Raw genomic sequence first — 57,671 nt, 5'->3', positions numbered from 1 at the left:
TTTATTTGACTTACAGGGCAAACAACTTAAGCAATTAACCCAAGGTGATTGGGCTGTTGATGCGCTTGAGTATGTCGATGAAGCAACGGGTTGGGTATATTTTAGCGGTCGTAAAGACAGTGTTGTTGAACGTCATTTGTATCGGGTTAATCTTAATAAAGGCATGGACTCCATTGAGCGAATTAGCCAAGCATCGGGTATGCATGAGGCTGTATTTGCGGATAAAAAGCCCGTTTATTTAGATTACTTTAGTAGTTTACAGCAGCCGCCGCAGATAAGTTTACACAATGATTCTGGCAAGCAGTTAGCTTGGGTTGAGCAAAATAACATTGATAAAAATCATCCGCTTTATGATTATGCTGGTTTATGGCAAATGCCTGATTTTGGTCAATTAACAGCTGAAGATGGTCAAGCATTACAATACAGACTGTTTAAACCGGTGCCTTTTGATGCCGCTAAACAGTATCCGGTTGTGGTGCGCGTATATGGTGGACCGCATGCTCAGTTAGTAGTCAACAGCTGGAGCGAGGCAGATTATTTTACTCAATATTTACTGCAGCAAGGCTATGCGGTATTTCAATTAGATAATCGTGGCTCAGCGCATCGAGGCACGCAATTTGAACATGTCATTTATCAAAACATGGGTGATGCCGAAGTAAACGATCAAAAAGTTGGCGTTGATTACTTACGTAGCTTGCCGTTTATTGATGGTGACAATGTTGCTATTTATGGTCACAGTTATGGTGGTTATATGGCGTTGATGAGTCAGTTTAAGGCGCCGGGTTATTTTAAAGCGGCAATATCGGGTGCGCCAGTAACGGATTGGCGTTTGTACGACACTCATTATACTGAGCGTTATATGGGGAACCCGCAAACCAATAAAAAAGGTTACGACGCCAGCAGCATTTTACCTTATGTCAAAAATTATCAATCGGGCTTATTGATGTATCACGGTATGGCTGATGATAACGTTCTGTTTGAAAACAGCACTAGAGTATATAAAGCGTTGCAAGATGAGGGTAAGTTATTCCAAATGATGGATTACCCAGGGTCTAAGCATTCAATGCGTGGCGAGAAAGTGCGTAATCATTTATATAAATCATTAGCGGCATTTTTAGATCAACAGCTGAAGTAATCACTATTGTGTTAAAGGATTAACGAAAAAGCAGATATAAAAAAACCAGGTGATTCACCTGGTTTTTTATTGCGGTTAACCTTAAAAGATTACGCTTCTAGGTCACCACAAAAACGATAGCCTTCACCGTGAATTGTCGCGATGATTTCTGGCGTATCAGGCAAGCTTTCAAAGTGCTTACGGATGCGACGTATTGTCACATCAACGGTGCGGTCATGAGGCTTTAATTCACGGCCAGTCATTTTTAACAACAAGTCAGCACGTGTTAAAATCTTACCTGGGTTTTCAACAAAGTGAAGCATCGCACGGAACTCGCTACGTGGTAGCTTATAAGCTTCACCTTGTGGGTTCACCAAAGAACGGCTATTGATTTCTAAGCTCCAACCGTTAAAACGGTAATACTCAACAGAACCTTTTTCTTCAGTTTCTGCGGCAGCATTATTAACGCGAGTTAATAGGTTACGAGCACGGATCGTTAATTCGCGAGGGTTGAATGGTTTAGTGATGTAATCATCTGCACCAATTTCAAGACCTAGAATCTTATCAACTTCGTTATCACGGCCAGTCAAGAAAATAAGACCGATGTTATTAATTTCACGTAGCTCACGAGCTAATAATAAGCCGTTTTTGCCTGGTAAATTAATATCCATAACAACAAGATTAATCTTATTGTCTTGCATGGCTTTATGCATTTCTGCGCCGTCGTTAGCTTCAGTGACAACATAACCTTCAGCTTCAAAAATACTGCGTAATGTATTACGAGTTACAGCTTCATCTTCAACAATTAAAATGTGCGGATTTTGCATGATATTTACCTGATTTTATAAAATTCGATTCTAGCCACTGTTTGCGAACTGTGTGCTAATAGATTGCAATAGCGCTTTAGCTAATGCGCTAAGATTCCGATATTTTTTGGTGTTTATCTATGTCTACCCTGAATTAAACACTCTCTATAAACTCTATTATGTAACACTTAATACTGGTTACTGAGTCTGCTTACGTCGATTAATTACCACTACGCCAAGGCACGCGTTTGCACTTATTCATGATGGTGTAAAATTTGTTGCACTTAAGCTTACTTACTATGAATGCCATTTAGAAAGATAGTTCCTTCTATTGCAAACTTATTTAATCGTATTAATGTTTTATCAAATGTAGAACAAATTTAGTACGACTGTAAACTTTACATCAAAAAATCGTCACACTCACAACAACATTTGCTGAGTTTTTGAGGTGTATGTAGCTAACTTTGCTACAGTGATTTAATAGTGCGTAATGGTTATTGTACTCGTTTTAGGCATTTGTTAACAAATTAAATGTTAAAAAATTAATATAACACTCGAGTATATGAAAGATTAACCTTGCTAAGATGATAATAATTAATGATTTTCTAATATAGTACTGCTGATTTAGATCGTAAACCTTTTAGAAATCAAACCTATCTGCTAGACTAATTCTGGCTTAATTGACGAAAATTTATTATGGAAAATGTTATAGATACATTGTGGAATGAGTATCAAAGTACTCATTTTTTGTTTACTCAACGCCTTTCTCATGATTTCCCATTTGCTATTGTTACTGCCCATAACCCCCGTGGTTCAAGACTCTCTCCTAGTCAAAATCGCTTACTCGATCGTCAGCTTCAATTTAAAATTCAACAATATAATCGTCCCTATCGTGCGTTAATCGGTGCAGCACCTGATTTGTCGCATATGGAAAAGAGCTGGGCTATTTTTATTGATAAAGAACAAGCTGTTGAGCTTGGTCGAGAATTTAATCAACATGCAATTTACTACGTTAATCAAGGTTTGCTATCTTTGATTGCATGCCTTGATAGCATCAAACCTGAAGTTGATATGGGAATTTTTAATCACCGATTAAGGATGGTGAGTGAGTTGCCAGAGATAGGTTCGTATAACTGGGTAAATAATGACGTAATTAAAACTGCACAGCTGCGATAAAATAATTAATACATTATTTTGAGACAATGCTTACTAGATTGTCTCGGTAATTTGCGGTTAAGTATGTTTTTTGGATATTTATGGGCATTTTTTCGTAATAGAGAACAATCATTGCTCTGAAGTCGCAGCCGCATAATATTTCACTACAGCGATATTTTTTATCAAAACAGTGTATTTTTACTGTGTTTGCTGATTGACTTGATAGGGTATTTTTTGCTATTTTCAACTCCCTCCTTCGGGAGGAACAGAAGAGGAGCGTTAACTAGGTAGTAAGTGAGAGGATGCCAATCCGATGACCACTTATGATGGAGATTAGCGCCGAGGTATCAGTTTGTTTGGCAAACATTGATATCGGTCGATTAGGCTGAATCCTAACGATTGTCACCTATTTTTTTGGTGGAGAGCTTCTGGTGATGATTGCTGTTTCCCTTCTATAAGGGTGCGTTATCTTAGCACCAGGCTCTTCGAACGTAGTGTGTTCGGAGCGTATATCATGTTAGTAAATCACATCTTATTTTTGAGTCTTTCGCAAACAGCGGAGGCATCAGTATGAGCTTTGTTCAGTCTGAAATAGATACCCCAGAATTAGTCGTTGCCAAATTTGGCGGCACGTCAGTTGCTGATTACGCCTCTATGAGCCGTTGTGCAGATATTGTGTTGGCTAATCAAGCTACTCGTCTTGTGGTAGTAAGCGCCTCCAGCGGAGTGACCAATTTATTAGTTGAGTTAACCCAAGCTAATGTTAATGACGAGCGTCGCTTGATATTGCTTAAGCAAATTGCTCAAATTCAATATGCGATATTAGATGAACTCGGTCGTCCGCAAGACGTGGCAGCCAGTATTGATAAAATACTCAGCCGGATGTCAGTACTCAGTGAATCGTTAGAGCTGAATCGCAGCAAAGCGGTTATGGACGAGTTACTGTCGACGGGAGAGCAATGTTCATCGATTTTATTTTCTGCGGTTATTCGGGAAAAGGGCACTGCTTCAAATCATTTTGATGTGCGCCAAGTATTACGTACCGACAGTCACTTTGGTCGCGCAGAGCCACAAATTGAAGCTATTTCAATGTTAGCAGGTGACTTTTTACAGCCATTACTTGCGCGTTACGTTATCGTTACCCAAGGCTTTATTGGTGCGGATGAAGAGGGACGAACAACAACATTAGGCCGTGGTGGTAGTGACTATTCGGCGGCATTACTTGCCGAAGCGCTTCGTGCTACAGCGGTTGAGATTTGGACCGATGTGGCCGGTATTTATACCACTGACCCACGCCTTGCCCCCAATGCCCGCCCGATTGCTGAAATTAGCTTTAATGAAGCGGCTGAGATGGCGACCTTTGGCGCTAAAGTATTGCATCCCGCCACCATCTTACCGGCAGTAAGACAAAAAATTCAGGTGTTTGTAGGTTCAAGTAAAGCGCCTGAAATGGGCGGAACTTGGATCCGTCATCAAGTTGAAGATACCCCAGTGTTTAGAGCGGTGGCGTTGCGCCGCGATCAAACTTTACTTAACTTGCATAGCTTGCAAATGTTACATGCTCAGGGATTTTTGGCTGAAACGTTCGCGACCTTAGCGCGACACAAAATATCCGTCGATTTAATCACTACCTCAGAGGTTAACGTATCGTTAACCCTAGATAAAACCGGTTCAGATTCAAGTGGCCAGGGCTTACTCAGTGAGTCGTTATTACAAGAGTTATCGCAACATTGTCGTGTAAGAGTCGAGGAAGATTTAGCGTTAATCGCCATCATCGGTAATCGCATAGCATCAACGGCTGGCATTTGTAGTAGGGTGTTTAAAGTGCTTGAAAACCATAATGTTCGGATGATTTGCCAAGGCGCAAGCCCACATAATTTATGTGTGTTGGTAGCAGAGTCGGAAGCGGCGCAAGTGGTTAATGCCTTGCACCAAAACTTGTTTGAGTAATCATATGACTAAAGCAATACAATCGTCAGTTCAAGTTGGAGAACTGGCGACAGGACACGCATTGACCGTTCCAGTATATTCATTCATTGGTAGCGAGAGTGTTGCGCCTAGCGTGTATATTCAGGCCAATGTTCATGGTGCTGAAGTGCAAGGTAATGCTGTGATTTATCAACTGATGACCTTATTGGAAGGTTACCAGGTTTTAGGTGATATTACGCTTGCTCCCTTAGCCAATCCTTTAGGGATTAATCAAAAGAGTGGTGAGTTTACTCTAGGGCGTTTTGATCCCATTACAGGGGTTAATTGGAACCGCGAGTACTTTGATCATCAAGTCGATATTCAAACTTGGTATGCCGAGCACCAACGTTTAACCAATAGTGAGCTGTTTTGCGCCTATCGTTCAATGTTGGTAGAAACTTGCCTGGCGCGCCTAACTCATTCTTTTGGGATTTCAACAGGTCATCGGTTAGCAGTAAATTTACAGGCTATGGCACATCAAGCAGACATAGTGCTTGATTTGCATACCGGCCCTAAGTCGTGCAAACACTTGTACTGCCCTGAGTATGATATTGATGCGGCGAGATTTTTCTCGATCCCGTATACCTTGGTTATCCCCAATAGTTTTGGTGGTGCGATGGATGAAGCTACCTTTTGCCCTTGGTGGCAGTTAACCGAGTATGCAGCCAGTCAAGGCCGTGAATTTTCGGTACCTGTGTCAGCATTTACCTTAGAGCTTGCAAGCCAAGAACGGATTGATTTAGCTGACGCGTTAGAGGATGCCAAAGGCATACTGGCTTATTTAAGTCATCGCGGCGTGATTGCTGAAAAAGTTTATCCAGCCAGTATGGAAAGATTTGGGTGTTACTTGAAGGATTATAAGAAGTTTCATGCACCTAAAGCTGGCTTAATTGAATATTGTGCCAGTGTCGGTGAACCATTAACCGCAGGCAAACCTTTAGCGAACATTTTACGCATAGATTTGTATGGTACTGAACAGGCTTACCAAGCCATTAGTTTACCCATGGATTGTGTGCCTATTTTGCATTTTGCTTCTGCGTCGGTACTCCAAGGCACAGAGTTGTATAAGGTGATGACTAATGTGTTTCCATTACAGCCTAGTTGATTAACTGCTTTGGCTAAGTAAAACAAAAACGCCTGCAATTGCAGGCGTTTTTGTCGATGCGTAAATTGCAATTAACTGCCTAAAATCTGTAGCGGAATCGCTAACATTTCGTTACCAGAAGCAGCAAAATACCAAATAATGCCCACTAAACTTGCTACCGTGAGTAAATACCATACGGTAGAGAAAATTTGCCCGTAACGATCTAACGGCAATAAATGACTTTGATGGCGACCGCGCCATTCAAATACAATTTCTACACTGCCGATCAGTAACAAAAAGCCCAGCAAGGCGAGCCCTAAGCTATAGCTAATGAACACACCGATAGCGGCACCAGCAATACAAGCCACTAGACCGACAACACTATTCATTGAAAAGCTGATGCTTTTTAAAATATGACCGCCATCGAGAGGTAAAATGGGCAGTAAATTAAACAAATTTAGCAGCGCATTGAATGTTGCTAATCCGGCAAAGAATATGTTGCCTGTTAGCCAATAAAGTCCAAGTGAGATAATCGATAAAATGAGTCCAAAAGTCGGGCCCATAATCGAAATATACACATCTTGCCAGCGGGTATTGATACGTTCATCACTTAGCGCTAAGCCTCCCACAAAAGGGATTAAATAGATCCCTTTGGTTTTCATGCCGAAATGTTTCATCGCTCGAATATGGCCATATTCATGAAACACTAAGCAGCCTATGAGGGCTAAGGCAAATTCAAATGAAAATAACCATGAATAGGCCGCAACACTGGCTCCCGCAAAAAGGACTTTAACCACCTTGGCACTTTTTAGTAGCTTAAAACCTAATGATGCCAGTCCAACAACACTGAGCTTTTGGTTTTTTACTGCTGCAATTTCAGGTGTTTGACGCTCAATATCTTCAACGGTTCGTTGACCTTGGGTTATGGATTCATCATCTATTAATAAACAATAATCCAGTTGAAACGGTTGCCAGTTAACATCGATTTCTAATCGTACCGGTAGTGAACCAATATTGGGTTTAACGGGTTCGTCGTGGTTGATATTTGTTTCAGTCGGTACCGACGTTTGAGTGGTCAGTTCAAATGAATGAATATGAAAGGCTTGGTCGCTAGCGCTTGCAGACTTTTGTGATACCAGTTGATTGTCCCAATAAAGTTGCTGCCAGCCCGCAATCGAGCCTTCTAGTCGCAGACGTTTACCTAGACATTCAATATTTAGTAATTCCATTAAGGATTCTCAGGGTTTATGGACAGTGAGCATAGAGGCATTTTGCCAGAGCTGTGTGTGTTGCTCAATGGGTTTTACCATTATATTCGTTAATCATTAGCTTAGATTTATGATTGAGTGATTAAGGTAAGTAACATGAGTCTGTTGTTGGTAAATTGAAGGTTAGTAATGCTAAAAAAGGAGGTGTTATGTGCTGTTAATCTTCAGTCTGAATACGTTGTTAATAAAGCTGCTCTAATTCAGCCACGGTCGCAATACCTTGCTCTATGGTGGTAAAGACAATTTTTGCACTGCAGCAATGTCCTTGAAACTGACCATACTGGCGTACCAGTGGCAGTAACTGTAACACGCTCATATCTTGACTTAGCTTAACCAGTACAGGCAGTTCAGCCACGCTGGGATCCTGTGGCGGATTTTTCTGGATGCTATACACATGGCCGGCATTGTCGATGAGTTTATCTTCAGCGTGGACGGTAAATTGGTTGGCGCAAATAAAGCCCAACCAATCTTGATAGTTAACCAGATACATTAGCTCATCATCTTGATCAAACTGGAGTATGGCCGGCCAATGTATCTGTTGCATAGTTATCTGTTTGTCCACTTTTTATTGTCTTACCAACTGATTGTTATCGATTACTGTAATCGAATGATACTTCTTGATTGACGTTTTTTACAATACACGGCCCATGTTCACGTTGGCTGCGATTGAATGCCGCACCTATATGAATTTCGACGTTGGTGAAAATGTGTTTTTCAGCTTTGATGACGTAATTATTATAGTAGCCTTCAACTTCGTTAAGATGTTGAGTGTATTCTAGTTCTTCTTTCATACGTTCTTCTGCCATTTGATTTTTTTGCTCGAGCATCATTTTGACTTGCTCAATCATGCCGGCATCGCTTTGCCATTCCGTTTTGGGCGGTAATTTACGTAATCTTGCTTCTATTTCTAAGCCCGCAACAACCATGCCTTTAATACTGTCATCTAACTCTTTAAGTTCTTGCTTTAATTCACCATGATGCATGGCACAAAACAATTCCGTTTTAGTGCCGGCGGTAGCACCAAATGCAATGGCTCTAATGCCTTTTGCTGCAGTAGCAATGCCGCCGATTAAGTCACCTCGTCTTGCTTGGGCATCACTGACGGTAATAGTGTCACCTGAGGTTGAGTGACTGTGAAGTAACTGCTTGGTGACTAGAATATTGCCTAGGGCCTCTAAATGGGAATACTGCACAAACTGGGCACAAATTTGTCCGGTAGCTTTTATTTTAGTGCTGAGATCGTGCTCTTTAATTAAACGGCCAATAACACCTTTACTGACAATGACATCACCTTGAGCTTCAATAGACGCGGACTCAACAAAGCCCATTACCGTTACGTCACCGCTAGCTTTTACTTCCATACCTTCGTGCACATCGCCAGTGATTAAAACACTGCCTTTAAAATTAACGTGGCCATAGCGAACGTCTACATCTTTAATTTGCAGCATATCGTCAACTTGCATACCGCTGCGATTTTCAACTGGCTGACCAGACACTGTGGCGATGAGTTTATGTTGATCTTTAGGGTGTAAGCTGGTGCCTGTTCCTGGTTCCATTGGTTTATCTTTACCAGGAATTTGTTGCAGTACATCGCCGTGAACATTAAAACCAGGGGTGCCGATGGTTGAAGGGTTTTTAACCATCAGTAAATCATTGGGCTTAACGGTAATTAGTGCGCCTAAATTACGCATGTCGACCGAGCCGTCTTCGCGTTCTTGTGGTTGTAATAAGCGCTCACGAGCTAAGGCGACTTTTCGGGTTAATATCGCATTGTCGCCGTTAACGGCTGCTTTACCGCAAGCTATGACGCCTTCACAGGTTTCTCCTGGTGGCAATATCGACAAACGCTGCATTAATGCCATGATTTTAGGTTTACTCAATCCCATTTTAATTTTTTGAGTTTTAAGGGTATTAAGTACATCTGGCAGGGTAATATCTTTGCCGCCCCAAGCTGAAGTGATTTTCATACTGGCTTGCATTTTATCGTCACTGACACTGATATTAACGATACCGTCTTTACGTTCGGCAATGGCAAAAAAGAGTTCGTGAGTTCCGGCGTTTTGACCGCATAGAGCATTAACTTCCGCTACCGCTTTAGCAATTGCAGGGGCAATAGGAAACAGCATAGCAAAAGCCGCCTGTGTGAGTAAGGCGTTAATATCCTCTGCTGACACTGGGCCGTGAGTATTGGGAATTATACGTAATTCCACTTTATTTTTATCAGCACTTAGTGCGACGATTGAGGGCTCTAACATAACATCCTTTGTTTTTATTTTTATATCAGGTCATAACAGGCAAATAGAATACCAACGAAATGAATTACAAAATGTGCGTTATTTTGCCTTTAAGCCAATTTAGCTGATATTAATCTGCATTTCCAGCAGTAAGCTTGCTTTGTCGCTTATAAGTGAAGCGGTTTGAGGTGCGGAGTATTATTGGAATAAGTGTTGATGGAAATACAATTTATACTTATTGTTTTCCGCTACCACATTCACTTTGCCAAAATGCGTCGCTATCGTCTCTGAATAAGGTAAATGACGATTAGCGACAATCTGCCATATACCTTGTGATGTCAGCCTAATAGCACTTTGTTGGACAAATTGTGTGGCAATATCAGTCGTGCTGGTTAACCCATCATGAAATGGCGGGTTGGAGATAATACCATCGAACTTGCCTGAGATTTGATTAAACCCATCTGAAGGATAGACCTTTGCCTGCATACTATTGGCTGCTAGGGTTAATTCACATGAGAGTAACGCCATTGCATTGATATCAATGCACTCAATGGTTAACTCTGGATTGGCTTTTAGCAATGCAGCTGTAATGACCCCTGCACCACAACCAAAATCGAGTACTCTGCCGCGTAAGTTATCCGGTAAATGTGACAGCAGTAATTCGGTCCCCTGATCGAGACGTTTCTCGCTGAAAACACCGACAGTATTACAAATTTGCAGTGTTCCCTGTGGGGTTTCTAGTGAATATTGGCTTACCCAATCGCTTATGGATAGCGTTGGTGCTGCTTGGGTTAAATAACTGACATACACTAGACAATGGCGGGCATTATCTTGCTTGATCGGGGTTGAGTAATAATCAGGTGTGAGTTTATCAATTGATTTAACTCCACCTTTATTTTCACCCACAATCATCAATTGGCCATCGATATTTAAATGTTGTGCAGCCAGTTGCAGTAAATAGCTCATTAAGGGTTTAGCTTTTGGAAAGTAAATAATGACGCTATCAAATTTTGCATCAGCTAATGACTCAGGCAGTTGATGGCCAAAATAGCATTGTAATTTTTCATTAGCGCAAGAGGATAATGTGAGGTGATGATTAAAGTCTAGCGCTAGGGCAGTGACATTATCGGCAAACTCAAGACATTGATGTGCAAAGGTATCAGCTTCATAATTGAGCACTAACACATTGTGTTGCTGAAAGTATTTGCTGTTTCTAATTAACGCTTGAGAAGGATTTGTTAACACGTCGGTTGCTCATAATGCTAGTGATAAGATAAACACGCTGATATTAACACAACCCCCACTTCGATAACGGGGATTGTGTTAGACATAGTCGTCAGTCAGTCAGTCAGTGATTAAGGTGTTTGCACCGATTGCGGTAGTAAGCTAAACATCTTAATCGCAATATCAATATTGTCTTGATGACCGCTAAATAATCTCGCACCTGGGCCTTCTGCAAAGACTTGAACATCCATCGCGGTATGACCGCCACTTGTCCAACCGGTATTCGATTCAATATCAATGAGTTTACGCAGTGCGATTGATAATGGCTCATTACCTTGCATGCGTGCGCTTTGTAATTGACTGTATTGCGCTTCATTTGGTGTAAAACCAAGTAGCGTCGCCGTTAAAGGTTGCCAGTTATCTTCGGCAATGGCACGGGTAGCAATAACATCAGGGCTGGCTTGAACCTTATGCAGTACTTCAGGGTGCCATTCGTATTTGTCATGTGCACCAACTGATAATCCACCGGTATTATGATCTGCTGTCACAACCATAAGGGTGTCTTTACTTTGGCGAACAAATTGTTCAACCACTTCGATAGCGGATGCAAATTCATCCATTTCACCCATCGCGGTAGCAATATCGTTACTGTGACCTGCCCAGTCAATTAAGCTGCCTTCTACCAATAACACAAAACCTTGTTCATTTTGTGATAGTAAATCTAATGCCTTTTGGGTCATATGGCTGAGTTTATGCGCTTGTTTATCATTAATCACCCAAGGCAATTGTACATCAGCAAACAGCCCCAATACTTTTGGCGTAGTCACTGATTCTAGCTCAGAGAATTCAGTGATGTGTTGGTAGCCTTTCGCGCTAAACTGCTCAAGTAATGTTGGGGTGAAATATTGCTGGCCACCACCAAGAATCACATCAGCATCAGATGCTAAATAAGCTTCTGCAATGTCTATGTAATTACTACGGCTTTCGTTATGAGCCAAAAATGCTGCCGGTGTAGCATGGTTTACTTGGGAGGTAACCGCTACGCCAGTAGATAAGCCTAATGCTTTGGCTTTTTCCATTAAGGTTGTGAGTGGGCGTTTTTCGGTATCAACGGCAATGGCACCATTATAACTTTTAACTCCAGTTGATAATGCAGTGGCAGATGCGGCAGAGTCGGTGACATAACCACTGATAGAAGCTGGGTAAGTGCTTGCCATACCAACGAGTAAGCGATCAAAAACCGTTTGTTCAATCTCTTCTGTTTCAGGATTATCTTTATAGTAACGATAAGCTGTGGTGTAAGCCGGTCCCATACCATCACCAATCATAATGATAATATTTTTGGGTCTTGATGGACCGACGGTTGGCACATTATTGCTTGCTGTATTAGCGACTACAGGTGACATAACGACTTCATCAGCCATTGCACCCGTTACGATCAAGCTAGATACCAATAATAATCTACCGATTATCCGTTGGTAGGTAGATAAAAAATGCATGATTAATCCTATTTTTGCTGACTAATACGGGCTTCGATGGCATCCATAAGCATGCCGGTAATATTAACGTCGAATGCTGCTTCAATTTCTTTAATGCAGGTTGGACTAGTCACATTGATTTCAGTTAACTTATCGCCAATAACGTCTAAGCCGACAAAAATAAGGCCACGCTTTTTCAATTCTGGACCAATAGCACGAGCAATTTTCCAATCACTTTCCGATAATGGTTGGGCTACACCACTACCGCCAGCAGCTAAGTTGCCACGGGTTTCACCTTTCATCGGGATACGGGCTAATGCATAAGGTACCGGTTCACCGTCCACCACTAAAATACGCTTATCACCTTGAGTGATTTCTGGAATAAAGGCTTGCGCCATCGCGTATTGTTGACCATAACTGGTTAATGTTTCGATAATCACGCCAACGTTAGGGTCATCTTTTTTCACTCTAAAAATAGACGTACCGCCCATACCATCTAGCGGTTTTAAAATGATGTCTTGTTTTAGCTGGTGGAATGCTCTGATGCGTTTAGCATCGCGGGTGACAATAGTGTCTGGGGTAAATTCAGAAAACCATGCCGTAAACAGTTTTTCATTGGCATCACGTAAGCTTTGTGGCTTGTTAACAATCAATACGCCTTCTTCTTCCGCACGTTCGAGCATATAAGTCGCGTAGATGAATTCGGTATCAAATGGTGGATCTTTACGCATTAATATCACATCAAGTTCGGCTAAGGGCGTATCAACTGACTCACCTAAGGTAAACCATTGATCAGCATCTTGCTTAACCGACAATTCACGCATCGTGGCCATGGCTTTGCCGTTGACCATCGCAAGGTCATGCATTTCCATATAAAACAATTGGTAGCCGCGTGCTTGTGCGTCCAATAACATCGCAAAGCTCGAATCTTTTTTGATGTTTATGTCGCTAATCGGGTCCATAACAATACCGAGCTTAATCATGTGTGTATCCTTTAATAATGTGCAGGGAAGATATCGGTTTACCCAATATCGCCAAATTTAACTTGTAATGCGGTAATGGCAGTTAATGACGCTGTTTCAGTTCTAAGTACCCTTGGCCCCAATAAAATGTCGGTAAAATGTTGGGTTTCGGTCATGGCAATTTCTTCGTCAGACAAACCGCCTTCTGGGCCAATTAATAATCTTACTTTGTGGTGTTGACCGGATAACTGCAAACCATTAATACCGTGTGAGGCTCTCGGGTGCAAATTCAGTTTTAAGGCTTCGGTGGATTCTTCACACCATTGTGCCAATGTCATTGCAGGACGAACAACCGGAACAATACTGCGGCCAGATTGTTCACAGGCACTGATAACAATTTTTTGCCATTGTTGCAGTTTTTTGTCTAAGCGCTCACCACTCAGTTTGACACCACAACGATCAGAAAATAACGGAGTAATGGTTGTTACACCCAACTCTACTGACTTCTGAACCGTAAACTCCATCCGGTCTCCGCGTGAAATCACCTGGCCTAAATGTAAGTCTAACGGCGATTCACTGTTGTTAGCCTCACAACTTAAGACCGTGACAGCAATCGATTTCTTACTGGTTTCAATAATTTCAGTTAAGTAATCATTGCCGTCACCGTTAAACAAGCTGATGCGATCACCCATTCCCATGCGCAATACTCGGCCAATGTGGGCGACACCATCCTCATCTAATTGAAGAGTTTGCCCTTGTTGTAAATTGTCTAGGGGCTGAAAAATGCGTGGGACTCTCATCAGTGTTGACCTTATTTAACCAATTGTTCAAGGGAAGCTTAATCGTCAATTAACGAACTAAGCCGTTATTTTGGCATTGTTTGAATACAAAATCATTATGATTACCTTGGTTAGCAGCGATTAAGGTATCACGCTTGCACTCAGTTGCCGTCACTGGCTGCATTTTGTCCCATGCATTAAACAGTTTTTGTTGGCTACTGCTAATCTGTAGACCATAGGTTTGTTGCATATAGAGGTAAGTGCGAGCGATAGGACCTCTTGCTCGTTCAGGCGGTTGTGCTTTGCGGCCTTTAAAGTCGACAATCATTTCACATTGTCCGTATTGATTCGCTTTTCCACCCCAATCACTAAACCTAAAGTTGCTGCGATCGCCATTGACCTCACCAACAGCAGGAACGAGATTATGTAAATCGGCTTCCATTTTTTTGAATTGCTTGTTGTTTTTACCACAATTTTTACGGCCGCCGTCTTGCCAACATTGCAGTTGATGACCAAATTCCCAAGCGGGAACCACATGCTCCCATTCGATACGGTTGGCTCTAATAATTTGTTTTCTAACCTGATAGCCACAGCTAGCATGATCTGCTTGCCATAATTTGCCTGCTATGGCGATGTCGCAGCCGCAATAAAAAGTACTGAGGGGGAGGTGTTGTTGGTAAATCTTTTTAGCCACTTTTTTCGCTTTACCAAAACTACTTGGATGTTCTGCAGCGATAAGTGTGGATGAAAAAATGCCGCACAGAAGCGACACCCAAAATAACCAAGAGTGTGTGGATGATAAGCGCAAAATTAAACCCTAAAATTAACAAAAACATCATTACAGCGCAGGCTTAGCCTGTCATTTTGGCTGATGTTAAGCCATCAGATGCGATGACGCAATTGATACCGTTTATTATTCCGAGCAAAGGTTATTTAGGGGTAAAAGGGGTTAATGTTTGTTGGCAGCGGCGACAGCGATATTGAGTTTGGCCACGGACAATTCTGTTGTGACGTCTTATGGTTAAGTTGATACTGCCACAGCCACAAAAATATTCGAATTGTTGGCCACTGACAGACTGAGTATTGAGTTGGTGAGTGGTCTTGGGAGTAATATTAAATGTCGTCAGCATTACGCTCTGCCATTCTTTACCATGAGGTCTTACTTTACCAAAGAGATGGAAACAGACTAAATGGCTAATTTCATGTGGTACCACTTCGTTAATAAAAATATCCGGATTTTCAGCCAGTAACACCGGGTTAAAGCGTAATTTATTGGTTTGTAAATGTGCTGTGCCGGCGCTTTTTCCACGTAAGCTAAAATGCACACTAGGGCGTGGGAATTGACGTTTAAAATGTTGTTCGGCTAATAGGTAGTCCGTTTCGACTTTGGCCAAGATCTGCTGTTGTAAAGGATCACTAACGGAAGTGTTCAGCGATGGGTGGGTTCGAGAGCCCACTGATAACGAAGACTCCTTTTCGTGGATATCTTGCGTTAATACTTGGTGTGCGCGCTGAGTGAGATTAAAAATACTTTTAAACATGTTGAATTGCTTCACTTGCCTGAATGATTAATGAAAGGTTCAGGCAAGTAAAGTATCGGCCTGTTAAGTTAGTTGGTAGACATTACAGTGTGCTCGCCGCTGCAGCTATCATGGCGCGTATTTGCTCGACAATGTCTGACTCTACTTGTGAGTCGTAACCTTTAATACGTGGAGTATGAATGTGTCCTACCGGTAAATTCAAGTTAAATTGATCTCGAAGTAAAATACTGCGATAGGAAATTTCATTGGATAAATAGCCGCCACCAGAGCCTTCTACAGAAATTTCTTTTTGTAGTTCAGTCAGTGATGATGCCTTAAATTGTCCCCGAGATAAGGTGCTAATTTGATTATTGTCATTGACACTCCAATGCCCTTTCACTGCCGCCATTGCTTCAACGGGCAAAGAGAATTGCACAAACTCAGGACCATTTAATTTGCCATCGGCAGAGGTACCACCGTTAAATAATGGCGCTTTAGGATTGCGCTGACTGGCACCCGTTAATACATTTAAATTGTCTGGAGCTTCTGCGCTGCGATTACGTCCAGGAAAGCGTTCAATGTCGAAATTTTCACGACCCATACTAATGGTAAACACCATGTCGACACTGTCTTCACGATAAAACGGCGTGAGTAACGATTCGATAATACCATTGTCGAAATCGCTAAACCTTACTGGAATCATTACGGTTTCGATCTGGGCTTTTTTACCATTAACCTCAAAACGATAACCATCGAGTGCTAATGCAGCTAAACCTGATGGATTGCTTTGGCCAATATTTCTATCAAGGAAAAAGGGGTCAAAACCGGTCACTAAAATATTAATTTGTGTATCGGGAGAAAACGTAATATCGCTAAAGCCGCGAGAGGACTTCTCAACTGCTTTGACTAAAATATCACGTTGCCAATCGGCCATATTGAATCCGGCTTTTTCTTGCTTTAGGACGTTACGCATGCTTAAACGACTCCAGTACAAGGAGCGATCATCACTGTGTCCCGATTGTACATCTCGTACAGCTTGCTGCCATAACCTATGCCCTTGATGCGCTGCCATTTCGGTAACGGCTAACTCATCAGTAGATTGGGCTAACTTGACCTCTAAAGTATCACTGATCGCTTGATAACGATTAACCACATTAGGCATAGTTTGCCCCGCTTTTGATACACGCATCTCTTCAACATCTTTTGAGAGCGGCCCAGCATTAACTGCAGTAGATAAGGTTAATGCCAATGTACTTAACATTATAAAAGCACTGTGTTTAATCATGATGGTTCCTTTAGGACCCTAGATGTCTATCTTTGGGTTGCATTTAACGACTTTACTGCCCGTGAGGCGGTCTACGTTATAGTTATAACACAGTTGTTTAGAGGGTTTAATAGGACTTTAAGACTCGTGTCAGTAAATCGTTTTTAAATTATGGATTGAAGTTAACCTCTTTGGAGGTCGTTAAATGTTGCAGATATGGCGATTTAATTGCAGCTTTTTATATACTATCAGCGCTTCTATACCATACTAAGATCATAAGAAAGATGTAGCTGAGATAACAGATACACTAAAGTTAGTCATCGTTACGGTTAATCTGGGGTGATAAGTCGATAAAAAGATGATTAAAAATGTACCAAGTGTGGTTCTGACCATGTATTAATATTGAATCAAATAATGATACTAGCTATGAGTGACTACATTATTGATATATTAAATTACCGAAGATATAAACGATTAGCCAATGATCAGGGTTTATATTTCAGTAATATTATCCGGTTATATCTATAGATAAGATGCACAGGCTAACCTTGTGTTAGCACTTTGGTGCTCACTGTATCGAAAGGATATCAACATGGAACCATTACTAATGGCAGGTTTTCAGTGTAATGAGCTAAATGAAGTACTTTCTCGATTAGACTTTCAGCTTCACTACATTGATAAGTATGATCAAAATAAAATTCCCATCAATTGTGCCCTGTGTTTAATCGATCTTCGAAAAGAAAATATCATAAATGAAATCAATTATCTGGTCAGAGAGTTAGACCCTAGGGTCCATATCATTGTACTCATCAATAAATCACAACTCGACATTGTAGCGATCACAACTTTTATTGCGCAATATGCTTGGGATTTTTGTACTAGCCCTATTGATCCTGAAAGATTAGCGAAATGCTTGGGTCATGGCATTGGTTTATCTAAATTAAAGCAACAGCATCATGTTCCACAGCCTGAATTAGCTGGCAAAGAAACCGATCCATCGGTGTATCCATCGGACGTCATGCAACAGTTATTTCGTCAAGTTGAGCGAGTTGCACCGACAGATATTCCGGTGCTCATTCGAGGTGAATCTGGCACTGGTAAAGAATTAGTGGCGACCAAACTACATCAATTATCTTCTAGGAAAGATGGACCTTTTATTACGGTTAACTGTGGTGCTATGGCTGCTGGCTTAATTCAATCGGACTTATTTGGTCATGAAAAAGGTGCCTTTACGGGAGCAACAAGTAACAGGAAAGGCAAAATTGCATTGGCTGACGGTGGTACATTATTTTTAGATGAAATTGGTGATTTACCCGCTGAGTTGCAAGTCAATTTATTGCGTTTTTTACAGGAGGGGTTGTACGACTCAGTGGGCGGCGGCATACCGCAATCGGCTGACGTGCGTATTTTAGCGGCGACTCATGTTGATTTAGAAAGCGCCATTGATCAAGGCCGTTTTAGGTTAGACCTTTATTACCGTTTGAATGGCATAACTATTATTACCCCAAGGTTAAAAGAAAGGCGTGATGATATTATCGGTTTAGCCAATCGATTTATTCGGGTGTATTCGAATGAATATGGACTTGTGACAAAGCCATTATCGCAATCAGCTTGCCATGCACTATTAAACTACCCATGGCCAGGAAATGTCCGCGAGTTAATTAATCGTGTTCGCCGAGCGGTGGTATTGTGCGACACGCCGCAGATAAGTTCACAGAACCTAGAGTTAGCTAATATCGATAAAAAACGCCACATTGCGCTATCGCTTAAAACCTTAAAAGACAATGCTGAAAAACAAGCCTTACAACAGGCTATTCTGATTGCAGACGGTCAAGTTGAGCTTGCAGCAAGTTATTTAGATATTTCAAGGGCAACCTTTTATCGACTCATGGACAAACATCGTTTACCGCTGATGTAATTGGTTTAATTGAGACACTATTTAGTTGCTTATTCAGTCTTAATATTAAGATTGTACCTAAAAATAGAATTAAGCTTTATATCAATAACCTAGCTATTTTTATTCTTAACTTTAAGAATTCCTCTTGATCTAAAAAACGCTATCTATATGAAATTTAATAACTTTCATATTTGGCATAAGGGTTGCTATATCCTTTTATCAAATATGGAAGGAACATCTTATGGAAATCATTAGCCAGGTACATTGCAAATTGTTGCAATTATCATTGAAGCGAGCAATACAGCTCAGTGCGCTATTGCTGGTTGCTCATTCATACGCTGATGATTCAACGGTGATTGGTTCACATGTGATGCAAGGCGCAGGTCGGGCAAGTATCAACCAAGCTGCTGGCGATTTTAATATTCAGTCTAACAGCCATGCATTAGGCCAACGCACGTCTATCCAAACGATTAATTACAACCAATTACCGCAACCAACATCATTATCAGAATTTAATAAGCAACTTACTGCAGTAATAGACAGCCAAGCCTTTGCTCAATTTCAAGGCTTAGCCAGTATTAATCAAGTCAGCGGTGAGCAAAACATACAAGCTAACATAGGCAGCATTGCCATGGACTCGACCCTAGAAACCATCATAGGGCAAGGGTTGAATGATGAAGCCTTAACTCAAGTGTCGAGCCAATTGGCACCGTCATCTTATCAATTATCACACTATCAGGCCGACATCGCTCCAGACAGTTTTTTGGATGCGCAGGGCGTGATGCAGATTAATCAAATTTCTGGTGACAATAATGTTGCCATTAACCAGTTCTCGTTGCAGTTACCAAGCGGGAATTAATAATCATCGATCGGAGGAATGGAAGATGAAAAAACTCACTCTAGTGCTAAGTATTGCAGCAATAATGAGTAGTTCTGCATATGCAAATGGAATGACAGATTCAGACAGTAGTGTTGAATTAGATAAAAAAATAGATGTATCTAAAGAGCTTAAATATAAAGGTAAAGTGACCATTGAAGGCACTATCACGGCTAATGGTTTAGGCATGGCTGTAGTTGAAAATGTACAGGAAACTAGCGCAAATTTAGTTGAAAATTATTATCACGATAATGACGCTAAAATATCTGGTAATGCGTTTGAAAACTCAAGCGGTAATATTGGTGTTAACCAAGCGGCAGGTGATTTTAATGCGCAAAGTAACTCCGCTGCATTAGCTTCTATTGATGCCGGTTTTGCTTTTGGCTCTGGTGATGCTGAAATCTTCAGTACTCAAATGGGTGGTTTTAATGGTGTGTGGAACGAAGCCTCAACTAATACATCAACCATCAATGGTGCGTCGTTCATGAATGCCTCAGGTAATATTGGTGTCAATGTTGCTGCAGGTAACAACAATATTCAGGCTAATAATATGGCCGCGTCTTCATACAATGGTCGTTTAGGTGAAGCCAGTGTGTCTAATGTGCAAAGTACTGGGCATAACGGCACGATGAATATAGGGGTTGTTCAGGATAGCGTGGAATATGTCGATGTGGATCTTGTTCTTGATGCCGGAGGAACCTATGAAGGTACGTCCGCTTTAAATGATGCCTATTATCCAGAAATTATTTTAGAAGGTGACGGAGAACATAATTCAGGAACAGGAACTGTAGTGGGTCATGTTGATTTTGATACAGAAAACCCATCTGGTGCTGAAGTGATGACCTTTGATGAAGAAGGTGATTTAGCGCTTAATGGTACCGTGAGTGGTCAATTACCTTTCTTTGTTCAAACTGTGCTTCAGAAGTCTAATAATTCTTCATTATTAGCTGGAACAGCCTTCCAGAATGCATCGGGTAACATTGGGGTTAACTTGGCCAGTGGTACGGGTAACCTTCAGTCAAATAACCTTGCTTTAACAAGCATTACGGGTCCAGCAGAGATCATTTCTGGCGAGTAAAGACCTCATGATACGTTATGAATAAGGCAGGGGGGTAACCCCCTGATTCATCTTATGCGCGACATAACTAATTTAATGATTGCACTGCTGATCATGTCCAGCTTTAGTCTCACTTATTACAGTTACTCAGCAGATATCCCATTAACGGGTGTCGTGCCGGGTATGGGAACCTATTCTAAATCTATTCAGAGTATACGTGAGCGAAAATTTGAGCATGTTATAGAGCAAAAAACCGACTTTTCATGCGGTGCCGCAAGTCTAGCTAGCTTGTTGAAATATGCCTATGACCGTCAAGATATAAATGAGCAGGAAGTGTTAATTGGCATGTTAGAGCATGCCGATCTGACATTGGTACAAGAGCAAGGATTTTCACTGCTTAATATGAAACGGTATCTGCAATCTCAAGGATTAAGGGGGCGGGGATATAAAGTCGGTGAAGCTGAAATGTTGTTGCTCAAGATACCTGCCATTGTATTACTTAATGATGGTGGCTATAGCCACTTTGTGGTTTTTCGTCGACATGATCGCGGAGAAGTCTATTTAGGCGATCCCGCATTAGGTAATAGGATCATGACAATGGATGAGTTTACCCAAAAGTGGAATGGGGTTGTATTTGTGGTTATTGGGCAAGAGTATCGACGTGATAATCCATTACTACATCCAAGAGCAAAACTAACGTTTAAGGCACTCGATCCGCTCTCACCTATGACGGATGCTGAGTTACTTGAGTTTGGTTTTTCTTATTCAGATATGCTTTAAGGAGGAAGTTATGAAACTAAGCATGATGCTATTACTGACGATTGCAGCACCTGTGATGGCCAGTTCGCCTTCATTGACGGTATTCCAACATAGCCAAGTGCTGACAGACTTTGAATTGGAATCAATGAAAGGTAAATACACTAATAATGGCCAAGATTATTACTTTGGCTTGCAGATGCAAACGCAGTTTATTCAAGATAATGGTGTCCAGCAACAAGTTGGAATGCAAATTGAGTTTTCTCAAGTCGACAATCAGCCCTCAGTGAATATTACTATCAGCGATCCCAATGCCATTAGTAGTAACAATGGGTTTCAGTTAGATGCTTTGGGTCAAACAGCAGGATTACAACAACGAATTCAAATCGCTGGGAGTAAAAACTTAGCCGTCAATGAATTAGATATGGCTCAAGGGCGATTAACCCCGCTACTGCAAGGGATTAATGTTGCCGTCGGCACAACGCTTGTGAGTAATAATGGCAACACCACGTTTTCGGCTAACGGTAATACAGTTGGCTATCAGGTCGAACTGGCTTCAGGCAGAGCCAGTCAAGGTATTAGTTATCAAAATGGCAATGGTCAGTTAGTTCAAAGCATTTTTATTGATGGACTCAGTCATGGAGTGATAAACCAGTCTACACTAAGGTATGACGGTATGCCTGTTGGACCAATTGAGTCAAATATACTTGGTAGGCAAATCAGCGATTTAACCGCACTAGGATTTTAATTCATTTTGTACAAGCCAAGGATGTATTTATGAATAAGAAATGGACCTCAGCTGTCGCAGTGATCCTGCCTGGAATATTGGCAGTACCTGCGTATGCTGCAGATACTGATCCTCAACCAGCCTTAGAAACAACCTTATCTGAACAAGATATCGCAGTACTTAAACAGAAATTGATTCAGTTGAATCAACAAATTAAATTACAGCAACAGACCATTAATCAGATGGCTCAACAGGTGCTCAAGCAAGAGGCATTAAACAGACAAGCCAGCACGAAAGATCTCGCCTCAACGACTAAGCAACCATCAACTCCATCATCTGCAACATCATCTGCAACATCGTCAGCCGAGCGACAAGATGTTCAATCAAGCCAGCAAGGCGCAATCGCCAGCAACACAACAGAACGAAAAAAAGCGCCAGACAGAGCAAGAAGTACTGATGATGTATTACAAGAAGCACATAATGTCTTCTCTCGGAAATTTACCGTAGAACCCTCATTTACCTATAGTTACTACAGCCGTAAAGATCTCATTCTTAGAGGCTTTTTAGCGCTTGATGCTATTTTTTTGGGTAACTTAAACCTAGATCGTATTCGCACTAATACAACACGATTGGATCTCACTACCCGCTATACATTAAATGAAAACTGGCAGTTTGAGCTCGGTTTGCCGTATCTGTATCGTTGGACTCAGTATGACTCAGTGGGGGAAGGCAACTCTAGTCAACGATACGAAACGGCTAAAATTAGTGGTGGTCAAATAGGGGATGTCAGTGGTGCAGTTTATTACCGCATTAATACTGAATCTGTAGATTGGCCCGATTGGGTATGGAACTTCAGAGTTCGCGCGCCAACGGGAAAAGATCCTTTTGGGATTTTGCTTGAAACATCTGATACCGGCAATTTAACCTATCCTACAGAAATGGCAACGGGTTCAGGTGTTTGGGGGGTATCGACAGGGTTTAGCTTAGCAAAAACGTTTGATCCTGCGATTGTGTTTTTTAATTTAAATTACGGTGCTAGTTTTAAAGAAAGCTTTGATGACTTATCTGGCGCACCAGGGTTAAGCCCCGGTGAAATTGATTTAGGCAATTATCTGGATTACAGCGTGGGATTGGCCTTTGCGGTTTCCGAACGAATGAGTTTGAGTATGAGCTTTAATCAGCGATTTTACAGTAAGACCAAACAAAGACCAGAAGGTGGAGAGTGGGAGAAAATCCCTCGTACTGACACCAATACTGCGAGTTTAGGTATTGGTGCTACGTTAGCCTTATCGCCCAATCTGTCTATGGTGACATCAATGGGTGCTGGACTAACAGAAGATTCACCAGACTACCAAATCAGTCTGCGATTTCCTTATCGATTTTAGTGCTGTTCAGAAAGCTTCGCGTTATAAGTTTCTCAATCGAGATAACCTTAAATGGCTTATTTGGCCATTTGAGGTTGTTATTTGAGCTAATGATTCTGGTATTGATGCGAGACCATATGCATAACAAAGACCCGATGGTGACTCGTTTGCCAGTGTATAGTTTAACTCATCATCGAATTCAGTGATTCTTGGCTGGTATATCGTTTGGTGAAAAAGTCTAAAAAAGCACTTATATTACTGGCTAATTGACGGCGACTTGAATACACCCCATACACTTTAAACGGTTCCATTGGCCATTCTTGTAAAATGGGCACCAAGCTTCCGGTTGCAAGTTCTTGCTTGCAACTAGTATTAGAAAGCATGGCAATACCATAATCATCCAACGCTAAACGTTTCACCATACTGGCGCTATTAACTCGCACTTTACGTTTAAAGGTTGCCATTATTTTACGGTTACCTTTGCCTAACGCCCAAATGGGTGCCGACAGTGTAGTGCCGAGTAAAATGCCGTTATGCTGAGTTAATTCTTGTGGTGTTGCAGGGCTGCTGAATTTTTTAATGTAACCAGGGCTTGCAACCAAAATTGGCTGGCGTTCAAATAATAACCTGGCGACAAGATCTGATGACTGTAGTGGACCATACTTAATTGCGATATCGTAACCTTCACCCACAAGCCCGACATCGTTATCGGTAAATTGAATATCGAGTTCTATATTGGGATAAAGGCGCATAAAACTAGAACATAAATGGCCGATAACATCTTGTGAAAATGATACCGGAATGGCGATACGTAACGCACCAGAAATATCATTATGGGTGTTTTCTATGGTGGCTTTGGCCGCTTCAATTTCATGACTAATAGAATCACAATGTTGAAAAAATAATGCGCCTACTTGAGTCAGACTTAAATTTCGGGTGTCTCGTTGCAGTAATCGTACCCCGAGTTGTTCTTCTAATTGAGCAACTTTACGACTAATTGTTGATTTAGGTTGTCCGATCTCTCGTGCTGCTTGAGAGAATCCTTTTGCTCTTACAACGGCTGCAAACAGCATCATACCGTTCAAATCGGGCATTCAAACCTCACTGTCTCAATTATGGAACAAAGCGTCCAAGCTAGTTTATATGGTAATTTACCCATTAACAAAGTTATATTTACGGGCTAAAAAAATTTTTCAGAGGCTATATAAGCAGAGGATCTAAGGATGACCAGCAAAAAGCAGCCCGCTAACAAGACTCAAGCACTATCGGCTGACCCACTTTTCTTACAAGCTGAACACTTGGCTAAAGACTTTTCATTATTTCCTGCTCATAACAAGCAGAGTTTATCTGAAGAAGTGAAAGGATTATTAACAGAAGATTCCATTCAATCAAACTTGAAGAGTTTGGCATCTTTAGACGTTGACGGTTATGTCAATAAAGTTATTCAACCGACTTTGGATAAAAACCGCCCAGGCGCGAAGCGTATGATCGCTGACTTAAAAGGCAAGATTATTGCCGAAAGTCATATCGGACCGTTTTACCGTGCTGAAGTGGAACTTAACTTTGGTACTCGTACTCGCCGTATCGGTTTTATTGCGCAAGAGCGCACGACCGCAAACGGTGCATGGATGCCAGAACACCATCTTGCAGCATGTAAGGCGATCCGTCACTTCGCAGAATTGTCGATGCCAATAGTATATTTAATTGATACTCCTGGTGCAGATGCTGGCGAAATTGCCAATAGCCAAAATCAAGCGCATACCATTTCTAAAGCGATTGCTGAAAGTGCTAATGTTGATGTACCGACTGTCGGTATTGTGATTGGTGCAGGCTATTCAGGTGGTGCAATTCCATTAGCTGCAGCAAACATTTTACTATCTGTACGAGATGGTATTTTTAACACCATTCAGCCACAAGGTTTACAGAGCATTGCGCGTAAGTACAACTTGTCATGGCAGGAATGTGCTAAATCGGTAGGCGTGTCACCAGAAGAGTTATATACCGCTGGGTGTATTGACGGCATTATCGATTTTACTCCATCAGATAAAGATGAGCGTCAACATAATTTCCGTCGTGCGATTATCAGTTCTATTGAAGCCGTTGAACGCGCAGCAATGAACTTTGTGCGCGAATCTACCGATTTAAAAGAGCATTATGATCGCAGTTTACAGCGTTATTTAGCGCCGTCGGCTAATCTGCTCACACTTGAAAATAATACCCGCTTATCGGTCGCCAATAACCCAACGATGTACCACAATATTTTTGGTAGTGCATATCGTTATTTGCGTTATTTGACCTTGCGTAGCCGTATTCATTCAATCTCACAAGAACAGTATGGTCGCTTATCAAAAGTGAGCGTGCCAGAAGGTGATTTGTTAGCGCGCATTAAGCAAGAACAGGAACGCGTGTTCCAGGCGTGGTTAACCAACCCAGATAAGCTTGTTTACGATGAAGAACTGAATAAACTTTGGGGTACATTCAGCGCTAAACGTAAAGACATTTCTGCCGAACGTAACGTGATTACACGTTTTATTTTGGGTGAACCAAAAGAGAACTATAAAAAAGCACGTAAAGCATTGTTATTTAACATTGGTTGGTCGTTATATCATCGCTGGAAAAGTAACGCCGCTAACAATTTCAATGGCTTAATTAAGCATTTAGAGTCACTGCCTAAATCTACAACGCAAGCTCCATGGCCTGAACTGAGTCAGCTTACTGTGTTGGATATTGTGGTTAACGATGAATTACGCGCAGACTTTATTTGGCAGTGTCATAACGTGCTTATCTTCAATGCGCTATATGACAATGTCGTAGGCAGCTTGGCGTCAATTTCGAAAGAAGCCATGATGTCAAAAAGTTTATCTCGTGAATCAGTGGATAAATTACTCCACAAATCGATTGATAACGCATTATCGACAAGCGACAAAGCTAACGACAAGAGCAAGTTCTATAAGTGGCTTAAATACTTTATGGATCAATCGAATCGTGCTGAATTGCTTACTCGTGTAGAGCAATGGAAGAGTGTCGGTTTCCCGCAGTTAAACGATTCGCTGTTTGTAATCTTAACTTATTTCTTCGAGCGTCTATTACCAGAGTACTTTGATAGTGAAGATGAACACGATAAATACACTGGGACAATTAACCCTGTACGTATTGGTCGTCGTAAGGATTTTTGGAACCGTTTAACAATGGGTTACCAAGACTTACTGATCCAAAAAATTCTTCGCGAAGAGAAAAAACAAGGCAAGATGGGCTGGGAAAATATTATCAAACAGTTCTTTACTAAGTTTGATGAAATTGATGCCGACAAAATGTCAGCTAACATGCTTAACTTCCCTGGTTTCCGTTTATCGATTGAAGATGCTATTGATAAAAAGATCCGCCCTTGTGGTTTAATTACTGGTCTGGCTGACTTTAATAATAATGGCAGTAAGTTACGTGTTGGTGTTGCCATTTCAAATACGGCATTCCAAGCGGGTGCATTTGATATGGCCAGTGCTGAAAAATTCAGTTCGCTATTAATTGAATGTGCTAAGCGTAAATTACCGGTTATTTGTTTTATCAGCTCTGGTGGTATGCAAACTAAAGAAGGTGCAGCGGCATTGTTTTCAATGGCGGTCGTGAACGACCGTATTACGCGCTTTATTCGTGATAACGAATTACCGGTATTGATGTTTGGTTTTGGTGATTGTACTGGTGGTGCTCAAGCCAGTTTTGTAACCCATCCTTTAGTGCAGACTTACTATCTTTCTGGCACCAATATGCCGTTTGCTGGTCAAATGGTGGTACCTGCGTACTTACCATCTACAGCCACATTGTCTAACTACTTATCTAAAGTGCCAGGGGCAATGACGGGGTTAGTTCATAATCCATTTAGCGACACCTTAGACACTCAGTTGTCGGGTATTGATCCACTGATGCCATTACCGACAATTAAGATTGAAGAAGTGATTAGCAAAGCGTTGTCGACTTTAGTGCCTGAAGTGATTGAGCTAGAGGACGTTATTGTACAGGACGATCCTCGTGCATTGATGAAGCCTATCCATAAAGTACTAGTGCATGCTCGTGGTTGTACGGCAGTTAAACTGATTCGTAAAGCACACGACAACAACATTAATGTGGTGTTGGTGGCCTCAGACCCAGACATGACATCTGTTCCAGCAGATATGCTGAAAGATACTGATAAGCTTGTGTGTATTGGTGGTAATACTTCAGATGAAAGTTACCTCAATGCTTACTCAGTATTGAAAGTCGCTGAGTATGAAAACGTCGATGCGTTGCACCCAGGTATTGGTTTCTTGTCAGAAAGCCCACAGTTTGCGGCATTATGTGTTAACAATGGGGTCAACTTTGTTGGTCCTAGCGTGCATTCAATGACCACTATGGGTAACAAATCTAATGCTATCCATACTTCTCAAAAGCAAAATGTGCCGGTTGTTCCTGGTAGTCATGGTATTTTGACAAACGCAGAACAAGCCGTGAACGTAGCGTCTGAAATTGGTTACCCGGTATTGCTTAAAGCGGTGCAAGGTGGTGGTGGTAAAGGTATTCAGGTTGTTAAACGCCCTGAGGACATGATTGGTTTCTTCCAGAAAACTGCGACAGAAGCCGCCGCTGCGTTTGGTAATGGCGATTTGTATTTAGAGAAATACGTTACCTCATTGCGTCATATTGAAGTGCAGTTACTGCGTGATAAATTTGGTAATACCAAAGTATTGGGTATTCGCGACTGTTCAGTGCAACGTAATAACCAGAAAGTGATTGAAGAGTCTGGTTCGACTATGTTGCCTGAAGAGCTCAAACAGCGCGTGATGGAATACACTCGTGCGTTAGGTGAAGCGACCGATTACATGGGCGCAGGTACCGTTGAGTTTATTTATAACTTAGATGCTAACGAAGTGTACTTCATGGAGATGAACACACGTCTTCAAGTAGAGCATCCTGTGACTGAAGCGACATCGGGTATTGATATTGTTAGCGCGCAGTTTGATATTGCTGCGGGTCGTTCAATTGAAAATCTACAGCCAATAGACCAAGGTTACGCCATGGAAGTGCGTGTGACGGCGGAAAAAGCGGCGCTTGATAGCCACGGTATTCTTCAGCTTATTCCTAATCCTGGTAAAATCACTGAATGTGTATTGCCTCAGCGTGACGATGTAGAAATTATTTCGATTGCAGCAGCGGGTAAGGAAGTATCGCCATACTATGACAGCTTGATCGCACAGATCATTATACGAGGTACTGACCGTGCCGACGTTGTGTCTAAAATGTATGCCTACTTAGATAGCGTAGTGATTAAAGGTATTGCGACTAACATTCCATTGTTGAAGCTTATCCTTAAAGATCCAACCTTCAACGAAGGGGTGTATGACACAAACTACTTGCCTCGCTTAATGGCTGAGCTAGACATTCCAGCACTGATTGCTGAAATGGAAGCGGCAGCAGAAGCGATTGAGGTTGATACTGAATCATTACGTGTTGGCGAAAGTAACGAGTTGAAAGTACTGGCTCAAGGCGCAGGCATTTTCTATACCTCTCCAGCACCAGGTGAAGCAGACTTTGTTAAAGAAGGTGACATTGTCACGGTTGAACAAACATTGGCATTGATGGAAGCAATGAAGATGTTCTCTCAACTAACGTTAGCGGGCTTTAATCGTCAAACAGGTGTGTTATATCCTGAAGACCAAAAGTATCGTATTGAACGTATTCTTAATAGCAATGGACAGCAAGTTTCACAAGGCGACTTACTGTTTGTGATTTTGCCAATCGAAGCGTAATACCTACGATTGATTGTTGAATAAAATACCCGCTATTTAGCGGGTATTTTTTTGTCATACTTTCGTATGTTGTAATACACTTAAGAGTATATACACTTTTGGTTCAACTAATTTGTTGGACCATATTGTTGGAGCATACTATTTTGAAAAATGATGCGAACATTGAGTCGACTTGAGTTCACTAGCGTATTATTGATTACGCTGTTGATATTCATTAATTTGATTAACGCTAAGCATGCCAGTGCTTCGGTGGTTGAGAGTCAGTCTGCCATCAATTCAAAAAACCGTAATATCATCCGTTATTGTGTTGATCCAGATTGGTTACCTTATGAAGCCATTGTCGATGGCCGTCATACTGGTATTTCATCTGATTATTTAGCATTATTAACAGACTATACCGATTTGACTTTTGTGTTAGTGCCCACCTCGTCTTGGCGACAGAGTTTAGAATTACTCAAACAAGGTACATGCGAGTTAACCCCCATTTTAAATCAAACCCCCAAACGCGACGCCTATCTCTCTTTTAGCGATATTTTTTTTAAATCTCCAAACGTCTTGGTGTCATTAAAATCCCAACCTTTTTTACAAGGCTTTGAAAACATCGGTGATCGCTTATTGGCTATACCCAAAGATTATCGTCTAGTGGAATATATCCAACAATTTTACCCGACTATCAATACCGTGTTGACTGATAATGAGCGACAAGGATTGGAAAAGGTGGCTAACGGTGACGCGGATATCTTCGTAGGGTCGATGTTTTCTGTTAACGCGTATATTCAACAACACGGGTTAACCTCGCTAAAAATAGCGGGTTGGGGTGGTCCTGAAGATGAGTTACGTATTGGCGTTACTCATGCAAAGCAAGGTTTGCTGCCACAGATTAATGCTGGATTGGCAAAAATTACTAAGGCAGACCATATTTCAATTTATAAAAAATGGCATAATATTACTGTTATTGAAGACATTGATTACAGCCTAGTGATCCAAGTGGTGACTGCTTTAGGAATGTTTATCTTATTTCTGCTTTACCGAACAATGTGTGTGAGCAAGTACAACCTTCATTTAGAAACCAACAACAAGCAGTTGCAAAAATTACAGTTAGAGCTGGAGAAGAAAAATTGCGACCTCGATTTTTTGGCTCAACATGATCCGCTGACAAAATTGTATAACCGCCAATATTTTAATCAAACCTTTTTAGATGATGCAAGGCAGCCTCTGAAAAAAATGGGTCAGAACAACAAGATGAGTTTGATCATCATGGATATTGATTTATTTAAAGCAATAAATGACCTGCATGGACATGCAATTGGAGACAAAATATTAGTTCAAGTCGCACAAGTATTACAAGCATCAGTAAGGGAACTTGACGTTGTAGCCCGGTGGGGCGGTGAAGAGTTTGTGGTGGTTTGTCAGCATGTACAGTTACACGATGCCACTGAGCTTTGCCAACGAATTACTGATGAACTTAGTTATTTTCATTTTTATCACAATATTAACGTGACTTGTAGTTTCGGGATTGCCTTATTGGGCGAGAATGAACCTATACAAGCTTGCTTTGAACGAGCCGATGCCGCGTTATACAAAGCTAAGCAGTCTGGGCGTAATCAATATTGTAGTGCGTAGATAAAAACCACATCTTGCTGGATGTTTGTGCCATTAGCAAAAATCGATCTTTATGTGAATAAATGCATATTTGTTGTGGTGTGATGTTGTTTCGCGACATTATGTGGCTCTAAAAATGCCGATTTAGGTATTTCATCTAAAATTTAACATTTTTCGGTCAAATTACTCCTAAGACTAAAAAATAATCTACTATATTTTAGTCAATTGTTTTATATGCAATTTATAGCATTAATTGAGCTTTTTTATGCTAAAAACAAATAAATATTGCAACAGCTATTTGCGCCCAGCAAGGTTCCAATTTACAATATGCGCCTTAATAACCTGATGTGCGGTGTGTCGGTTCTTTTTCGCATGCTCCGTCTACTTCTTAAACTAATCATTAAAGTTGAATCATGACCGAATTATCCAAATACAGAAACATTGGTATCTTCGCTCACGTTGACGCGGGTAAAACCACGACCACCGAGCGTATCCTTAAGCTAACCGGTAAGATCCATAAGATCGGTGAAGTACATGATGGTGAATCAACCACAGACTTCATGGAACAGGAAGCTGAGCGCGGTATTACCATTCAGTCTGCAGCGGTAAGCTGTTTCTGGAAAGATCACCGTTTTAACGTTATTGACACTCCTGGCCACGTTGACTTTACAGTTGAAGTTTATCGTTCGCTAAAAGTGCTTGACGGCGGTATCGGTGTATTCTGTGGTTCAGGCGGCGTTGAGCCTCAGTCAGAAACAAACTGGCGTTATGCTAACGATTCTGAAGTTGCGCGTATCATCTTCGTAAACAAGTTAGACCGTATGGGTGCTGACTTCTTACGTGTTGTTAAGCAAACTAAAGACGTATTAGCGGCTAACCCATTGGTTATGGTTTTACCAATCGGTATCGAAGACGAATTCTGTGGTGTTGTTGACCTACTAACTCGTGAAGCTCACATTTGGGATGATACTGGTTTACCAGAAAACTTCGAAATTAAGCCTGTACCAGCTGACATGGTTGACATCGTTGAAGAATACCGTGAATTGCTGATCGAAACTGCTCTTGAGCAAGACGATGCTTTATTAGAAGCTTACATGGAAGGTGTTCAACCATCTATTGAAGACGTTAAGCGTTGTATCCGTGCGGGTACTCGTACAATGGCTGTGTTCCCAACATACTGTGGTTCAGCATTCAAAAACAAAGGTATGCAGTTATTGCTAGATGCCGTTGTTGATTATTTACCTGATCCAGTTGAAGTTGATCCACAACCTCTAACTGACGAAGAAGGTAACGAAAATGGCGAATTCGCAATCGTTGATGTTGATGCACCTTTTAAAGCATTAGCGTTCAAGATTATGGATGACCGTTTTGGTGCGTTAACTTTCGTACGTATCTACTCTGGCCGTTTGAAGAAGGGTGACACCATCCTTAACTCATTCACTGGCAAAACAGAACGTATTGGCCGTATGGTTGAGATGCAAGCTAACGAACGTAACGAACTTGAATCAGCACAAGCTGGTGACATTATCGCTATCGTTGGTATGAAGAACGTGCAAACTGGTCACACTTTATGTGATCCTAAGCACCCTTGTACACTAGAAGCCATGGTATTCCCTGAGCCAGTTATCTCTATCTCTGTAACGCCAAAAGATAAAGGCGGTTCTGAGAAAATGGGTATCGCTATCGGTAAAATGATTGCAGAAGATCCATCTTTCCGTGTAGAGACTGACATTGATTCTGGTGAAACCATCCTTAAAGGTATGGGTGAACTTCACTTAGACATTAAGGTTGATATTCTTAAGCGTACTTACGGCGTTGACCTAATTGTAGGCGAGCCTCAAGTTGCTTACCGTGAAACTATCACTAAAGAAATTGAAGATAGCTACACGCACAAGAAACAGTCTGGTGGTTCTGGTCAGTTTGGTAAAATTGACTACACTATTCGCCCTGGCGAGCAAAACACTGGTTTCACTTTCACTTCTAAAGTGGTTGGTGGTAACGTACCTAAAGAATTCTGGCCTGCTGTTGAGAAAGGTTTCAAGAGCATGATGAACACAGGTACTATCGCAGGTTTCCCTGTGTTAGACGTTGAACTTGTGCTTCAAGACGGTGCTTTCCACGCAGTTGACTCGTCAGCTATCGCGTTCGAAATCGCTGCTAAAGGTGCTTTCCGTCAATCTATGCCTAAAGCCGGTGCACAACTTCTTGAGCCTATCATGAACGTTGACGTATTCAGCCCAGATGACAACGTTGGTGACGTAATTGGTGACCTTAACCGTCGTCGCGGTATGATCAAAGATCAAAACGCTGGTGTTACAGGTGTTCGTATTAAAGCTGACGTACCGTTATCAGAAATGTTCGGTTATATCGGTTCACTACGTACAATGACTTCAGGCCGTGGTCAATTCTCTATGGAATTTGCTCATTACAGCCCTTGTCCAAACAGCGTTTCTGAGAAAGTTGTTGCTCAAGTTAAAGAACGTAAGGCTGCTGAAGCTAAGAAGTAATTCTAGTTTCGACTTGCCCATAAAAACCGTTGCCTAGGCAGCGGTTTTTTTATGTCTTTTTTATGTGATTTCTACGATATTAAATGGTTATGACACAGTATTATATTATTCATGACTGTTTCTGCTGAGCGTTAATAGCGCTTGGGCTGGTGGGGTTAACGGTAGGTTCTCTCGCCATATTAATGCCAGATCCCAGGTCATTGCCGGTTGCATAGGTTTAAATACCAGTTTGCTATTGGTTAACCGTTGGCAAATGGGTTCGGGTAAAATCGCGACGCCTAAGTTAGCTTCAACCATTGCGGCTAAAAAGTCCCACTGACCTGTTCGAAAGGCGATGTTAAGGTGTACGCCAACTTTACGGCTTAAATAATTAATTAACTTTGCTAATGAAAAGTCTTCGTTGTAAAGAATGAAGGGATAAGATTCAAAGTCTTGCCAGCGTATGTCTGCATTGTTAGCGAGTGGGTGGCCTTCTGGTAAGCAAGCCAGTAAGGGATATTTAGTCAGAAGTTGACTTGCTAACTCTGTTTTATGCGTTGTCGGAAGTGCAGTAAAGGCTATATCTAGACTGTTGCTCAATAGTGCTTGCTCGCAACCAAATCCGCCATACTCGTACATCTGTAATTCGATTCCGGGATATTTTCGTCGATAATCGGTCAGCAAAGGAGTGATTAAACTACTCATCATAGGGCAGACACCAAGTCGTAATCGTCCTGACTTCAAGCCACTGAGGTTGTTAATACCTTCTTGTAGTCGATGCCAATGGCCTAAAATTTCCCGTGCACTTTGCTCAAACAATTGTCCTGCTTGGGTTAATTCTACTGTTTGATTATTCCTGATAAGCAATTGCTCACCAATGTTGTCTTCTAAACGTTGAATGGTTTTTGTCAGTGTCGGTTGGGTCATAAAACATTTTTGTGCCGCCCGGGTAAAGTTTTTGGTTTCAACTATGGTGAGAAAGGTCTGTAAGGTCTTGATTGGGATGTTCATGCTTAAATGGAATCCTCTCTATGGTAATTATTCATTTTACCTATGAACCCTAAACGATTACTTTGAACTCGTTAACAAAAACGGAGCAATGGTTATGAAGTCAACATCAAGTTTATGGGTCGGTGCATTATGGCAAGCGGCGATGCCTGTGAAGCATGAGATACAATCACCTAATACGTCACAAACATCAGCAGAACCGAGTTCGCCAGTTACACAGCAGACATCTAAACCAACAAACCCAGCCTAGGCTGGGTTTTGTTTTTAGCCCTTTTGTTGTTCGGACTTGTACCGTTTTAACACTGACACTGATAAAAAAATGCCACTTCGATTGAAGTGGCATTGCTCAAATTGAGGAATGGGGGGAATTTATATCTTCACTAATTACTTTGTCGTAAATGTGTTTTCCACTAACTCCTGTTTATTATCTGCTTGTGCAACATGGCACTGTACGCAGAAGTAGTTCATGCCATTTAATGTGCCTTTGTCATCTATAACGTGTGACTTCGCCACTGGCGTTGCTTTCATTCTTTTTGCTTTATCCCAGCTATGGCATGTTAGACAGCCATTTTTGTCTGTAGTGATGCTATAGCTATCTTTATGAGGGATCAACGGCGGTTGTTCTGCAAAGCTGCGCGCGATAGCTTTTCCTCTTGTAGGGTAGGTGGCGATAGCATCAGCAGGTGAGTTGTCGGTTATGGCGACGTTACCTACACGAGACTCTACTTTTACAGGAGTATTGTCTGCTACGGCTTGTTGTCCAGAATATGCGCTAAGGCTTAATAGTATGGCCACGACGCTAAGTAATTTTTTCATTTTCATCTCCGTTACATCCTAATGAATGTAGAAATCGAGTGTCGCAGCTGTCATGGTGTAATAACCCAGTGACAGCTGCAGCAATTAATATAAAAGCAGTATTAGGCTTTAAATATTTTTACGGGACACTTTTTGAAATCAGTTTCTTTTGATAATGGGTCAGTTGCATCCAAAAGCAGCTTGTTGACTAATTGTTTAGCGTCGAAGAATGGCATAAATACCACCCCTCTAGGTGGCTTGTTGCGACCTTTGGTTTCCACTCGGGTGTTGATTTCTCCACGTGGTGATGCCACGGTAACCTCGTCCCCTTGGGCTAACCCACGTGCCTTAGCGTCAGCAGGATGCATAAAGACTTGAGCACTTGGCATTGCTTTATGCAATTCAGGTACGCGAGCGGTCATTGACCCTGTGTGCCAATGTTCCAGTACTCGTCCTGTTGACATCCACAGATCAAATTCTTCATTAGGCTCTTCTGCAGCGGGTTCATAAGGCAGTGCAAATATGACGGCTTTACCATCTGGTTTACCGTAAAAATTGAAGCCTTCACCTGCTTTGACATAAGGGTCACTGCCTTCAACGAAGCGGCGGGTAGTTTCTTTGCCATTAACGACAGGCCAGCGTAATCCTCGCGTTTGATGGTAAGTGTCAAAGTCTGCTAAATCGTGTGCATGGCCGCGACCAAATTGAGCATATTCTTCGAAAATACCTTTCTGCAGGTAAAAACCAAAGTGTTCGTTTTCATCGTTATAAGCACCTTTACAATCGCTGGTAGGGAACTTATTGATTACGCCGTTAGCAAATAACACTTCATATAACGTTTTATCGGCTAGCTCAGGTTGTTTAGCGATTAATTCAGCAGGCCAGACTTCACTCACTTTAAAACGTTTAGAAAATTCAACTAACTGCCATAAATCAGACTTAGACCCTTCAGGTGTTGGAACAAGCTGATGCCAGAAATGGGTACGGCGTTCCGCGTTACCATAAGAGCCTTCTTTTTCAACCCACATTGCGGTTGGAAGAATTAAGTCTGCGGCCATTGCCGTGATAGTTGGGTAAGGATCCGAGACCACAATAAAGTTTTCTGGATTACGGAAACCTGGATAAACTTCATCATTGATATTAGGACCAGCCTGCATATTGTTAGTACACATAGTCCAATAACAGTTTAATTTACCATCTTTAAGCATACGGCTTTGCAGTACGGCATGGTATCCAGGTTTGGCTGGAATAGTGCCGGCAGGGACTTGCCAAAGTTTTTCAGTAATTTCACGATGTTTATCATTGTTCACCACCATGTCAGCAGGTAAACGATGTGAGAATGTGCCTACTTCACGAGCAGTACCACAAGCTGAAGGTTGGCCCGTCAACGAGAATGGGCTGTTGCCAGGAGTGGCTATTTTACCGGTGAGTAAGTGGATGTTATAGAGCATGTTATTTGCCCACACACCACGAGTATGCTGGTTTATACCCATGGTCCATAAGCTCATCACTTTGATGTTAGGGTCGGCGTAAGCTTTTGCCATAATCTCAAGTTTGTCAGCCGGTACGCCGCTCATTTTAGCTGCGTATTCTACAGTGTAAGTGCTAACGAATTTAGCATACTCGTCAAAGCTAATCGGTTTGGCATCACCGCTACCTGGGTTTTTAGCTTTCTTTTCCAATGGATGTTCAGGGCGCAAGCCATAACCAATGTCAGTGGTACCTAGGGCAAATTTAGTGTGCTTGCTAACAAAGTCTTTGTTTACTGCTTTGTTTTGAATAATGTAATTGGCAATATAATTTAAGATGACTAAGTCTGTTTGAGGCTTAAACACCATGGCATTATCTGCTAAGTCAAAGCTACGGTTTTCGTAAGTAGAGAGTACGTGTACGCGGGCATCTTTATGGCTTAAGCGACGGTCTGTTAAACGTGCCCATAAGATGGGATGCATTTCTGCCATGTTGGCGCCCCACAATACAAAGTGGTCAGCGGCTTCTAAGTCATCATAACAACCCATGGGTTCATCAATACCAAAGGTACGCATAAAGCCACCCACAGCTGATGCCATACAATGGCGTGCATTAGGATCGATATTGTTGGTGAGAAAACCAGCTTTATGAAGCTTAGATGCGGCGTAGCCTTCCCAAATGGTCCATTGACCAGAACCAAACATCCCTACAGAAGTTGGGCCTTTTTTGGCTATGCTGGCTTTCCATTTTTCGGCCATGGTGTCAAAGGCAACGTCCCAACTTACTGGCGTAAAATCACCTTCTTTATCATATTTTCCATCTTTCATTCTGAGTAGTGGCGAGGTTAATCGGTCCTTGCCATACATGATTTTAGATAAGAAATAACCTTTAATACAATTTAAGCCTTTGTTAACAGGGCTTTCAGGGTCGCCTTGAGTGGCAACAATTTTACCATTTCGAGTACCCACTAAAACACTACAACCTACACCGCAAAAGCGACATGGGGCTTTATCCCATTTTATTTCACTTTTACCTTCTGCAGCTTGAACGATATTAATTGGAATAGCGATACCCACGGCCGACGCTGCTGCGGCAGCGGCGTTGGCTTTTAAAAACTCGCGACGACTGATGCTCATGGTGTTCCTCACTCTTAGAATGTTGTACTTGGTACGTGATAGTCATTGGAGGTGACGTGATAGAGTGAGTCTAGACCTTACTAATAACATGGGTATACCTCAGAATGGGTATAGTGGTTAATAGTTGTGCAAGGTCACATTTTTCAGCGTGATGTAAATCTCATTTTAACAATTAGGTAAATGCTGTTTTAGAGATTGCTTGTAAAGCGTATTGTGCTTGAGATGCAGATTTTTTGCGGATTAAAAGCCCATTGGTACTCTGTTGCTAACATGGTATCAAGGAATGGGAAATTGAGATTTTGAGAGGTATGATCTTTGTAGGTAGGCCAAGGCTTGCTTATCTTCGAGAGCGCATTCCACTCGAATGGTAAACAAGCCTAGTAACCCGTAAGCTCCATATAACCTTGACCTTGGTGGCTGCCTTTAATCGTAATGGGGCCTTCCCAATATGAGGTTGATACTGGCATGTCGCTGTTGGGGTTAACGGCTTGAGTTGTGACGTCGATGGCTTCACTGTTAATGTTAATTCGCCATGCAATAGGATGATTGCCTAATGCCGTTTGTTGCCACTGAGTGGGTTGCATATCGATATCATTAGGGTTGTCTCGGCTATTAATATTGTGACCACTACCATCAGCGAACATCCTTCTAGCACTGTAAAAATGTGCTTGGTCATTTTCGCCGCGCAGTCTAAATGCCATTAACGTTGAGTTGTCGTCTAAACGCAGTGAAAACCAATCCCAACCTTGCTGGGCTTTGGTTAAAAATTGTGAACTCCATTCGCGGTCAAGCCAAGCTTTACCGCTGACTTTTTCAGTAACACCATGACGGGTAACTTGACCCGTTACATCAATAAAGGGTTGGCTGTAATAATAAGATGCCACGCTTTGGTCTGCACTTTTGCTGCTATAACCTTTATCGCCTTGTAATTGCAGCGGTTGCTGACTGTTTAGCTGTAATTGATAACTAAACTTATCACTAGCGACATTTAATGTGGCCGGAAACAGACTGTCAGACTGACTTAACCATTGCCAGTTTTGTAAATGTACTTCAAATGGTTGTGGTTTAACGCTTGCAAGTTGTGGGTGGCCTCGTGACCATTTTTCGGCCATTAAATGTTCAGTATTTGTGGTTACCGCTGCATGTGCCATGTAAAGCTGATTGGTCACCCAATTATTCGTTGTTGTCGCTTGAAGGCTTACTGGTGGTGTCATTCCGATACGAAATTGAGTCCATTGCACGCCTACATCTTCACCTGCAGCGGTGGTCAAGTTTGCGGTTAAATACCACCACTCAATTTTAAAGTCATCGTGAGCTAAGTGGTCTTGCGGAAAGAGTAAGGTTTTACCTTGAATTACTTCGCTATAACCTTCAGCAGAAGCTGACGACATACTGCTAATGGTAGACTGTTTTACTGCAACATTTTGCTGAGGAGAGCAAGCCACTAGCAATGCGCTAAGAGGAAAGACAATGACCATCAACCATTGCTTCTGCACTCTGTAGCTAACAGTTTTGAACGCGACGTTGAGTACGCTCTTGAAAGTGAAAGAGGTCATAGTGCTTCCTGTTGCAAGCTGGATATCAAGGGTTTTCTGGTTTGCCAATACAAAGGTAAACACACTGCAAGTAAACAACTGACTACAGCAATGATCACCACTTGAGCATATGCCGCCCAATCCCACACCATGGCGATGCTCCAGCCAAATGCTTGTAACGTGACTTTATGAATTAATAAATAACCCAGTAACGCGCCTGTCGGTAACGCGACCAAGCAGGTTAATAACACGATAAATAGCATTTGCACTAACACCATCATCCGTAATTGATTACGACTAACACCTATAGCATACAAGCGGGCTAAAGGTGCTTGCCTCGCTTGCGTTAGCATCATACAGGCACTGAATAAGCCAATGGCAGCTACCAGTAAGGTTAAGCTATTAAGCACTACAGTGATTGAGAATGTTTTATTAAATATGTTAATCGCTTCAGTTTTAATTCGCTGCTGGCTGTACATGTAAGCAGAAGACAGATTGATTTGCTGGCTAATATTGTCTTGTAGTGGAGTAATATCACCTTGATAAGACACGGCTAGGCTAATGGGTTTGGCGGGTAATTGAGATTGCTGCCATAAGGACTGAGTAATAATCGCTTCGCCTTGGGGATTACCGTAATCGTAATAAATTCCGCCAATGTTCAAGCTAGCTTGACCAAGTTGCGATAGCTGAACTTTATCGCCTATATTGAGTTGGTATTTTATCGATAATGGTTCACTTATCATCAGGCTTTCACCTGCTGTGAAGGTTGTCCAAAAGTCATCGGCTGTGGTTTTAAATACAGTTGTTTCGGTTAAAGACAAATGGTCACGACTGACAAGGTGGATAGCAACCTGTGTTTGCGGCGTTTCAATTCGATTAAGGTTGCTGTCGACAGTCCATTGCTCATAAATCGCTTCAACCTTGGGATCTTGTTCCAATAATATCGTTAATGTATCGATTTGGTTTGGATTGGGTCTAATGTATAAGTCTGCATGCAAACGGGCATCGAGCCATTTTTTTAAGGTGATTTCAAAACTGCCCACTAAGGTGTTCATGGCAATATTGGCGCACAGAGCTAGCAGCATTGCCATCATCGCAAGCGCGAGAGGAGCGATGATCTCTTTGGTTTCGGCAATCACGTATTGCCACAGTCCTTTAGGCATAAATGGACTGAGTAAGTTAACTCCCCAATGTAAAAATTGAGGTAACAACAACGGAATCGCAACCGAGAGAATACCCAGTAATACTAGGCTATGGCGATACTGTTCGGTAAAGGCGAAGGCGATAGTACACACTAAGATTAGCAATGCTGCGATGATAAATTGTCGCCAATGAATAATGCCGAATTGTTGGCTTTGTGGTTGTTTTTGAGCCCCTTGCGCAAGTGGGGTGTTAATCAGGTTTATCAGCATGGGAATACAAGCAGCAAATGCCGCTGACAAGGTTAATATGAGTGCTTGTGCAAACCATTGCCATTGCCAGTTTCCGGGTAATAATTTGGCGCCATAAAGCTGTTCAAGAGTGATGGCGACCATAGGTTGTAGCCATTGCGATAATTGCAGTCCGACAATAAAACCTAATACACAGCCAATAAACACTAAACAGACTATTTCAATGCTTAGGGCAAGCATGATGGTGCGCCTATCGAGCCCTTGCTGCATGATTTGCACCAGCAATTTTTGACGCTTCATTAAGCTATAACGAACCCCGTTGTAGGCAATAAATAAGCCGACAACAAAGGCCAACATGCTCATGGCATCAAGATTAAGATGAAAGCTGGCAGTGAGGGCGGTAAGCGATTCGCCTTCACTCGTTTGGGTGGTGAAATTTAGCTTACTGGTATCAATACCTGCTTGGGTTAGGGTGTTCGTTAATCGAGCTATCAGTTGCTCATCTGTTTCTGATTCGTTTGCGGCTGAGATATTTGCATTTGAAGAGGGTGAATCAAATACGGCAACGTAACTTAACTTACCCTGCATATTCAGCAAGGGTTGAGCGAGTGAGATATCGGCCAAAATTGCCGAACCAAGTCCCCACGAATCATCAATGGCAACGAGTTCAACAGCCGTGTCGTTCAGTATTATGCGGTCAGTGTTGTTGGTCACTTTATTCATGCGTTCGCGCTGGCTTGCCGACATTAGCACTTTGGGTTTGCCTGCCAGTAATTCTGCTAGCGGAATATGCGTCGCTGTTATCGATGAGCTAGCACCTGATTTTTGCTGTTGCATGTTGCTGGTCATAGCGGCAACTACATCACTACTATTAACCCGCCATAATCGGCCTTGTTCATCGGTTGCGATGCCTTCAATGCTGGCAATGGTATTGAATCCTGCATTGGCTAATGCAAAATAAACAGACTCATCAATACTGCTTTCTGTACGGTGGCTAATCGATAAGCGAGCTTGTTGGCTCATTAGTTCGGATACATTGCCATAGCTTTGTTTGGCGTTTTCGTTGGTGGCGTATACGCCAATCAGTAACGTTACCGCGAGCATGATGCCCAGTAAAATAGCACTGGCTTGCAGGGGGGCATGACGATAATGGCTGGCAAACAGGTGCAAGCATAACCTTAAGCGCTTAATTGAGAATAAGTATGATGAAGAGTTAGTTGTCATGGGCTTAACCTTGCAACGTCATGTCAGCAGGGTTAATCACAATCTGCTGATTTTCGACGTGCCAGCGATGCTGCATAAATGCGGCACATTGTTCGCTGTGAGTCACCATTAAAATACAACAGTTGGCTTGTTGAGCGAGTTCGGTAAGTAGTTGCATGACTTGTAATCCGGCGTGTTGATCAAGATTACCTGTCGGTTCGTCGGCTAATATGAGTTGTGGTTTGTGAGCTAATGCCCGCGCGATAGCCACTCGCTGTTGTTGCCCACCGGATAAGTTTTCAACGTTGCGGTCTAACAATGGCGTTAATCCTAGCTGGTGGCAAAGTTCATCACACCAAGGGCTCCATGCTAACTGATTTAGCGCCAGTGAAAATTGAATGTTGTCGCGCACATTTAATGGTGTGAGTAAGTTAAATTGTTGGAATATAACCCCGAGCGACTGACGTCGATATTGGCTCCATTGCTTATCTTGCCACTTTGTCACCGATCGCATGTTATCAGCCTGACGGATTAACATGTCACCGTTGTCTATGGTTTCAAAGCCACCAATGATATTCAGTAAGGTACTTTTACCGCTGCCGCTAGGCCCGGTTAATGCGATAGTTTGACCTTGCTGCAAAGTCAGGTTGACGTGATTAAGCACCGAATGAAATGACTCGCCATCGCGGAACCCTTTACTAATATTTTCTAAGGTGACGATAGTAGTCATAGTCGCTCCATAACGAATTAGCTTAATTGAAGTTCTGAATAAACAGAGTAATATTATCAATAATATACGTGATATAGATCATTAATGTTCAAAAAATAAAAAAGCGAGCCAATGGCTCGCTTAATGAAGATACAACATCAATTAATTAAGCATCTGCTAAAGAATATGGCAACTCGATAATAGTTAGCTGTGAGCTTTCATCTCCGGTAATACGAAGTTGAGCGTTGTTTTCGGTATCATTTGGCAACACCGCGGTAAGCAGTACCTTGTCACCATATTGGACGCATTCAATGATATTGCCACCACGACGGAAGCCGCCTTCAAGGGCAATTTCTAATTGAGTGTCAGTGCTGATGGTTTGCTTGGTAGTACCAGACAAAATATACAATGCACGTTTATTGCCACCGCGATATTTCATCCTGGCAATGGTTTCCTGGCCCATGTAACAGCCTTTGGTAAAGCTAATGCCATTAATGGCTTGCAGGTTGCACATTTGCGCAACGTACTGGCCGGAATGAGCGGCATCTATGTTTGGATAACCGGCTTTAATTTCCAATGCTTGCCATGCACTTGCAGCAAACAATGTTTGTCCCGATTGGCTGATAATGGTTTGTGCTGCTGCATTGTTAATAATGGCAATAAAACGTTCACCATCACGAATAATCACACCTTGCTCAACAAGATTAAGTGGTTGCGATACATCGCCAAAATGTTCAGTTGCAAAGGCTTGTGCTTTTGGGCCAGCAATACCCATTATTTGATAATCATTACTGACATCGGCGAGTTCGGCTTTACTGAATACAGCGTATTTTTGTAACTGAGGTAAATCCAAGCTTAAAGTACTTTTTGGCAGTAACATGAATAAGCTATCGCCGATTGAAAACCCACGGAAACTGGCGAGCATTTTACCTTTAGGGTCGCAATGAGCACCCCATTTCCACTCGTTTGTGCCAAGGGAGGTAATATCTGTGGTGACTTGGCCATGAATGAAACTGCGCCCTTGCTCACCAGTGATTTCGATTAACCCCATATGCGTCAAACTTGATAACATTAATTCAGGAGACGTGGCGATAAAATCCCAATCTGGTTGGTTTACTGAAATGGTCATAACTATCCCTAACGTGTGAATAAGACGGTATGGTTGGAGTGTAACGGATTAATAGAATGCTCAACAGGGGGCTATGGTTTTAAAGCCAATAAAAAAGCTACCTTGTGCACAAGGTAGCTTTTTTAGGAAGACAATTAACTCAAGTTAATTGCTTATAAAAGTCAGTTTAAAACAATACTCGCGCACGGATAGTGCCTTCAATAGATTTTAATTCAACTAATGCTTCTTCAGCTTGATCAGAATCGACTTCCATTACCACGTAACCAATTTCAGCAGTGGTTTGTAAGTACTGAGCAGCAATGTTAATGCCTTTTTCAGAAAACGCTTGGTTAATTTTAATCAATACACCAGGACGGTTTTGATGAATGTGCAATAAGCGTGAGGTACCGCTATGTTGCGCTAAAGACACTTCAGGGAAATTGACCGCAGACAGGGTAGAACCGTTATCTGAGTATTTCACCAGTTTGCCAGCCACTTCTACGCCGATATTTTCCTGTGCTTCAGCAGTACTACCACCAATATGCGGTGTGAGTAATACATTGTCTAAGCCACGCAGTGGAGAGATGAATTCATCATCATTCGACTTAGGTTCTACCGGGAATACGTCAATCGCAGCACCCGCAAGATGTTCTGACTTCAGGGCATCGGCTAAGTCTTCGATATCAACAACAGTTCCGCGAGAGGCATTGATAAAGAAACTGCCTTGACGCATTTGAGCAAATTCAGCTTTAGCGAACATGTCTTTAGTTTGCGGTGTTTCTGGTACATGCAGGCTAACAACGTCTGCTTGGGCCAATAACTTGTCCATAGAGTGAACTTGAGAGGCATTGCCTAACGGTAACTTATCTTCAATATCAAAGAAAATCACTCTCATGCCCAAGGTTTCAGCCAAAATACCCAGTTGAGTACCAATATGGCCATAACCAATCACACCTAAGGTTTTACCACGGACTTCAACACTGCCATTAGCACTCTTCAACCAACCGCCACGATGTGACATGGCATTGCGCTGTGGAATGCCACGCATCAGCATGATGATTTCACCAATCACCAATTCAGCAACACTGCGGGTGTTGGAGAAAGGGGCGTTGAAAACAGGAATACCCAGTTTCTCGGCCGTGGCTAAATCGACTTGGTTGGTGCCAATACAAAAACAACCAATCGCAACCAACTTTTCTGCACGGTGCAATACTTCCGCAGTAAGCTGGGTGCGGGAGCGTAATCCAACAAAGTGAGCATCTTTAATTGATGCAATCAAAGCCTCTTCGCCTAACGAGGCTTTATGGTATTCAATGTTGGTATAACCTGCACGTTCTAGTACATCGACCGCAGTTTGGTGGACGCCCTCCAACAGCAGGATTTTGATCTTATCCTTGTCAAGCGAGTGTTTCGCCATGATATGGGTACCCTCTTATCATTAAATGGTGCTTAAGCTAATGGTTATACTAATGCTTATACTAATAGTTATGATATAAATGCGGACTTCCGGCGCATTATCAAAGTAGCACTTTTTTAAGCGCTTGTAGAGGGCTAGATGGCTAAAGTTTATATTCTAATTTGAGAACAATATCTCATGGAGAGAATTAAGATGAAGAGTAAGGTTATATGGATAGGGATTTATCTATTAGTACTGTTGTGGTCAGTTAGCGCACCTAAAGATATGTTCACTTGGTGGTTAGAAGCGATACCTGCGTTAATCGCATTACCTATTTTATTTTTTAGTCGTAAAAGCTTTCCTCTGACTACGTTAGCTTATGCACTTATTTTAGTACATTGCTGTGTGTTATTTGTCGGTGCACGTTATACCTATGCTGAAGTGCCGTTATTTGACTGGCTAGCGCAAGTGATGGGCGGCGAGCGTAATAATTACGATAAAGTCGGCCATTTTGCTCAGGGTTTTATTCCGGTAATATTAGCTCGCGAAATATTTATTCGTAAACATGTCATGCAAATAGGTGCTTGGTGTCAGTTTTTAGCAGTATGTTTTGTGTTGGCGTTTTCAGCTTTTTACGAATTAGTTGAATGGTGGGTTGCCATTGCTACCGGTGAAAATGCCGAGGCATTTTTAGGCACTCAAGGATATGTTTGGGATACTCAATCTGACATGTTTCTAGCATTAATTGGTGGGGTATGTGGCTTACTGTTGTTATCGTCTCTTCATAATAAACAAATAGCGACCAAAATGGCGCTTAACCAGCCTCCGGTATGATAAGGCTCATTTAACTTATTTAGTTAGCTTATTTTGCCATAAAATGAGTAAATTTGGCTGCTAGCATTGATGAGAGATTGATGATGTTGAGCGAATTGAAAGTATGAGCTTATCAGTCTTGGGTTAGTGATAAAGTCTACGCAAAGTCAGTCAAATTTACTATTCATACTTTAGACTTACATAATAGTCATATCAACTAACAAATTTTTACTATGCTTGCTGTATAGGAAGGTTTTTTATTATAAGAATCGTGATTGATAATGACCGACTTAACCTAATAGCCACTTTTTTGGTGAGTCGATTTATCTCGTAACGCGATTAATGAATGAAGAAAGAACATGCTCTAATATAACGACAAAAAGTAAACTATCTGCTCAGCCTAGTTTTGAAGGCTAGTAAACGTATTTCATTTACGTATAGTATATAGCCTCAGGATGTGCTCAAGGTATGTTGAGCAATAATGTACTTTTCAGGGAGAAGAGTGATGAGTTCAAATATTGATGAGTTGGTGTTTTTGCACCAAATCGCAGCACCTTGCCATTTAGCTATTTTGGCAGAATCTATCGGGTTGAAAACTCGAATTGTAAAACATGCGGCTGAGCTTGAGTTAGAAAAAAAATCCAACAACTTTTATCTTGTTTCACAAAAAGGTGCGGCCTTAGACAGTAAGGGCATCCCGTTACTGGTATCGCGTTTAGTGGAGCATGTCCCTGTAGCATTGTACCAAGTTGAACGTGGATCACTTGATCAAGAGTCAGCATTACTCTTAGGCGTACGGGGTTTGTTATACAGTGATCAACGCATGGACTTAATGCTGACGGGTCTGCGTAAAATGGTTTCTGATGAATTGTGGTACGACCGTCCACTGATCAGTAAGATTTTTAGACGTTTAGTCCAGCAACTCGATACCAACGTTGAAATCCCTGCCGATACCGTGGCCATCCTCCAAAGATTAACCAGTCGAGAAAGAACCATTATTCAGCTTGTTTCTAGCGGTGCGCGTAATAAAGAAATTGCCCAGCGTTTGTGTATTAGTGAACATACTGTAAAAGCGCATATCTCATCTATTTTCCGTAAAACGGAGTCTCGTAACCGAGTTGAGTTATTGCGTTGGGCACAGACCTACCAAAGCCATTGCGAATTAGTGAGTTAACGTACATATAGATTTAGTGAATAACTATAAAAGGAGCTTAGGCTCCTTTTTAATGGGTTAATGTTATTGTTCGCGTTTTTCTTTCAAAAAGGTAAGCTAATCAGTACACTGAGTTTTCTAATAATAATAATGATGGATATTAAGAATGAGTATTTGGTTTAACACTGTCACTTTAGAAGATTGTGCTCGTTTAGATGCAGGGATGCAGGGAAAGGGCACCTTAATGCAAACATTGGGCATTAAAATTACTGAAATCGGTGACGATTATATGGTTGCCACAATGCCTGCTAATCCAGCCGTACACAATCCATTAGGGATTGTTCATGGTGGTGCGAACGTCGCACTAGCAGAAACAGTAGCCAGTTATGCCGCCAACTTTGTGGTCGACTTTACCCGTTACTATTGTGTTGGCCAAGAAATCAACGCAAATCATTTGAAAGCATCACGTAATGGTGAATTAACGGCAACGGCTAAACCTGTGCATTTAGGTAAACGCAGTTCGGTTTGGGAAGTCCTTATTCGTAACAGTGCGGGTGAACTTTGTTGTATTTCACGAATGACGGCTGCGGTTGTAGAGCGATAAGCTATTATAGATACTATAAATCGATAGGCCTTATAATCATCGATGGATCAAGGTTTTAATCTTGTTAACAGTGTATTTTTTTATAATGTGCTTTGCTTATTTAGTCTATCAAGTGTGCCAATAAGTGCGTTAAGCAATAACGTTTTTTCACTGACTCACGTTAGCTTAATATTGTTACTCGCTTGCATTAGATGTAGGCATATCAAAATAAGGAAAATCCATGGACAGTATCAACATCTGGGAATGGGTAGGATATTTAGCCTCTGTCGTTGTGGCTATTTCACTGATGATGTCAGACATTAAAAAACTACGCTGGTGGAACTTAATTGGTGCAGGGTTGTTTGTGGCTTATGGCCTCGCGATTGATGCGATCCCTGTGGCGCTGGTTAACTTTTTTATTGTATTAATTGATCTCTATTATTTAGTGAAGTTATACCGTGAGCCTACTCCACCCACTGAATAGTCACATTGTGTCTCGATAAAGCCAAATAATCAGTTTGGCTTTTTTATTGCCTGCATTTTAGTTTTAATCTGTTTTTCCTATCCTTAATAAATTTCATAATCGTTTTTTTAGTTTGCAATAATCTATTTTAATCGTTTTATGTAATTATGAAGTGCTTCTATTATGTGTCCATAGAATGATGAGTTGAGTGAGGAAAATCATCATGGCAACAGTTTATGACTTAATTGAGCAGTGGTTAGTAGACCGCACATAGGAGCAAAAAAATGAATCAAGGTAATTATTTAACCAGCCAAAATGGCGCCCCGGTAGCAGATGATCAAAATTCAATCTCGGCTGGTGAACGTGGTCCACTGCTTTTACAAGATTGGCATTTAATAGAGAAGCTGGCTCATTTTAACCGTGAACGTATTCCTGAGCGTGTGGTACATGCTAAAGGGACTGGTGTATATGGGACGTTTACACTAACTAAAGATTTAAGTGAATTTACCATAGCGGATCATTTTAATGGTGTCGGTAAGCAGACTGAAACATTTATGCGCTTCTCTACGGTAGGCGGAGAAATGGGGTCAGCAGATGCAGAGCGTGATCCACGCGGTTTTGGACTACGTTTTTATACTGCTCGTGGTAACCACGATATTGTCGGTAATAACACGCCAACATTCTTTATTCGTGACGGTATTAAATTCCCTGACTTTATTCACACTCAGAAACGTCACCCACAAACTAATTTAAAAGATCCCCAAGCAATGTGGGACTTTTGGGCGCTCAATCCAGAGTCGATGCATCAGGTGACCATATTAATGTCAGACCGTGGTATTCCGGCTAACTACAGACAAATGCATGGTTATGGTTCGCACACGTTCTCGTTTTGGAATGCTAAGGGTGAACGTTTTTGGGTTAAGTTCCACTTTAAATCACAGCAAGGCGTGGTAAATTTAACCGGCGAACAAGCAGATATACTAAAAGGGATAGATCCTGATTCATCACAACGCGACATGGTGGCAGCAATTAATGATGCTAACTTCCCGCGTTGGACTGTGAATGTGCAAATTATGCCAGAAGCTGATGCCAATACTTACGCCATTAATCCATTTGATTTGACTAAAGTATGGCCGCACAGTGATTATCCGTTGATTGAAGTGGGTGAACTTGAGCTAAACCGTTTACCACAAAACTACTTTGCTGAAGTTGAACAAGTGGCATTAGCACCAAGTAACTTAGTGCCTGGAGTGGGGGCGTCGCCAGACAAAATGCTGCAAGCCCGTTTGTTTTCATATGCAGATGCGCAGCGCTACCGTATAGGGACTAATTACAATCAATTACCCGTTAACTGTCCGCATGCCGCTAAAGCCAACCATCATCAACGTGCTGGTGCTATGGCAGGAACACAGTGTCCTTATCAAGGTAGCCAAACCGGTGGTGATGCCAGTGTTAATTATGGTCCTAACAGTGTTGCACCACTCACTGAAAATGCAAGTTTTGAAGAACCACCGTTACGTTTAGAAGGAGAGGCTGCACGCTTTAGTCGTTATAACCAAGATGACTTTACCCAAGCGGGTAATCTTTATCGTATCTTTAGTGAAGCAGAGAAAAATCGTTTAGTGGAAACGATTGCGGGCACACTCAGTCAAACAACCTTAGATGTGCAACAAAAAATGGTCGATCATTTTACTAAAGCGGATGTTGATTACGGTCGGCGTGTTAAGCAGGCTTTGGCAAAGTAACCTGTATTTTGCCAAAGAATAAGCGACGATTAAGGCCTTAACGCTAACAGATTAGTTGTTTAGTAAAACAGGAAGATAATCATTATCTTCCTGTTTTACTATTCATCACTAATATATGTGGGCGTGTAACCAATTATGGGGAATATGCATGCTTACCAGTAAATAGGGACTTTTAAGGCACTTTTTCGCGAATGCTCCATGGCAAACAATAAACTGGTTTCTTTATTGTCTAACCAAGCTTCAATATTAAGCAGATGCTGTGCACTCAAATGCCTTAATATTTTATATGCAGATAACGTACTAATCCCTAACGCTAAGTCTTGCCATGGTGCCCGAAAAGCCTCGCGCTTTTTAGCGGGATACATTTCTCCATAAGCAAACCCAACTAAGATACTTTCATCCAAAGCATCAGCAACGTGTTGGTAATCAATACTGTTCATTTCAGCGGTTATCGGCATTGATTTTCCAATACGTTTCCATGAGGCTTGCTGTAGCTGGTTGGCAAATAAACCTAATTCGGGATAATGACGGCTTTCATTTTTGCCGCTTTCAGCGGTTAATAGCAAATCGACCAATGCCAATTGTAATTGACCATACTCAGGATGTTGCCATATTGAGCCTAATTGAGTTGATATCGACATTGAGTCGATATAGTTTTCTAATTGTAGGCACACAAGGGTTTTATTGTTGATGTTGGCAAGTGGTTTAGCATCGTCTTGTAATAATAAACAACAACTTTGCAGTGGGCTAACAAATGCCAAAGCATGCTCAAGATGATCGAATAATGGGCTGGTGTACTGATCTAATAAACCAAATTGATTTAAGGTGAGCCTGAGTAAGCGCACACAGCGGCGTAATTCGCCCCACAAGGCTGATTGTTGATGAACATCACCAGTTGGCAGCGTTAATATATTCTCAATCAATTGCCAGCGCTCAAGACCTGTTTCTAATAATGTGCTCAAGGCTTGCTGCATATTATTGTTTTTTGGTAATGACACATAATCAATATGCTCAATGGTGAACGGCTTTGATTTGCCTGCAAGTTGATAACCGCGTTGAGCTTTACTGGCTTTACCTAAGCGAAATGGTACTGACTTAGCGACTTCTGTTGCGAGTATTAATAATGCAGACGTCTCTCCTGCGAGTAATTCAAATTCGAGTTCGCATATAGGGTCAACTTTATCATCAGCAATTATTTCACCTACATCTAGTGCAACCTCAACAAGGCTATCATTAAGATATATATGCCAAGTTTGACGCTCAAAGTTGGTTTCAAAAATACATTTTAGCGATGTTGACACCTTGTCGAGATCATTTCCCTCTGGCCAAATTTCTTTTGGGAAACGTGACAAGATCGGTGTTTTTTGATCAATGCTGACATTATATTCAGGACGGGAATGGATCCCTCCTACGACCCTGCCTGCTGTTTTTATGGTCTGTTCGAGTTGATTGTCAAAACCTCTTACGCGTAAGCCCATATCCCAACGACGCAGTTGTAAGTCGTCGGTATCGAAATATCCGTTGGTGAGTTTTTTCTGCCCTTGAGGGCTTGAATTAGGGTAGTCATTCAATATTTTTTTTAACAAATCATGATGTTGTGATTGAATGAATAGTTTTAACTCTATTTCTGCGTCCATTGACTTTATGTTTGCCTTGTCATCAAATATTCACTAATGCGTCACATTATCTTCATAATGTCATATTGTTGTAATAAAAATCTCTTAGGATAGCATTGCTCGCATCATATATACTGAGCAACGATAACAGAGAAACTGTCGTACGAAATTAAAAAACACAGTTTCATTATGCGGACGCTTGGGTTAACATGCGCCCGCTTTTTCCAAACTGGAATTTATTAAATAGGTAAACGGCAATGCCAGTAAACTCTATTTTAGGTGTGTTTGCAAAATCACCTCTTAAGCCTTTAGAACTACATATCGACAAAGTACATGAGTGTGCATCACTTCTTGTTCCTTTCTTTGACGCAACCAACTCAGGCGACTGGGATGAAGCGATAAAGATCCGCAAACAAATTAGTTTGCTTGAAAAAGAAGCGGACTCACTCAAACGTGAAATTCGCCTGACTCTTCCTGGTGGATTATTTATGCCTGTTGAGCGAACTGACTTGCTTGAGTTATTAACTCAACAGGACAAAATCGCTAACAAGGCAAAAGATATCTCTGGCCGTATTATTGGCCGTCAGTTAGTCCTTCCTCAGCCTATGCAAGATGCCTTTGGTGCTTATCTAAAACGTTGTTTAGATGCCGTATCACTTGCGAAACGGGCTATTAACGAACTCGATGATTTACTCGAAACCGGTTTCCGTGGTCGTGAAGTTGAGTTAGTTGCCAAAATGATTAATGAATTAGATCTTATCGAAGAAGATTCTGATGATTTACAAATTCAAGTGCGTCGTCAGTTGTATGCATTAGAATCTGAATTGAATCCGATTGATGTGATGTTCACGTACAAAATTATCGAATGGGTTGGAGGTTTAGCAGATATTGCTGAGCGTGTCGGTTCCCGCCTAGAGCTAATGCTAGCTCGTAACTAATCACAAAGGTTATCAAGGAAACAACATGGTTGATGTATTAGTCACCAACGGCCCTATGCTCATTATGATAGCGGCTGCATTTGGATTTTTGATGGCATGGGGCATTGGTGCAAACGACGTAGCCAATGCAATGGGAACCTCTGTAGGTTCTAATGCCATTACCATTAAACAAGCGATTATTATTGCAATGATCTTTGAATTCGCCGGTGCTTTTTTAGCTGGTGGTGAAGTCACGAGTACAATTCGTAAAGGTATTATCGACGCGAGTTACTTTACTGATGTCCCAGAATTGTTGGTATACGGCATGATTGCCTCATTACTTGCTGCGGGTATTTGGTTAGTTGTAGCGTCAGCGTTAGGCTGGCCAGTTTCGACAACGCATTCAATTATTGGCGCTATTGTTGGCTTTGCCGCAGTGGGTGTCAGTGCTGATGCAGTTGAATGGGGTAAGGTTGGCGGTATTGTAGGCTCTTGGGTAGTGACACCTGCTATTTCGGGTTTTATTGCTTATATCATTTTCCAAAGTGTGCAAAAGCTGATTTTTAATACCGATGATCCATTAGCAAGTGCTAAGCGTTATGTGCCTTTCTACATGGCATTGGCCGGTTTTGTGATGTCACTTGTGACCATTACTAAAGGCTTATCACATGTAGGCATAAACTTTTCAACACTTGAAGCATATGCATTAGCAGCTGTGGTTGCAGCCGTAGTCGGTCTTGCAGGTAAAATTGCTATTAGTCGTTTAAAAATGAGCGATAAAGCCGATCTAAAAACCCAGTATGGGAATGTTGAAAAAGTATTTGCCATATTAATGGTTGTGACTGCATGTTGTATGGCATTTGCCCATGGCTCAAACGACGTTGCTAATGCGATTGGTCCTTTAGCTGCTGTGGTTTCTGTCGTAGAAAGCGGCGGTATTATTGGTGCTAAAGCGGTTCTAGCATGGTGGATTTTACCACTTGGTGCTGTTGGTATTGTTATGGGCTTGGCCATTTTTGGACAGCGTGTGATGCAAACCATTGGTAAAAACATTACGCATTTAACCCCAAGTCGTGGTTTTGCTGCTGAATTAGCTGCCGCATCGACTGTGGTTATTGCTTCTGGTACTGGTTTACCTATTTCAACAACGCAAACGTTAGTGGGTGCTGTGTTGGGTGTGGGCATGGCGCGTGGTATTGCAGCAATTAATATTGGTGTAGTACGTAACATTGTTGTGTCTTGGGTTATTACTCTGCCAGCCGGTGCTGCACTGTCTATTTTGTTCTTCTTCATTATCAAGAACATCTTTAGTTAATTTGACTAAGACGCAATGAAGTATTAGCAGAAATGTGAACGCTGAATGTATTTAAGAAGGAAGTCATATGACTTCCTTCTTGCATTCAGAGCATTTAATAAATAGCATGACAATAAGTTTTCTGAGTTTGGATAAATACCGTGTTAAGAGTACTTTCAATCCTTATATTTTTACTTGCGCCAAGTGGCGTATTTGCAGCCCAAGCACCAACGCGATTTATTTCTGATGATGTGTTCACCTATATCCACGGTGGACCGGGTACAGAGTTTCGTATTATCGGTAGTGTTGAAGCGGGTCAGCCGATCACTTTATTGGATAATACCGAAGGTGATTTTACTCAAATCATTGATCATAAAGGTCGTGAAGGCTGGGTATTAACCAGTTTAGTTTCAGATCAGCCTAGTTTTCGTGAGCGTTTTCCTGAAATGGAAGCACAATTAAAACAGGCTAATGAGCAATTAAATAACATTACGCAAAATACTGACAATACTGAAGAATCTTTAACACTGTCTAACGAAAAGGTGTCTGAGTTAAAAGCCGCTCTTACCAAAGCGATTAAAGAACGAGATGATGCTAAGTCAAAAGTACAGCAAGCCGCGGATAACCAACGTTATGAAATGTGGCAGCAAGGTGGGTTAATTGCAGGTATTGGTGCGTTGATTGGTATTGTATTGGTGTATTTACCTCGTCCACAACGTCGTAAGAAAAGCCGTTGGATGTAACATCTCCAATAACGATGAGATTTTCGCGGATAAAGTGATACGACTAATGTCTCTCATTTGATTGTATAAAGGCCAACTATTCAAACGTTGGCCTTTTTTTTAATCTTTTTCTTGATGAAATATATTCATATTCCATGTTGGTATAATTATTAAAAAAGTTACTAATTAACATTAACTTAAACGTTTATTGTTGTTGTGATGTTAATTAACTAGCACATTGTTTCTGTCTGTTTCAGTGACCAAAATCAAACAATTATTAGCAAGTTTTCAACTTGAGTGTCCAAGTTCACATTTTGAATGTATAATCGCCGAAAATCAGATCGTACATTGTATACAAAATAAAATATTCGTGAATACAGTGTCCATTCAACAACGATAATAACCATCCTTAACCTGACCTAGATGGAAGCGAATACTATGTTCAAAGCGAGTGAAGTACTGGACGGCCGCTATGACAATGCCACTCTTGAGGAACTGTTTACTGCAGTGACCAACAACTACATTGTCGATGAAGAGCAATACCTGTCTGAATTAATTAAGCTTGTGCCTTCGTCTGAACAAGACATTGAGCAAGTGACTCGTCGTGCCCATGAGCTCGTGAGCAAAGTTCGTCAGTTTGAGAAAAAAGGTCTGATGGTTGGTATTGATGCATTTTTGCAACAATACAGCTTAGAAACGAAAGAAGGCATTATTTTAATGTGCTTGGCTGAAGCCTTGCTGCGTATTCCTGATGCTGAAACAGCTGATGCGCTAATTAAAGATAAATTGTCTGGTGCCAAGTGGGATGAACACCTAAATATGAGTGGTTCATTGCTGGTTAATGCCTCAACGTGGGGGTTAATGTTAACCGGTAAACTGGTTAAGTTAGATCGTAATACTGACGGTTCGCCAAGCAATATACTTAAACGTCTGGTTAATCGTGTCGGTGAGCCGATGATCCGTCAAGCTATGTTAGCGGCGATGAAGATCATGGGTAAGCAATTTGTGTTAGGTCAGGACGTTAAAGAAGCGCTTAAAAATAGCGAAGCTAAACGTAAGTTAGGTTATACCCATAGCTATGACATGTTAGGTGAAGCAGCATTAACCGCCAATGATGCGCAAAAGTATTTTAACGATTACAGCAATGCTATTCGCGATTTAGGCGAACAGCAATACGATGAAGCGAACTCACCAAGACCCACCATATCAATCAAACTATCTGCTTTGCACCCTCGTTATGAAGTCGCTAACGAGGATCGTGTATTAAGTGAATTATACGACACAGTTATTAAGCTGATAGTACAAGCGCGTGAACTTAACATTGGTATTTCTATTGATGCTGAAGAAGTTGACCGTCTTGAATTGTCATTGAAGTTATTTAAGCAGCTTTATCAGTCAGAAGCCGCTAAAGGCTGGGGCTTATTAGGCATTGTGGTGCAAGCTTATTCTAAGCGTTGTTTACCGGTGTTGTGTTGGTTGACGCGTCTTGCTAAAGATCAAGGCGATGAAATTCCGTTGCGTTTAGTCAAAGGTGCTTATTGGGACAGCGAGCTAAAATGGGCGCAACAAGCAGGCGAAGCTGGCTACCCACTTTATACCCGTAAAGCCGGCACGGATGTGTCTTATTTAGCGTGTGCGCGTTATTTATTGTCTGATGCCACCCGTGGTGCTATTTATCCACAGTTTGCTACTCACAACGCGCAAACCGTTGCCAGTATTGATGCGATGGCCGCTGATCGTTTATATGAATTCCAACGTTTGCACGGTATGGGCCAAGAGCTTTACGACACCATGCTTGCAGAAAGCGGTGCTAAAGCGGTACGTATCTATGCACCCATTGGCGCGCATAAAGACTTACTGCCGTATTTAGTTCGTCGCTTACTGGAAAACGGAGCCAATACCTCATTCGTACATAAACTGGTTGACCCTAATACCCCAATAGAAAGCTTAGTGGTTCATCCATTGGTGACGCTATTGGGTTACAAGTCGTTAGCGAATCAAAAAATTGTTAAGCCTGCTGATATTTTCGGTGCAGAACGTAAGAACTCTAAAGGATTAAACATGAACATTATTTCTGAGTCAGAGCCATTTTTTGCTGCACTGGACAAATATAGCGATACTCAATGGACAGCAGGTCCATTGGTAAACGGTAAAACCTTAACCGGCGAAGTGCAAACCGTTGTTAGCCCATACGATACTTCATTAACGGTAGGTAAAGTGGCTTTTGCTGATGCTAACGCAATTGAACAAGCCATTGCTGGTGCAGATGCTGCTTTTGGTGGTTGGGCACGTACACCTGTTGAAACTCGTGCTAATGCACTACAGAAATTAGCTGACTTACTGGAAGAAAACCGTGAAGAGCTGATTGTATTATGTACTCGTGAAGCGGGTAAGAGTATTCAAGATGGTATTGATGAAGTTCGCGAAGCAGTAGATTTTTGTCGTTATTACGCCGTACAAGCTAAGAAGATGATGGCTCAGCCTGAATTGCTTCCTGGCCCAACAGGCGAGTTAAACGAGCTGTTTCTACAAGGTCGCGGAATTTTTGTGTGTATTAGCCCATGGAACTTCCCGTTGGCGATTTTCCTTGGTCAAGTTTCTGCAGCACTTGCTGCGGGTAACACGGTTATTGCCAAGCCTGCAGAGCAAACCTGTTTGATCGGTTATCGTGCTGTGCAACTTGCGCATGAAGCCGGTATTCCTACCGACGTATTGCAGTTTTTACCAGGTACTGGCGCAGTTGTTGGTTCTGCAATCACTGCAGATGAACGTATTGGCGGTGTGTGTTTTACCGGCTCGACTGGCACGGCTAAATTGATTAACCGCACCTTGGCAAACCGTGATGGCGCAATTATTCCATTAATTGCTGAAACCGGTGGTCAAAATGCCATGGTGGTTGACTCAACATCACAACCAGAACAAGTGGTAAATGATGTAGTTTCTTCATCGTTCACCAGTGCTGGTCAGCGTTGTTCGGCATTGCGAGTCTTATTTTTACAAGAAGATATTGCAGATCGCGTAATTGAAGTCATGAAAGGCGCCATGGAGCAATTAGTGATTGGCAACCCAAGTTCAGTGAAAACCGATGTGGGCCCCGTGATTGATGCCACTGCCAAAGCTAACTTGAATGCCCACATTGATCATATCAGCCAGGTCGGCAAGTTAATTAATAAACTTGAATTACCTGCGGGTACTGAAAATGGCCATTTTGTAGC

The 57,671-nt window shown here is 41.7% G+C and carries 44 protein-coding genes and 1 riboswitch (2 of these 45 running past the window's edge); of the genes, 23 read left to right on the top strand and 21 right to left on the bottom strand.

The window, feature by feature from the left end:
• A protein-coding gene (locus CXF88_RS07160) for a S9 family peptidase (RefSeq protein ID WP_101086205.1) crosses the window boundary here: on the top strand, positions 1 to 1,135 show its 3' end. 1,163 nt of this gene lie to the left of the window's left edge; 1,135 of the gene's 2,298 nt are visible here — the last part of the coding sequence; its start codon lies off the left edge, out of view; it ends in the stop codon at positions 1,133 to 1,135.
• A gap of 89 nt (positions 1,136 to 1,224) precedes the next feature.
• Here the strand turns inward: CXF88_RS07160 and arcA are convergent, their stop codons facing one another.
• The gene (gene arcA, locus CXF88_RS07155) at positions 1,225 to 1,941 is read right to left on the bottom strand and encodes a two-component system response regulator ArcA (protein WP_011636021.1); all 717 of its coding nucleotides are present in this window, start codon (positions 1,939 to 1,941) and stop codon (positions 1,225 to 1,227) included.
• Between the two features lie 675 nt (positions 1,942 to 2,616).
• Between arcA and CXF88_RS07150 the strand changes: the two genes are divergently transcribed.
• The 3 genes from CXF88_RS07150 to CXF88_RS07140 all read left to right on the top strand — a co-directional run bounded on the left by CXF88_RS07150 (position 2,617) and on the right by CXF88_RS07140 (position 6,148).
• Entirely contained in the window at positions 2,617 to 3,096 is a 480-nt protein-coding gene (locus CXF88_RS07150) for a DUF3293 domain-containing protein (RefSeq protein WP_101086204.1), read from the top strand.
• A gap of 240 nt (positions 3,097 to 3,336) precedes the next feature.
• A riboswitch (Lysine riboswitch) is annotated at positions 3,337 to 3,511 on the top strand.
• Between the two features lie 134 nt (positions 3,512 to 3,645).
• A complete protein-coding gene (lysC, locus tag CXF88_RS07145) occupies positions 3,646 to 5,025 on the top strand; it encodes a lysine-sensitive aspartokinase 3 (RefSeq protein WP_101086203.1) in 1,380 nt (459 codons plus the stop codon).
• Between the two features lie 4 nt (positions 5,026 to 5,029).
• Entirely contained in the window at positions 5,030 to 6,148 is a 1,119-nt protein-coding gene (locus tag CXF88_RS07140; protein WP_101086202.1) for a succinylglutamate desuccinylase/aspartoacylase family protein, read from the top strand.
• Positions 6,149 to 6,219: 71 nt separating this feature from the next.
• Here the strand turns inward: CXF88_RS07140 and CXF88_RS07135 are convergent, their stop codons facing one another.
• The 10 genes from CXF88_RS07135 to CXF88_RS07090 form a co-directional block, all read right to left on the bottom strand.
• Complete coding sequence (locus CXF88_RS07135; protein WP_101086201.1) at positions 6,220 to 7,356, bottom strand: site-2 protease family protein; 1,137 nt, start codon at positions 7,354 to 7,356, stop codon at positions 6,220 to 6,222.
• A gap of 220 nt (positions 7,357 to 7,576) precedes the next feature.
• Positions 7,577 to 7,939, bottom strand: coding sequence for a DUF4144 domain-containing protein (locus tag CXF88_RS07130; RefSeq protein ID WP_101086200.1), 363 nt, complete (start codon positions 7,937 to 7,939; stop codon positions 7,577 to 7,579).
• 43 nt (positions 7,940 to 7,982) lie between these two features.
• Positions 7,983 to 9,650 carry a FapA family protein gene (locus CXF88_RS07125; protein WP_101086199.1) on the bottom strand — a complete coding sequence of 556 codons (1,668 nt, stop codon included), beginning with the start codon at positions 9,648 to 9,650 and terminating at the stop codon, positions 7,983 to 7,985.
• Positions 9,651 to 9,827: 177 nt separating this feature from the next.
• On the bottom strand, positions 9,828 to 10,874 hold the full coding sequence (locus tag CXF88_RS07120) for a class I SAM-dependent methyltransferase (protein WP_101086198.1): 1,047 nt from the start codon (positions 10,872 to 10,874) through the stop codon (positions 9,828 to 9,830).
• A 110-nt stretch (positions 10,875 to 10,984) separates the two neighbouring features.
• Positions 10,985 to 12,259, bottom strand: coding sequence for an alkaline phosphatase (locus tag CXF88_RS07115; protein WP_242445122.1), 1,275 nt, complete (start codon positions 12,257 to 12,259; stop codon positions 10,985 to 10,987).
• Positions 12,260 to 12,360: 101 nt separating this feature from the next.
• The gene (gshB, locus tag CXF88_RS07110) at positions 12,361 to 13,314 is read right to left on the bottom strand and encodes a glutathione synthase (RefSeq protein WP_101086196.1); all 954 of its coding nucleotides are present in this window, start codon (positions 13,312 to 13,314) and stop codon (positions 12,361 to 12,363) included.
• A 38-nt stretch (positions 13,315 to 13,352) separates the two neighbouring features.
• Entirely contained in the window at positions 13,353 to 14,093 is a 741-nt protein-coding gene (gene rsmE, locus CXF88_RS07105) for a 16S rRNA (uracil(1498)-N(3))-methyltransferase (protein ID WP_101086195.1), read from the bottom strand.
• 49 nt (positions 14,094 to 14,142) lie between these two features.
• Positions 14,143 to 14,844 carry an endonuclease gene (locus tag CXF88_RS07100; protein ID WP_157822786.1) on the bottom strand — a complete coding sequence of 234 codons (702 nt, stop codon included), beginning with the start codon at positions 14,842 to 14,844 and terminating at the stop codon, positions 14,143 to 14,145.
• A gap of 157 nt (positions 14,845 to 15,001) precedes the next feature.
• A complete protein-coding gene (locus CXF88_RS07095; RefSeq protein WP_101086193.1) occupies positions 15,002 to 15,613 on the bottom strand; it encodes a SprT family zinc-dependent metalloprotease in 612 nt (203 codons plus the stop codon).
• A gap of 82 nt (positions 15,614 to 15,695) precedes the next feature.
• Positions 15,696 to 16,877, bottom strand: coding sequence for a hypothetical protein (locus CXF88_RS07090; RefSeq protein WP_101086192.1), 1,182 nt, complete (start codon positions 16,875 to 16,877; stop codon positions 15,696 to 15,698).
• 571 nt (positions 16,878 to 17,448) lie between these two features.
• On the opposite strand from CXF88_RS07090, the gene CXF88_RS07085 reads away from it, so the two are divergent.
• The 6 genes from CXF88_RS07085 to CXF88_RS07060 all read left to right on the top strand — a co-directional run bounded on the left by CXF88_RS07085 (position 17,449) and on the right by CXF88_RS07060 (position 23,555).
• The gene (locus tag CXF88_RS07085) at positions 17,449 to 18,774 is read left to right on the top strand and encodes a sigma-54 dependent transcriptional regulator (RefSeq protein ID WP_101086191.1); all 1,326 of its coding nucleotides are present in this window, start codon (positions 17,449 to 17,451) and stop codon (positions 18,772 to 18,774) included.
• Between the two features lie 220 nt (positions 18,775 to 18,994).
• Positions 18,995 to 19,612, top strand: coding sequence for a hypothetical protein (locus CXF88_RS07080; protein ID WP_101086190.1), 618 nt, complete (start codon positions 18,995 to 18,997; stop codon positions 19,610 to 19,612).
• A 25-nt stretch (positions 19,613 to 19,637) separates the two neighbouring features.
• Positions 19,638 to 20,708, top strand: coding sequence for a hypothetical protein (locus CXF88_RS07075; protein WP_101086189.1), 1,071 nt, complete (start codon positions 19,638 to 19,640; stop codon positions 20,706 to 20,708).
• A 54-nt stretch (positions 20,709 to 20,762) separates the two neighbouring features.
• Positions 20,763 to 21,467 carry a C39 family peptidase gene (locus CXF88_RS07070; protein WP_242445110.1) on the top strand — a complete coding sequence of 235 codons (705 nt, stop codon included), beginning with the start codon at positions 20,763 to 20,765 and terminating at the stop codon, positions 21,465 to 21,467.
• A gap of 10 nt (positions 21,468 to 21,477) precedes the next feature.
• On the top strand, positions 21,478 to 22,191 hold the full coding sequence (locus tag CXF88_RS07065; protein WP_101086188.1) for a hypothetical protein: 714 nt from the start codon (positions 21,478 to 21,480) through the stop codon (positions 22,189 to 22,191).
• Positions 22,192 to 22,220: 29 nt separating this feature from the next.
• On the top strand, positions 22,221 to 23,555 hold the full coding sequence (locus CXF88_RS07060) for a transporter (protein WP_197708416.1): 1,335 nt from the start codon (positions 22,221 to 22,223) through the stop codon (positions 23,553 to 23,555).
• A gap of 161 nt (positions 23,556 to 23,716) precedes the next feature.
• Here the strand turns inward: CXF88_RS07060 and CXF88_RS07055 are convergent, their stop codons facing one another.
• Positions 23,717 to 24,628: a LysR family transcriptional regulator gene (locus CXF88_RS07055; protein ID WP_101086187.1), complete on the bottom strand. Its 912-nt coding sequence runs from the start codon at positions 24,626 to 24,628 to the stop codon at positions 23,717 to 23,719.
• Positions 24,629 to 24,757: 129 nt separating this feature from the next.
• Between CXF88_RS07055 and CXF88_RS07050 the strand changes: the two genes are divergently transcribed.
• The 3 genes from CXF88_RS07050 to fusA all read left to right on the top strand — a co-directional run bounded on the left by CXF88_RS07050 (position 24,758) and on the right by fusA (position 33,420).
• Positions 24,758 to 29,311 (top strand): biotin carboxylase N-terminal domain-containing protein, encoded by a 4,554-nt coding sequence (locus tag CXF88_RS07050; protein ID WP_101086186.1) that lies wholly within the window; start codon positions 24,758 to 24,760, stop codon positions 29,309 to 29,311.
• Between the two features lie 153 nt (positions 29,312 to 29,464).
• Complete coding sequence (locus CXF88_RS07045) at positions 29,465 to 30,934, top strand: diguanylate cyclase (RefSeq protein WP_101086328.1); 1,470 nt, start codon at positions 29,465 to 29,467, stop codon at positions 30,932 to 30,934.
• 392 nt (positions 30,935 to 31,326) lie between these two features.
• On the top strand, positions 31,327 to 33,420 hold the full coding sequence (gene fusA / locus CXF88_RS07040; protein WP_101086185.1) for an elongation factor G: 2,094 nt from the start codon (positions 31,327 to 31,329) through the stop codon (positions 33,418 to 33,420).
• Positions 33,421 to 33,525: 105 nt separating this feature from the next.
• On the opposite strand, the gene CXF88_RS07035 is transcribed toward fusA, so the two are convergent.
• Positions 33,526 to 34,410 (bottom strand): LysR family transcriptional regulator, encoded by an 885-nt coding sequence (locus CXF88_RS07035; RefSeq protein ID WP_101086184.1) that lies wholly within the window; start codon positions 34,408 to 34,410, stop codon positions 33,526 to 33,528.
• Positions 34,411 to 34,504: 94 nt separating this feature from the next.
• Between CXF88_RS07035 and CXF88_RS21970 the strand changes: the two genes are divergently transcribed.
• Positions 34,505 to 34,657, top strand: a complete 153-nt coding sequence (locus tag CXF88_RS21970; protein WP_174839623.1) for a hypothetical protein — start codon at positions 34,505 to 34,507, stop codon at positions 34,655 to 34,657.
• A 134-nt stretch (positions 34,658 to 34,791) separates the two neighbouring features.
• Here CXF88_RS21970 and CXF88_RS07030 read toward each other — a convergent pair whose 3' ends face one another.
• From CXF88_RS07030 to serA, 7 genes are all read right to left on the bottom strand, one after another.
• A complete protein-coding gene (locus CXF88_RS07030) occupies positions 34,792 to 35,223 on the bottom strand; it encodes a nitrate reductase cytochrome c-type subunit (RefSeq protein WP_101086183.1) in 432 nt (143 codons plus the stop codon).
• 101 nt (positions 35,224 to 35,324) lie between these two features.
• Positions 35,325 to 37,808, bottom strand: coding sequence for a nitrate reductase catalytic subunit NapA (gene napA / locus CXF88_RS07025; protein WP_101086182.1), 2,484 nt, complete (start codon positions 37,806 to 37,808; stop codon positions 35,325 to 35,327).
• 377 nt (positions 37,809 to 38,185) lie between these two features.
• A complete protein-coding gene (locus CXF88_RS07020) occupies positions 38,186 to 39,364 on the bottom strand; it encodes a lipocalin-like domain-containing protein (RefSeq protein WP_242445109.1) in 1,179 nt (392 codons plus the stop codon).
• Positions 39,361 to 41,958: an ABC transporter permease gene (locus CXF88_RS07015; protein WP_101086181.1), complete on the bottom strand. Its 2,598-nt coding sequence runs from the start codon at positions 41,956 to 41,958 to the stop codon at positions 39,361 to 39,363. The genes CXF88_RS07020 and CXF88_RS07015 overlap by 4 nt, the downstream gene beginning before the upstream one ends.
• 4 nt (positions 41,959 to 41,962) lie before the next feature.
• Positions 41,963 to 42,667 (bottom strand): ABC transporter ATP-binding protein, encoded by a 705-nt coding sequence (locus tag CXF88_RS07010; protein ID WP_101086180.1) that lies wholly within the window; start codon positions 42,665 to 42,667, stop codon positions 41,963 to 41,965.
• Between the two features lie 145 nt (positions 42,668 to 42,812).
• A complete protein-coding gene (gene ygfZ / locus CXF88_RS07005; RefSeq protein WP_101086179.1) occupies positions 42,813 to 43,775 on the bottom strand; it encodes a tRNA-modifying protein YgfZ in 963 nt (320 codons plus the stop codon).
• 166 nt (positions 43,776 to 43,941) lie between these two features.
• Positions 43,942 to 45,171, bottom strand: a complete 1,230-nt coding sequence (gene serA / locus CXF88_RS07000) for a phosphoglycerate dehydrogenase (protein WP_101086178.1) — start codon at positions 45,169 to 45,171, stop codon at positions 43,942 to 43,944.
• 192 nt (positions 45,172 to 45,363) lie between these two features.
• Between serA and CXF88_RS06995 the strand changes: the two genes are divergently transcribed.
• The 5 genes from CXF88_RS06995 to katB all read left to right on the top strand — a co-directional run bounded on the left by CXF88_RS06995 (position 45,364) and on the right by katB (position 49,907).
• Positions 45,364 to 45,984, top strand: coding sequence for a DUF2238 domain-containing protein (locus CXF88_RS06995; RefSeq protein ID WP_101086177.1), 621 nt, complete (start codon positions 45,364 to 45,366; stop codon positions 45,982 to 45,984).
• A gap of 484 nt (positions 45,985 to 46,468) precedes the next feature.
• Positions 46,469 to 47,137 (top strand): response regulator transcription factor, encoded by a 669-nt coding sequence (locus CXF88_RS06990; protein ID WP_101086176.1) that lies wholly within the window; start codon positions 46,469 to 46,471, stop codon positions 47,135 to 47,137.
• 145 nt (positions 47,138 to 47,282) lie between these two features.
• A complete protein-coding gene (locus tag CXF88_RS06985; RefSeq protein ID WP_101086175.1) occupies positions 47,283 to 47,720 on the top strand; it encodes a PaaI family thioesterase in 438 nt (145 codons plus the stop codon).
• 220 nt (positions 47,721 to 47,940) lie between these two features.
• Positions 47,941 to 48,183 carry a YgjV family protein gene (locus CXF88_RS06980; protein WP_101086174.1) on the top strand — a complete coding sequence of 81 codons (243 nt, stop codon included), beginning with the start codon at positions 47,941 to 47,943 and terminating at the stop codon, positions 48,181 to 48,183.
• 263 nt (positions 48,184 to 48,446) lie between these two features.
• On the top strand, positions 48,447 to 49,907 hold the full coding sequence (katB, locus tag CXF88_RS06975; RefSeq protein WP_101086173.1) for a catalase KatB: 1,461 nt from the start codon (positions 48,447 to 48,449) through the stop codon (positions 49,905 to 49,907).
• A 152-nt stretch (positions 49,908 to 50,059) separates the two neighbouring features.
• Here katB and CXF88_RS06970 read toward each other — a convergent pair whose 3' ends face one another.
• The gene (locus CXF88_RS06970) at positions 50,060 to 51,544 is read right to left on the bottom strand and encodes a CYTH domain-containing protein (RefSeq protein WP_101086172.1); all 1,485 of its coding nucleotides are present in this window, start codon (positions 51,542 to 51,544) and stop codon (positions 50,060 to 50,062) included.
• Between the two features lie 236 nt (positions 51,545 to 51,780).
• Between CXF88_RS06970 and CXF88_RS06965 the strand changes: the two genes are divergently transcribed.
• From CXF88_RS06965 to putA, 4 genes are all read left to right on the top strand, one after another.
• The gene (locus tag CXF88_RS06965; protein WP_059747637.1) at positions 51,781 to 52,461 is read left to right on the top strand and encodes a TIGR00153 family protein; all 681 of its coding nucleotides are present in this window, start codon (positions 51,781 to 51,783) and stop codon (positions 52,459 to 52,461) included.
• 25 nt (positions 52,462 to 52,486) lie between these two features.
• Positions 52,487 to 53,755, top strand: a complete 1,269-nt coding sequence (locus CXF88_RS06960; RefSeq protein WP_101086171.1) for an inorganic phosphate transporter — start codon at positions 52,487 to 52,489, stop codon at positions 53,753 to 53,755.
• Positions 53,756 to 53,895: 140 nt separating this feature from the next.
• Positions 53,896 to 54,477, top strand: a complete 582-nt coding sequence (locus CXF88_RS06955; RefSeq protein WP_101086170.1) for a TIGR04211 family SH3 domain-containing protein — start codon at positions 53,896 to 53,898, stop codon at positions 54,475 to 54,477.
• A gap of 402 nt (positions 54,478 to 54,879) precedes the next feature.
• A protein-coding gene (gene putA, locus CXF88_RS06950; RefSeq protein WP_197708415.1) for a bifunctional proline dehydrogenase/L-glutamate gamma-semialdehyde dehydrogenase PutA crosses the window boundary here: on the top strand, positions 54,880 to 57,671 show its 5' portion. 403 nt of this gene lie beyond the right edge of the window; only the first 2,792 of its 3,195 coding nucleotides appear in the window; its start codon is at positions 54,880 to 54,882; its stop codon lies off the right edge, out of view.

This window comes from Shewanella sp. ALD9 (genome assembly GCF_002836315.1).
In the GTDB taxonomy this organism is placed as follows: Bacteria; Pseudomonadota; Gammaproteobacteria; order Enterobacterales; family Shewanellaceae; genus Shewanella.
The sequence above is the reverse complement of the archived record's forward strand: the minus strand, read 5'-3'. Positions and strand labels throughout refer to the sequence as shown.

What these genes read in the sequence shown, in the direction of transcription:
- CXF88_RS07080 (WP_101086190.1), top strand. Translation starts at nt 18,995, where the DNA reads ATGGAAATCATTAGCCAGGTACATTGCAAATTGTTGCAATTATCATTG.
- CXF88_RS07135 (WP_101086201.1), bottom strand. Translation starts at nt 7,356, where the DNA reads ATGGAATTACTAAATATTGAATGTCTAGGTAAACGTCTGCGACTAGAA.
- napA (WP_101086182.1), bottom strand. Translation starts at nt 37,808, where the DNA reads ATGAGCATCAGTCGTCGCGAGTTTTTAAAAGCCAACGCCGCTGCCGCA.
- CXF88_RS07055 (WP_101086187.1), bottom strand. Translation starts at nt 24,628, where the DNA reads ATGCCCGATTTGAACGGTATGATGCTGTTTGCAGCCGTTGTAAGAGCA.
- CXF88_RS07095 (WP_101086193.1), bottom strand. Translation starts at nt 15,613, where the DNA reads ATGTTTAAAAGTATTTTTAATCTCACTCAGCGCGCACACCAAGTATTA.
- fusA (WP_101086185.1), top strand. Translation starts at nt 31,327, where the DNA reads ATGACCGAATTATCCAAATACAGAAACATTGGTATCTTCGCTCACGTT.
- CXF88_RS21970 (WP_174839623.1), top strand. Translation starts at nt 34,505, where the DNA reads ATGAAGTCAACATCAAGTTTATGGGTCGGTGCATTATGGCAAGCGGCG.
- CXF88_RS07140 (WP_101086202.1), top strand. Translation starts at nt 5,030, where the DNA reads ATGACTAAAGCAATACAATCGTCAGTTCAAGTTGGAGAACTGGCGACA.
- CXF88_RS07030 (WP_101086183.1), bottom strand. Translation starts at nt 35,223, where the DNA reads ATGAAAAAATTACTTAGCGTCGTGGCCATACTATTAAGCCTTAGCGCA.
- CXF88_RS07020 (WP_242445109.1), bottom strand. Translation starts at nt 39,364, where the DNA reads ATGACCTCTTTCACTTTCAAGAGCGTACTCAACGTCGCGTTCAAAACT.
- rsmE (WP_101086195.1), bottom strand. Translation starts at nt 14,093, where the DNA reads ATGAGAGTCCCACGCATTTTTCAGCCCCTAGACAATTTACAACAAGGG.
- ygfZ (WP_101086179.1), bottom strand. Translation starts at nt 43,775, where the DNA reads ATGACCATTTCAGTAAACCAACCAGATTGGGATTTTATCGCCACGTCT.
- CXF88_RS06970 (WP_101086172.1), bottom strand. Translation starts at nt 51,544, where the DNA reads ATGGACGCAGAAATAGAGTTAAAACTATTCATTCAATCACAACATCAT.
- CXF88_RS07010 (WP_101086180.1), bottom strand. Translation starts at nt 42,667, where the DNA reads ATGACTACTATCGTCACCTTAGAAAATATTAGTAAAGGGTTCCGCGAT.
- gshB (WP_101086196.1), bottom strand. Translation starts at nt 13,314, where the DNA reads ATGATTAAGCTCGGTATTGTTATGGACCCGATTAGCGACATAAACATC.
- CXF88_RS06960 (WP_101086171.1), top strand. Translation starts at nt 52,487, where the DNA reads ATGGTTGATGTATTAGTCACCAACGGCCCTATGCTCATTATGATAGCG.
- CXF88_RS07090 (WP_101086192.1), bottom strand. Translation starts at nt 16,877, where the DNA reads ATGATTAAACACAGTGCTTTTATAATGTTAAGTACATTGGCATTAACC.
- katB (WP_101086173.1), top strand. Translation starts at nt 48,447, where the DNA reads ATGAATCAAGGTAATTATTTAACCAGCCAAAATGGCGCCCCGGTAGCA.
- CXF88_RS06985 (WP_101086175.1), top strand. Translation starts at nt 47,283, where the DNA reads ATGAGTATTTGGTTTAACACTGTCACTTTAGAAGATTGTGCTCGTTTA.
- serA (WP_101086178.1), bottom strand. Translation starts at nt 45,171, where the DNA reads ATGGCGAAACACTCGCTTGACAAGGATAAGATCAAAATCCTGCTGTTG.
- CXF88_RS07115 (WP_242445122.1), bottom strand. Translation starts at nt 12,259, where the DNA reads ATGTCACCTGTAGTCGCTAATACAGCAAGCAATAATGTGCCAACCGTC.
- CXF88_RS07130 (WP_101086200.1), bottom strand. Translation starts at nt 7,939, where the DNA reads ATGCAACAGATACATTGGCCGGCCATACTCCAGTTTGATCAAGATGAT.
- CXF88_RS06995 (WP_101086177.1), top strand. Translation starts at nt 45,364, where the DNA reads ATGAAGAGTAAGGTTATATGGATAGGGATTTATCTATTAGTACTGTTG.
- CXF88_RS06990 (WP_101086176.1), top strand. Translation starts at nt 46,469, where the DNA reads ATGAGTTCAAATATTGATGAGTTGGTGTTTTTGCACCAAATCGCAGCA.
- CXF88_RS07075 (WP_101086189.1), top strand. Translation starts at nt 19,638, where the DNA reads ATGAAAAAACTCACTCTAGTGCTAAGTATTGCAGCAATAATGAGTAGT.
- CXF88_RS07125 (WP_101086199.1), bottom strand. Translation starts at nt 9,650, where the DNA reads ATGTTAGAGCCCTCAATCGTCGCACTAAGTGCTGATAAAAATAAAGTG.
- CXF88_RS07150 (WP_101086204.1), top strand. Translation starts at nt 2,617, where the DNA reads ATGGAAAATGTTATAGATACATTGTGGAATGAGTATCAAAGTACTCAT.
- CXF88_RS07035 (WP_101086184.1), bottom strand. Translation starts at nt 34,410, where the DNA reads ATGAACATCCCAATCAAGACCTTACAGACCTTTCTCACCATAGTTGAA.
- CXF88_RS07060 (WP_197708416.1), top strand. Translation starts at nt 22,221, where the DNA reads ATGAATAAGAAATGGACCTCAGCTGTCGCAGTGATCCTGCCTGGAATA.
- lysC (WP_101086203.1), top strand. Translation starts at nt 3,646, where the DNA reads ATGAGCTTTGTTCAGTCTGAAATAGATACCCCAGAATTAGTCGTTGCC.
- CXF88_RS07050 (WP_101086186.1), top strand. Translation starts at nt 24,758, where the DNA reads ATGACCAGCAAAAAGCAGCCCGCTAACAAGACTCAAGCACTATCGGCT.
- CXF88_RS07070 (WP_242445110.1), top strand. Translation starts at nt 20,763, where the DNA reads ATGCGCGACATAACTAATTTAATGATTGCACTGCTGATCATGTCCAGC.
- CXF88_RS07065 (WP_101086188.1), top strand. Translation starts at nt 21,478, where the DNA reads ATGAAACTAAGCATGATGCTATTACTGACGATTGCAGCACCTGTGATG.
- CXF88_RS07085 (WP_101086191.1), top strand. Translation starts at nt 17,449, where the DNA reads ATGGAACCATTACTAATGGCAGGTTTTCAGTGTAATGAGCTAAATGAA.
- arcA (WP_011636021.1), bottom strand. Translation starts at nt 1,941, where the DNA reads ATGCAAAATCCGCACATTTTAATTGTTGAAGATGAAGCTGTAACTCGT.
- CXF88_RS06965 (WP_059747637.1), top strand. Translation starts at nt 51,781, where the DNA reads ATGCCAGTAAACTCTATTTTAGGTGTGTTTGCAAAATCACCTCTTAAG.
- CXF88_RS07015 (WP_101086181.1), bottom strand. Translation starts at nt 41,958, where the DNA reads ATGACAACTAACTCTTCATCATACTTATTCTCAATTAAGCGCTTAAGG.
- CXF88_RS07045 (WP_101086328.1), top strand. Translation starts at nt 29,465, where the DNA reads ATGCGAACATTGAGTCGACTTGAGTTCACTAGCGTATTATTGATTACG.
- CXF88_RS06980 (WP_101086174.1), top strand. Translation starts at nt 47,941, where the DNA reads ATGGACAGTATCAACATCTGGGAATGGGTAGGATATTTAGCCTCTGTC.